61 protein-coding genes and 3 tRNA genes (2 of these 64 running past the window's edge) are annotated in these 54058 nt (G+C 62.3%); 38 read left to right on the top strand and 26 right to left on the bottom strand.

Features of this window, described 5'->3' with window-relative positions; translation table 11 throughout:
- Window positions 1-504: the 5' portion of a pilus assembly protein N-terminal domain-containing protein gene (locus RVU70_RS18060; RefSeq protein ID WP_363348817.1), read on the bottom strand. The gene continues 42 nt to the left of window position 1, outside the view; only the first 504 of its 546 coding nucleotides appear in the window; it begins with the start codon at window positions 502-504; the stop codon falls past the left edge of the window.
- Window positions 505-528: 24 nt separating this feature from the next.
- Here RVU70_RS18060 and RVU70_RS18055 point away from each other — a divergent pair, with 24 nt between their 5' ends.
- The 11 genes from RVU70_RS18055 (at window position 529) to cobS (ending at window position 10450) form a co-directional block, all read left to right on the top strand.
- Entirely contained in the window at window positions 529-783 is a 255-nt protein-coding gene (locus RVU70_RS18055) for a hypothetical protein (RefSeq protein ID WP_363348815.1), read from the top strand.
- A gap of 14 nt (window positions 784-797) precedes the next feature.
- Window positions 798-959, top strand: coding sequence for a Flp family type IVb pilin (locus tag RVU70_RS18050; RefSeq protein ID WP_363348813.1), 162 nt, complete (start codon window positions 798-800; stop codon window positions 957-959).
- 174 nt (window positions 960-1133) lie between these two features.
- Window positions 1134-1640, top strand: coding sequence for a prepilin peptidase (locus RVU70_RS18045; protein WP_363348811.1), 507 nt, complete (start codon window positions 1134-1136; stop codon window positions 1638-1640).
- 224 nt (window positions 1641-1864) lie between these two features.
- Window positions 1865-2668 carry a Flp pilus assembly protein CpaB gene (gene cpaB / locus RVU70_RS18040; RefSeq protein WP_363348809.1) on the top strand — a complete coding sequence of 268 codons (804 nt, stop codon included), beginning with the start codon at window positions 1865-1867 and terminating at the stop codon, window positions 2666-2668.
- A 13-nt stretch (window positions 2669-2681) separates the two neighbouring features.
- Entirely contained in the window at window positions 2682-4178 is a 1497-nt protein-coding gene (locus tag RVU70_RS18035) for a type II and III secretion system protein family protein (protein ID WP_363348807.1), read from the top strand.
- A gap of 60 nt (window positions 4179-4238) precedes the next feature.
- Window positions 4239-4937, top strand: a complete 699-nt coding sequence (locus tag RVU70_RS18030; RefSeq protein WP_363348805.1) for a CpaD family pilus assembly protein — start codon at window positions 4239-4241, stop codon at window positions 4935-4937.
- 15 nt (window positions 4938-4952) lie between these two features.
- On the top strand, window positions 4953-6197 hold the full coding sequence (locus tag RVU70_RS18025) for an AAA family ATPase (RefSeq protein WP_363348803.1): 1245 nt from the start codon (window positions 4953-4955) through the stop codon (window positions 6195-6197).
- 39 nt (window positions 6198-6236) lie between these two features.
- On the top strand, window positions 6237-7673 hold the full coding sequence (locus RVU70_RS18020) for a CpaF family protein (protein WP_363348801.1): 1437 nt from the start codon (window positions 6237-6239) through the stop codon (window positions 7671-7673).
- 98 nt (window positions 7674-7771) lie between these two features.
- Complete coding sequence (locus RVU70_RS18015; RefSeq protein ID WP_363348799.1) at window positions 7772-8653, top strand: type II secretion system F family protein; 882 nt, start codon at window positions 7772-7774, stop codon at window positions 8651-8653.
- A 309-nt stretch (window positions 8654-8962) separates the two neighbouring features.
- Window positions 8963-9631, top strand: coding sequence for a type II secretion system F family protein (locus RVU70_RS18010; RefSeq protein WP_405044887.1), 669 nt, complete (start codon window positions 8963-8965; stop codon window positions 9629-9631).
- Window positions 9632-9676: 45 nt separating this feature from the next.
- Window positions 9677-10450, top strand: a complete 774-nt coding sequence (cobS, locus tag RVU70_RS18005; protein ID WP_363348795.1) for an adenosylcobinamide-GDP ribazoletransferase — start codon at window positions 9677-9679, stop codon at window positions 10448-10450.
- A 3-nt stretch (window positions 10451-10453) separates the two neighbouring features.
- Here cobS and dusA read toward each other — a convergent pair whose 3' ends face one another.
- Together dusA and RVU70_RS17995 are read right to left on the bottom strand one after the other, a co-directional pair.
- Complete coding sequence (gene dusA, locus RVU70_RS18000; RefSeq protein ID WP_363348793.1) at window positions 10454-11470, bottom strand: tRNA dihydrouridine(20/20a) synthase DusA; 1017 nt, start codon at window positions 11468-11470, stop codon at window positions 10454-10456.
- Complete coding sequence (locus RVU70_RS17995; RefSeq protein WP_363348791.1) at window positions 11463-12653, bottom strand: glycosyltransferase family 2 protein; 1191 nt, start codon at window positions 12651-12653, stop codon at window positions 11463-11465. Before RVU70_RS17995 ends, dusA begins: the two co-directional genes overlap by 8 nt.
- Before the next feature lie 219 nt (window positions 12654-12872).
- Between RVU70_RS17995 and RVU70_RS17990 the strand changes: the two genes are divergently transcribed.
- Window positions 12873-14234, top strand: a complete 1362-nt coding sequence (locus RVU70_RS17990; protein WP_363348789.1) for a glycosyltransferase family 1 protein — start codon at window positions 12873-12875, stop codon at window positions 14232-14234.
- A gap of 9 nt (window positions 14235-14243) precedes the next feature.
- Here the strand turns inward: RVU70_RS17990 and RVU70_RS17985 are convergent, their stop codons facing one another.
- From RVU70_RS17985 to ssb, 3 genes are all read right to left on the bottom strand, one after another.
- Window positions 14244-15830 carry a glucan biosynthesis protein D gene (locus tag RVU70_RS17985; RefSeq protein WP_363348787.1) on the bottom strand — a complete coding sequence of 529 codons (1587 nt, stop codon included), beginning with the start codon at window positions 15828-15830 and terminating at the stop codon, window positions 14244-14246.
- 99 nt (window positions 15831-15929) lie between these two features.
- Window positions 15930-16163, bottom strand: coding sequence for a hypothetical protein (locus tag RVU70_RS17980; protein WP_363348785.1), 234 nt, complete (start codon window positions 16161-16163; stop codon window positions 15930-15932).
- A gap of 157 nt (window positions 16164-16320) precedes the next feature.
- Window positions 16321-16842 carry a single-stranded DNA-binding protein gene (ssb, locus tag RVU70_RS17975; RefSeq protein ID WP_363348783.1) on the bottom strand — a complete coding sequence of 174 codons (522 nt, stop codon included), beginning with the start codon at window positions 16840-16842 and terminating at the stop codon, window positions 16321-16323.
- A gap of 354 nt (window positions 16843-17196) precedes the next feature.
- On the opposite strand from ssb, the gene RVU70_RS17970 reads away from it, so the two are divergent.
- Entirely contained in the window at window positions 17197-17406 is a 210-nt protein-coding gene (locus RVU70_RS17970; protein ID WP_363348781.1) for a hypothetical protein, read from the top strand.
- On the opposite strand, the gene RVU70_RS17965 is transcribed toward RVU70_RS17970, so the two are convergent.
- The gene (locus RVU70_RS17965) at window positions 17391-18254 is read right to left on the bottom strand and encodes a sterol desaturase family protein (RefSeq protein ID WP_363348779.1); all 864 of its coding nucleotides are present in this window, start codon (window positions 18252-18254) and stop codon (window positions 17391-17393) included. The two genes, RVU70_RS17970 and RVU70_RS17965, sit on opposite strands and share 16 nt — an antisense overlap.
- A 223-nt stretch (window positions 18255-18477) precedes the next feature.
- Here RVU70_RS17965 and RVU70_RS17960 point away from each other — a divergent pair, with 223 nt between their 5' ends.
- Entirely contained in the window at window positions 18478-19674 is a 1197-nt protein-coding gene (locus RVU70_RS17960) for an ATP-binding protein (RefSeq protein ID WP_363348777.1), read from the top strand.
- Window positions 19675-19692: 18 nt separating this feature from the next.
- On the opposite strand, the gene RVU70_RS17955 is transcribed toward RVU70_RS17960, so the two are convergent.
- On the bottom strand, window positions 19693-20583 hold the full coding sequence (locus RVU70_RS17955; RefSeq protein WP_363348775.1) for a helix-turn-helix transcriptional regulator: 891 nt from the start codon (window positions 20581-20583) through the stop codon (window positions 19693-19695).
- A 231-nt stretch (window positions 20584-20814) separates the two neighbouring features.
- On the opposite strand from RVU70_RS17955, the gene modA reads away from it, so the two are divergent.
- The 7 genes from modA (at window position 20815) to RVU70_RS17920 (ending at window position 27459) form a co-directional block, all read left to right on the top strand.
- Window positions 20815-21618, top strand: coding sequence for a molybdate ABC transporter substrate-binding protein (gene modA / locus RVU70_RS17950; RefSeq protein WP_363348773.1), 804 nt, complete (start codon window positions 20815-20817; stop codon window positions 21616-21618).
- A 64-nt stretch (window positions 21619-21682) separates the two neighbouring features.
- Window positions 21683-24337, top strand: coding sequence for an alginate export family protein (locus tag RVU70_RS17945; protein ID WP_363348771.1), 2655 nt, complete (start codon window positions 21683-21685; stop codon window positions 24335-24337).
- A 246-nt stretch (window positions 24338-24583) separates the two neighbouring features.
- A complete protein-coding gene (locus RVU70_RS17940) occupies window positions 24584-24802 on the top strand; it encodes a hypothetical protein (protein WP_363348769.1) in 219 nt (72 codons plus the stop codon).
- 267 nt (window positions 24803-25069) lie between these two features.
- Entirely contained in the window at window positions 25070-26338 is a 1269-nt protein-coding gene (locus tag RVU70_RS17935; RefSeq protein ID WP_363348767.1) for an integrase arm-type DNA-binding domain-containing protein, read from the top strand.
- 73 nt (window positions 26339-26411) lie between these two features.
- Window positions 26412-27023 (top strand): hypothetical protein, encoded by a 612-nt coding sequence (locus tag RVU70_RS17930; RefSeq protein WP_363348765.1) that lies wholly within the window; start codon window positions 26412-26414, stop codon window positions 27021-27023.
- A 24-nt stretch (window positions 27024-27047) separates the two neighbouring features.
- A complete protein-coding gene (locus RVU70_RS17925) occupies window positions 27048-27254 on the top strand; it encodes a hypothetical protein (protein WP_363348763.1) in 207 nt (68 codons plus the stop codon).
- A complete protein-coding gene (locus RVU70_RS17920; RefSeq protein WP_363348761.1) occupies window positions 27247-27459 on the top strand; it encodes a hypothetical protein in 213 nt (70 codons plus the stop codon). The genes RVU70_RS17925 and RVU70_RS17920 overlap by 8 nt, the downstream gene beginning before the upstream one ends.
- 216 nt (window positions 27460-27675) lie before the next feature.
- On the opposite strand, the gene RVU70_RS17915 is transcribed toward RVU70_RS17920, so the two are convergent.
- On the bottom strand, window positions 27676-28353 hold the full coding sequence (locus tag RVU70_RS17915; protein ID WP_363351404.1) for a hypothetical protein: 678 nt from the start codon (window positions 28351-28353) through the stop codon (window positions 27676-27678).
- An 87-nt stretch (window positions 28354-28440) separates the two neighbouring features.
- Between RVU70_RS17915 and RVU70_RS17910 the strand changes: the two genes are divergently transcribed.
- The 5 genes from RVU70_RS17910 (at window position 28441) to RVU70_RS17890 (ending at window position 32366) form a co-directional block, all read left to right on the top strand.
- The gene (locus RVU70_RS17910; RefSeq protein WP_363351393.1) at window positions 28441-28617 is read left to right on the top strand and encodes a helix-turn-helix domain-containing protein; all 177 of its coding nucleotides are present in this window, start codon (window positions 28441-28443) and stop codon (window positions 28615-28617) included.
- A 206-nt stretch (window positions 28618-28823) separates the two neighbouring features.
- Window positions 28824-28985 carry a hypothetical protein gene (locus tag RVU70_RS17905; protein WP_363348759.1) on the top strand — a complete coding sequence of 54 codons (162 nt, stop codon included), beginning with the start codon at window positions 28824-28826 and terminating at the stop codon, window positions 28983-28985.
- Window positions 28982-29191, top strand: coding sequence for a hypothetical protein (locus RVU70_RS17900; protein WP_363348757.1), 210 nt, complete (start codon window positions 28982-28984; stop codon window positions 29189-29191). Before RVU70_RS17905 ends, RVU70_RS17900 begins: the two co-directional genes overlap by 4 nt.
- The gene (locus tag RVU70_RS17895) at window positions 29188-30231 is read left to right on the top strand and encodes an AAA family ATPase (protein ID WP_363348755.1); all 1044 of its coding nucleotides are present in this window, start codon (window positions 29188-29190) and stop codon (window positions 30229-30231) included. The genes RVU70_RS17900 and RVU70_RS17895 overlap by 4 nt, the downstream gene beginning before the upstream one ends.
- Before the next feature lie 656 nt (window positions 30232-30887).
- Window positions 30888-32366, top strand: a complete 1479-nt coding sequence (locus RVU70_RS17890) for an ATPase domain-containing protein (RefSeq protein WP_363348753.1) — start codon at window positions 30888-30890, stop codon at window positions 32364-32366.
- Window positions 32367-32803: 437 nt separating this feature from the next.
- Here RVU70_RS17890 and RVU70_RS17885 read toward each other — a convergent pair whose 3' ends face one another.
- Window positions 32804-33142, bottom strand: a complete 339-nt coding sequence (locus RVU70_RS17885; protein ID WP_363348751.1) for a hypothetical protein — start codon at window positions 33140-33142, stop codon at window positions 32804-32806.
- A gap of 357 nt (window positions 33143-33499) precedes the next feature.
- On the opposite strand from RVU70_RS17885, the gene RVU70_RS17880 reads away from it, so the two are divergent.
- Genes RVU70_RS17880 through RVU70_RS17860 form a run of 5 tightly spaced genes read left to right on the top strand, consistent with a single transcriptional unit; the run spans window position 33500 to window position 35459 of the window.
- Entirely contained in the window at window positions 33500-33715 is a 216-nt protein-coding gene (locus tag RVU70_RS17880) for a hypothetical protein (protein ID WP_363348749.1), read from the top strand.
- A complete protein-coding gene (locus RVU70_RS17875; RefSeq protein WP_363348747.1) occupies window positions 33712-34158 on the top strand; it encodes a hypothetical protein in 447 nt (148 codons plus the stop codon). The genes RVU70_RS17880 and RVU70_RS17875 overlap by 4 nt, the downstream gene beginning before the upstream one ends.
- 50 nt (window positions 34159-34208) lie before the next feature.
- Window positions 34209-34637: a hypothetical protein gene (locus RVU70_RS17870; RefSeq protein ID WP_363348745.1), complete on the top strand. Its 429-nt coding sequence runs from the start codon at window positions 34209-34211 to the stop codon at window positions 34635-34637.
- Window positions 34634-35206, top strand: coding sequence for a hypothetical protein (locus RVU70_RS17865; protein ID WP_363348743.1), 573 nt, complete (start codon window positions 34634-34636; stop codon window positions 35204-35206). The genes RVU70_RS17870 and RVU70_RS17865 overlap by 4 nt, the downstream gene beginning before the upstream one ends.
- Entirely contained in the window at window positions 35199-35459 is a 261-nt protein-coding gene (locus RVU70_RS17860; RefSeq protein ID WP_363348741.1) for a hypothetical protein, read from the top strand. The genes RVU70_RS17865 and RVU70_RS17860 overlap by 8 nt, the downstream gene beginning before the upstream one ends.
- Before the next feature lie 18 nt (window positions 35460-35477).
- Here RVU70_RS17860 and RVU70_RS17855 read toward each other — a convergent pair whose 3' ends face one another.
- Complete coding sequence (locus RVU70_RS17855; protein ID WP_363348739.1) at window positions 35478-36233, bottom strand: polysaccharide biosynthesis/export family protein; 756 nt, start codon at window positions 36231-36233, stop codon at window positions 35478-35480.
- Between the two features lie 1509 nt (window positions 36234-37742).
- Here RVU70_RS17855 and RVU70_RS17850 point away from each other — a divergent pair.
- Complete coding sequence (locus tag RVU70_RS17850) at window positions 37743-37937, top strand: hypothetical protein (protein ID WP_363348737.1); 195 nt, start codon at window positions 37743-37745, stop codon at window positions 37935-37937.
- Between the two features lie 9 nt (window positions 37938-37946).
- Window positions 37947-38417, top strand: coding sequence for a hypothetical protein (locus RVU70_RS17845; RefSeq protein ID WP_363348735.1), 471 nt, complete (start codon window positions 37947-37949; stop codon window positions 38415-38417).
- Between the two features lie 484 nt (window positions 38418-38901).
- Here the strand turns inward: RVU70_RS17845 and RVU70_RS17840 are convergent.
- The 9 genes from RVU70_RS17840 to RVU70_RS21610 form a co-directional block, all read right to left on the bottom strand.
- Window positions 38902-38977: transfer RNA gene (locus tag RVU70_RS17840), tRNA-Thr, on the bottom strand.
- Between the two features lie 36 nt (window positions 38978-39013).
- Window positions 39014-39895 (bottom strand): 23S rRNA (guanosine(2251)-2'-O)-methyltransferase RlmB, encoded by an 882-nt coding sequence (gene rlmB, locus RVU70_RS17835; protein WP_363348733.1) that lies wholly within the window; start codon window positions 39893-39895, stop codon window positions 39014-39016.
- Entirely contained in the window at window positions 39892-40758 is an 867-nt protein-coding gene (locus RVU70_RS17830) for a 4-(cytidine 5'-diphospho)-2-C-methyl-D-erythritol kinase (protein ID WP_363348731.1), read from the bottom strand. The genes rlmB and RVU70_RS17830 overlap by 4 nt, the downstream gene beginning before the upstream one ends.
- Before the next feature lie 40 nt (window positions 40759-40798).
- Window positions 40799-40873: transfer RNA gene (locus RVU70_RS17825), tRNA-Gly, on the bottom strand.
- Between the two features lie 155 nt (window positions 40874-41028).
- Window positions 41029-41196, bottom strand: a complete 168-nt coding sequence (locus tag RVU70_RS17820; protein WP_363348729.1) for a hypothetical protein — start codon at window positions 41194-41196, stop codon at window positions 41029-41031.
- Window positions 41197-41899: 703 nt separating this feature from the next.
- Entirely contained in the window at window positions 41900-42637 is a 738-nt protein-coding gene (locus RVU70_RS17815) for a hypothetical protein (RefSeq protein ID WP_363348727.1), read from the bottom strand.
- Window positions 42638-42680: 43 nt separating this feature from the next.
- Window positions 42681-43445 (bottom strand): bifunctional 2-polyprenyl-6-hydroxyphenol methylase/3-demethylubiquinol 3-O-methyltransferase UbiG, encoded by a 765-nt coding sequence (ubiG, locus tag RVU70_RS17810; protein WP_363348725.1) that lies wholly within the window; start codon window positions 43443-43445, stop codon window positions 42681-42683.
- 31 nt (window positions 43446-43476) lie between these two features.
- The gene (locus RVU70_RS17805; RefSeq protein ID WP_363348723.1) at window positions 43477-43866 is read right to left on the bottom strand and encodes a toll/interleukin-1 receptor domain-containing protein; all 390 of its coding nucleotides are present in this window, start codon (window positions 43864-43866) and stop codon (window positions 43477-43479) included.
- Window positions 43863-44249 (bottom strand): TIR domain-containing protein, encoded by a 387-nt coding sequence (locus RVU70_RS21610; RefSeq protein ID WP_405044825.1) that lies wholly within the window; start codon window positions 44247-44249, stop codon window positions 43863-43865. Before RVU70_RS21610 ends, RVU70_RS17805 begins: the two co-directional genes overlap by 4 nt.
- A 166-nt stretch (window positions 44250-44415) precedes the next feature.
- Between RVU70_RS21610 and RVU70_RS17795 the strand changes: the two genes are divergently transcribed.
- The 3 genes from RVU70_RS17795 (at window position 44416) to RVU70_RS17785 (ending at window position 46706) form a co-directional block, all read left to right on the top strand.
- On the top strand, window positions 44416-45648 hold the full coding sequence (locus RVU70_RS17795; RefSeq protein ID WP_363348720.1) for an aspartate kinase: 1233 nt from the start codon (window positions 44416-44418) through the stop codon (window positions 45646-45648).
- A gap of 64 nt (window positions 45649-45712) precedes the next feature.
- Complete coding sequence (locus RVU70_RS17790) at window positions 45713-46162, top strand: hypothetical protein (RefSeq protein ID WP_363348718.1); 450 nt, start codon at window positions 45713-45715, stop codon at window positions 46160-46162.
- 157 nt (window positions 46163-46319) lie between these two features.
- Entirely contained in the window at window positions 46320-46706 is a 387-nt protein-coding gene (locus RVU70_RS17785; RefSeq protein ID WP_363348716.1) for a DUF2267 domain-containing protein, read from the top strand.
- A gap of 48 nt (window positions 46707-46754) precedes the next feature.
- Here RVU70_RS17785 and murJ read toward each other — a convergent pair whose 3' ends face one another.
- On the bottom strand, window positions 46755-48308 hold the full coding sequence (gene murJ, locus RVU70_RS17780) for a murein biosynthesis integral membrane protein MurJ (protein ID WP_363348714.1): 1554 nt from the start codon (window positions 48306-48308) through the stop codon (window positions 46755-46757).
- A 120-nt stretch (window positions 48309-48428) separates the two neighbouring features.
- Here murJ and RVU70_RS17775 point away from each other — a divergent pair.
- A tRNA-Arg gene (locus RVU70_RS17775) sits at window positions 48429-48505 on the top strand.
- 25 nt (window positions 48506-48530) lie between these two features.
- On the opposite strand, the gene RVU70_RS17770 is transcribed toward RVU70_RS17775, so the two are convergent.
- The 3 genes from RVU70_RS17770 to RVU70_RS17760 form a co-directional block, all read right to left on the bottom strand.
- Window positions 48531-49331, bottom strand: a complete 801-nt coding sequence (locus RVU70_RS17770) for a hypothetical protein (protein WP_363348712.1) — start codon at window positions 49329-49331, stop codon at window positions 48531-48533.
- Window positions 49332-49425: 94 nt separating this feature from the next.
- Window positions 49426-49749, bottom strand: a complete 324-nt coding sequence (locus RVU70_RS17765; protein WP_363348710.1) for a PepSY domain-containing protein — start codon at window positions 49747-49749, stop codon at window positions 49426-49428.
- 73 nt (window positions 49750-49822) lie between these two features.
- Window positions 49823-50791 carry a glycosyltransferase family 2 protein gene (locus RVU70_RS17760; RefSeq protein ID WP_363348708.1) on the bottom strand — a complete coding sequence of 323 codons (969 nt, stop codon included), beginning with the start codon at window positions 50789-50791 and terminating at the stop codon, window positions 49823-49825.
- A gap of 60 nt (window positions 50792-50851) precedes the next feature.
- On the opposite strand from RVU70_RS17760, the gene RVU70_RS17755 reads away from it, so the two are divergent.
- Window positions 50852-51706 (top strand): ChbG/HpnK family deacetylase, encoded by an 855-nt coding sequence (locus RVU70_RS17755; RefSeq protein WP_363348706.1) that lies wholly within the window; start codon window positions 50852-50854, stop codon window positions 51704-51706.
- Here the strand turns inward: RVU70_RS17755 and nadC are convergent.
- Both nadC and RVU70_RS17745 read right to left on the bottom strand, forming a co-directional pair.
- The gene (nadC, locus tag RVU70_RS17750; protein ID WP_363348705.1) at window positions 51703-52554 is read right to left on the bottom strand and encodes a carboxylating nicotinate-nucleotide diphosphorylase; all 852 of its coding nucleotides are present in this window, start codon (window positions 52552-52554) and stop codon (window positions 51703-51705) included. The two genes, RVU70_RS17755 and nadC, sit on opposite strands and share 4 nt — an antisense overlap.
- Window positions 52555-53018: 464 nt before the next feature.
- Window positions 53019-54058, bottom strand: partial view of an L-aspartate oxidase gene (locus RVU70_RS17745; RefSeq protein WP_405044824.1) — the 3' portion only. Its footprint extends 496 nt past the window's final position; only the last 1040 of its 1536 coding nucleotides appear in the window; the start codon falls outside the window, past its right edge; the stop codon is at window positions 53019-53021.

Here is a 54058-nt window from a genome sequence, read left to right as displayed (position 1 = left end):
CCCAATGACGTTACTCATATATTGCATATCATCGGCAAGATCGACGGCAGGGGCGCAATGTGGCTGGCAGGACAGAGACTCGCGATGGAGGCCACGCTGCACGACGACCTTGTTTTCGGCTGGCGTCACAGTGACGACGGACTCTCCAACCTGCGCCCCGTCTTTATCGAGCACGATTAAATTCGTCGATCCAAAACTCTTGCCGGTAATCACCATCAGCTGATTGGCCTTCAGCATCGTGACGTCGGCAATGAGCGGGTTGCCGATGATGAGCGTTTGCGCGCCCTCGGGGAGCTTGACGATCCGCGCGCGCTCGATGTCAATTTTTATGGTTCGCTCCTCAGCGGCGGCCCCATGAATCACACACGCCGTCGACGCGACGACGACAGCCGCGCGCAAGTGAGGAAAACACAGTGTCATGTAAGCCACCTTAGCCTCAATTTCGGCCGCGTGTTCTTGAGAAACTGAACGCGGCGCGAGCGCGCCTGCATTCAGCGAAGTCATCAGGAATGAAACAATGAAACGTGAATGATTCCTGAAACGAAATCGCCATCAATCACTGCATTTGCCAAGATTGCAAAAGAGGAAAAGACCTTAGTTACATTTCAATTGTCGCCTGTCGCATTTGTTGTACAGCGCAATCCAGGATTGAATCATCCTTCTCGAAGCAAAAATCCTCCATGGCCGGCGTTTATCAACCAGTTCGAAAGGGTTCACGGCCCAGCTTATGCCTGTTCGCCGAAAACCGAAGTAACGGAGCCGGTCCGGCGATTGTCAACTTAGTTCGGAGCAGAATCATGAAGACTTTTCTTGCGCGTTTCCTGAAGGACGAGTCTGGGGCCACCGCGATCGAATATGGTCTGATCGCCTCGTTGATCGGCGTCGCCGTGATCGCAGTGACCAGAAATCTCGGCACGAAGCTGTCTGCGACCTTCAACAACGTTCAGGGCAATCTTTAATCGCCCCGCGGATCGCGGGAACGCATGGCGGCCCCGGAAACGGGGCCGCTTGTCTTTAGACTTCTCGCTCTTGCAGCGTTCAATGCATCAACTCGAGTCGTCGGCTCGCAAGCGTCTTTATGACAAAGGCCGCGTCGGCGCCATCCCCGAGCTTTACGCAAGGATCGCACGAATATGCAAAACCTCGCGCTTGTCGTTTTCCCCGGCTTGATGGCTTTCGCCATTTTCTCCGATCTTCTGACATTGACGATCCCTAATCTCGTTTCGCTCATTCTTGCAGTCAGCTATCTGGCGTTTTCCGCCTGGCTGGGAACGCCCTGGGCCTTGGTCGCGATGCATGTCGCCTGCGGTCTCGTCGTTCTGGCGATCACATTCATTCTGTTTGAAATGCGGTACATCGGCGGCGGAGACGCCAAGCTCGCATCCGCAACCGCGCTCTGGCTGGGGATCGAAAATCTGCTCGAGTATCTCTTGGTATTTTCGATCATCGGCGGCGCTGTCGCGCTATCGATCATGACGATCCGCTGGTACGATCATGCCGACCGCGCATCATCGTACCGCTTGCTTGCGCGTGTCGCTGATAAGGCGTCGAACCACATGCCTTATGGAGTGGCGCTCGGGACCGCTGGCGTTCTCCTCTACCCCTACAGCACAATTTGGCGCGGTCTGGCCGGCCTCTGAGTCGAATCGACTCAAACTCTCGTTTCAATTGCAGATGAAGTCGAAGTTCCCGCAATTCGATAGGCGGCGCGACGGCTGCGGCCGAGTATCGCGAGCAAGATCTCCTTTGCTGGCGAGAGGTTGCGATATCCCTCCGTCAAGCAACGTCTGGTTAACTGTAATTTGACACATCGCTGGTGAAATGCCTGCAACGCTCGAGCTTGCCAGGTTTGAAAGCATTCGCGATGAACAGGTCACAAATTGTCGTTCTCGGTATCTCGCTCGTCGCCGGAGGCGCGGCGTTCATGATGATGAGCGGCGACAATCCGCAGGCGCCTGTGCCTGCGTTCCAGCCCCCGGCGCCGACGGTCGAGCAGGTGCTGGTTGCGACGCGCGATCTGACGTACGGCGCCGAGATTGTTGAAGCGGATATCTCCTGGGCGGAATGGCCGAAGGCTTCGGTCCCGGCGGGCGCAATCACGAAAAGCGGCAGTCCCAACGCCATCCAGGATGTGACGTCGTCATACGTTCGCGTTCCCATGATGACGGGCGACCCGGTTCGCAGGGAACGATTGGTCAAAGGCGCTGCGACTGGACTCATGTCGACAATGCTCGGTCCAGGCATGCGAGCGGTCGCGATCGACGTTTCGCTGAACAGCACCGCGGGCGGTTTCATACTTCCCAATGATCACGTCGACGTGCTGCGTATCTATCGCGACGCGGACGCCTCACGGGAGGAGGGTCGCGAGGTCTACGCCTCTGAGTTGCTCTTGGCGAATGTGCGGGTGTTGGCGATCGGCCAAACCGTCGAAAAGAAGGGGTCCGAGTCGACCGCCACGGGGTCCACCGCGACGTTGGAACTCGATCCGAACCAAGCTGAATTCATCTTGGTCGCACAGCGCGGCGGGCTGCTGACGTTGATGCTGCGACCGATCGTCGACGCTCAGAAAAAAGCGGGGGAAGACGATCCGCAGCGGCAGGAAGACACGAAGGACGAAGGTCTAACCTTGGTCAGGCGCGGCTTGCCCTCGAAGCTCCGCGCAAGGTGAACGATCCAATCCGATGACCTTTCTTACTACAGGGCCGACGATGAAGTTCATAAGGCAGATCCTGCGCGGCGTCGCCGTCTCGACAATGACCCTCGGCGCCATCGGCGTCGCCGCGTCGCAAGTCATCGAGCGGACGCCCGTCGAGTCAGGAAGCGGCCCGATGCTGTCACGCCGGATTTCCATGGGCGCCGGCAAGTCGTTGATCATTGACCTTCCCAGGGACGTCTCGGAATTGGTCGTGGGCAATCCAAAGATCGCCGACGCGGTCGTTCGGACCGCGCGCAAGATTTACGTGATCGGCGGCGAATCTGGCCAGACGACGATTATCGGGCTGGATTCGAGCGGCCGGCAGGTCGCTAATCTGGAGATCAGCATCGGCCGTGACGTGGGCGAATTAATGCCCCTTCTGAAGGCGGCTCTACCACGCTCCGATATCACCGCTCGAACGGTGAACGACGTTATAATTCTGACGGGTTCGGTCGCTTCGGCGGGAGAAGCACAGCGCGCGGTCGACATCGCAAAGGGTTTCTCTTCGCGGGCGATGAGCGCCGTCGCGGGTGTGGCGGGGGCGCCCGTTGGCGATGCAGGTGGAAACGTCATTAATGCGCTCGTGATCCGTGGACAGGAACAGGTAACGCTTAAGGTAACAGTCGCGGAAATTGACCGCAGAGTCATCAAGCAGCTCGGAATTTCCGCGCAGGCGCAAGGGGACACTCTGCTCAATGGCGGGTGGGGCAAATTCGTGTCGGAGAACCCGTTCGGGGTCAATCCGACGATGTCCGCGTCTGCGCTCACGATCAATGGCCAGAACAATACGAAGGCGACGCTGAAGGCGTTCGAACGCTACGGCGTTACGCGCATTCTCGCCGAACCGACGCTAACGGCGGTTTCCGGCGAGCAGGCCAAAATGGTGGTCGGCGGCGAAATCGCCGTGCCGGGATCGGGGGCGTGTACGTTTTCGTCGAGTGGAGCGACGCCTGTCTGTACGCCAGGCATCACCTTCAAGCCCTACGGCGTCTCCTTGAATTTCGTCCCAACGGTCCTTTCCGAGGGGCGTATCTCGATGCGTTTGGCGACGGAGGTCACTGAAGTGGATCTTCAGGCAAGCTTTTCCTACAACAACATCACAGTCCCGGGTTTCAAGTCGCGAAAGAACGAGACGACAGTCGAACTGCCCTCCGGCGCGTCGATTGCGACGGCCGGCCTGCTTCGGCAAACCAGCGCCCAGGCGATCAACGGACTTCCGGGCCTGCTCAATCTGCCGATCCTCGGCGCGCTATTTCGCTCCCGCGACTATCAGCGAAACGAAAGCGAGTTGCTCGTGGTCGTCACGCCCTACATCGCTCGACCGCTTTCGCAACAGGAAATCACTCGCCCAGACGATGGATTCGTCGACGCCTCGGATCCCCAGGGTTGGCTGCTGGGCCGGGTCAACCGCATTTATTCGACGCGGAACAATCCGCAGATGATGCAAAAATTCAAGGGCCGCGTCGGCTTTATTCACGACTGACGCGCCTGACGGGGAACCATGCTCATGTGCTCAAGGTCAGCGAAAATCACGCCACGTCGATTGCGAGCGCGCAGCCTGCTCGCGCTGACGACATTCGTCGTGTTCGGAGGCTGCGCGGCGCCTCACGCGTTGCCGCCGCCCGTCACGCCTTATGATTACCGTGACCGTCATCCGATCGTGCTCACGGAGGCGCCGCAGGTTCTCGATCTCTTCCCATACGTGGAGGGCGGTCGTCTGGATTCGGAAAGCCTGGGGCGTCTTCGGGATTTCATCTCCCGCTACAAGGAATTCGGCCACGGCCGGATCAGCGTGATGGTCCCTACGGGGAGTTCCTCGGCGAATGTTGCAGCGGGTAGCGTCGACGTTGTGAAGCGCGCGCTTGCTTCGGCGGGGCTCGGAGGGGTTGTCGTGACAGGCGCATACCCGGTCGTCGACCCGAAGCTGGCCGCGCCTATTCGCCTCTCCTTCCAGTCCTTGAAGGCGAAGGTCTCAAATCGCTGCGGCGAGTGGCCGGAGGATCTGGCGTCCGGAACCAGCACCGCCGGCTGGCAGAATGAAACCTATTGGAACTTCGGTTGCGCAACCCAGGCGACGCTTTCGGCTCAGGTTGCAGACCCGCGCGACCTCGCGAATCCTCGTGGTGAAACGCCTTCCGACGTCGAGATGCGAATGCGGGCGATCAAGAACTTGCGTCAAGGAAGCGATCCGAGCACGAGCTGGCGCGTCAATGGCGCGAGCATCAGCGGCGTCGGCGGCTAAGGGCGGGGTGCAGCAGTGTCGATAGCGGTTAACGACCACGCAAACCATATTGCGCCCATTCCCCGGATTTCGGTTCAGGGCTTTCTGGATTCGGCCGATGTGGCGCAGATGATCGAGAACGCTGCGAAAGATCGGCGTATGGCGAAAGCCCATGTAAAGGTCCATATCGGAGGCATCCCCGCCGCCATTGAGGCCTATCGCACATCACCGACGCCGAATCTCATTGTTCTCGAGTCTTCGTCAGACCGCGGCGTCCTTTTCGAGCAGCTTGAGCAGCTTGCCGAATGCTGCGACGCTGGAACAAAAGTAATGGTCATCGGCCACGAGAATGACATTGGCCTCTATCGCGACCTGATCGCTCGGGGCGTGAGCGACTATGTCGTCGCGCCGCTCAATATCATCGGCTTCATCAGGCAGGTTTCGGCGCTTTATAATAATGCAAGCGGGGAAATGCTCGGCCGCGTTATTGCGGTCGCCGGCGCGAAAGGAGGCGTCGGCGCTTCGACCGTCTCGCATAACCTCGCCTGGTCGATTTCCCGGCAACTGCTTCTTCAGACGGTTCTCGTCGATCTGGATCTTGCGTTCGGCACGGTGGGACTCGATTTCAATCAGGATCCGCCGCAAGGCATCGTCGACGCTGTGTATTCGCCGGACCGCATCGACGCAAATTTCATCGACCGTCTCTCCTCGAAATGCAGCGATACGCTGAGCATCCTTTCGGCGCCCGCGACGGTGGACCGCTCCTACGATCTTTCCGAGCATGCGTTCGACACGACTCTCGACGTCTTGCGCGCGACGGTGCCTTGTTCGGTTCTCGATGTGCCGCACCAATGGAACGGTTGGACGAGGCGCCTTCTCGTTTCCGCGGACGAGGTTGTGATCGTCGCCTCGCCGGACCTTACAAATCTTCGCAACGCCAAAACGCTGTTCGACGCCCTGCGGGCTTCTCGCCTCAACGACCATTCGCCAAGGCTGATCCTCAATATGGTCGGGGTGCCGCGTCGGCCGGAAATCTCGCTTGGTGAGTTTTCGAAGGCGGTCGCGGTCGAGCCGCTCGGGGTGATTCCCTTCGAACCCAGATTGTTCGGAGCGGCCGCGAATAATGGACAGATGCTCGCCGAAGTCGACGCGAATTCCAAGATTATCGAGACAATTGACGACATCGCTCAATTGTTGATGGGCCGATCGGTCGGGCGCCGCGCCAAGAGAACCTTGCTTGCGCCGCTTATGGAGCGTCTCGGCCGCATGAAGGCGGGTTGAAGCCGCGGTATCGGCGGTTATTGTAGGGAATAGGGCCCAATGTTTGGAAAGCGTACGATCGTTGGCGAAGAAGCAGGGCGCGCTCAGCCGCCCGCTTCGTCGGTCCTAGCGACAAAGGGGCCATCGAACCTGCAAACGGCCCCAAGCAAGGAGCCGGAGGCGGTCGCGGCTCCAATGGAGTCGAAGAAATCCGAAGAATATTATACGACCAAGAGCGTAATTTTCGGCGCCCTCATCGAGGCCATCGACCTCTCTCAGCTTTCCAAGCTCGACACGGAGAACGCCCGTGACGAGATACGCGACATCGTCAATGAAATCATTGCGATCAAGAATGTTGTCATGTCCATTGCCGAGCAGGAGGAGCTGCTCGAAGACATTTGCAACGATGTGCTGGGATATGGTCCCCTCGAACCACTGCTGGCGCGTGACGACATCGCCGACATCATGGTGAACGGCGCCTTCAAGACCTACATCGAGGTCGGGGGAAAAATCCAGCTGACGAATATACGTTTTCGCGACAACGCGCAGTTGATGAATATTTGCCAGAGAATCGTCTCGCAGGTCGGTCGTCGCGTCGATGACGCGTCCCCCATCTGCGATGCGCGCCTGCTCGATGGTTCACGCGTCAATGTCATCGCGCCTCCGCTCGCAATTGACGGCCCCGCGCTGACGATCCGCAAGTTCAAGAAAGACAAGCTTACGCTGGATCAGCTCATTCGCTTCGGCGCCATCTCGCCGGAGGGCGGCGAAGTGTTGAAGATCATCGGGCGCGTGCGGTGCAATGTGTTGATCTCCGGGGGGACGGGGTCGGGCAAGACGACGCTGCTGAATTGCCTGACAAACTACATCGATGGAGACGAGCGCGTCATCACCTGCGAAGACGCGGCAGAGCTTCAGCTTCAGCAGCCGCATGTCGTGCGGCTGGAGACTCGCCCGCCCAATCTTGAAGGGCAGGGCGCCGTATCGATGCGGGAACTCGTCAAGAACTGTCTGCGCATGCGTCCCGAGCGCATCATCGTCGGCGAGGTGCGCGGCCCGGAGGCCTTCGATCTTCTCCAGGCCATGAACACTGGCCATGACGGATCCATGGGAACGCTGCACGCCAATTCGCCGCGCGAAGCGCTCGGTCGCCTCGAGGCCATGATCACAATGGGCGGCTTTTCGTTGCCGTCGAAAACCATACGCGACATGATCGTGTCGTCCGTCGATATCGTGATCCAGGCCACGCGCCTGCGCGACGGTTCCCGTCGGGTGACGCACATCACCGAGATTCTGGGCGCCGAAGGCGACGTCGTAACGATGCAGGATCTCTTCGTTTATGAGATTCTCGGCGAGAACGCCAATGGCAAGCTCATCGGTCGACATCGATCGACGGGGATCAGCAGGCCGAAATTTATCGAACGCGCGCGCTATTATGGCGAGGAACAGCGGCTGGTTGCAGCCCTCGACGCGGCGCGCCAGCCCGAAGACGTGTAGGACGCCATGTTGGACCGAAAGCTCGTAATCGCCGTCCTTTTCTTGGTCGCGGTTGCGCCGCGCTGTACGGCCTTCTCTATCCCTACATCTCTGGCGGATTGAAAGCGCAGAAGCGGCAAGCAGCGCTGATCAGCGGCGGGCCCGCGCGGAAAGTGGAAGCTCGGATTGATCCGGCGAAGCGCCGCAAGGCCATCAGCGAAAGCTTGAAGGAGATCGAGGATAAGAAGCGGAACAAGTCAGTTACCCTCGAGCAGAAGATCGAGCAGGCGGGGTTGGGTTGGTCCGTGCAGGTCTTTTATCTAGGATCGGCGGTTGCTGGCCTCTTCTTCTGTTTGGTTGTCTACGTGGGCGGCGGCAACGAGATTTTTACTCTCGTATCGCTTCTTGCAGGCGGATTAGCGCTTCCCCGCTGGCTCCTTTCGTTCCTGGCCAAGCGGAGAACCGGGAAATTCATTGAGCTGTTCCCGGACGCGCTCGACGTGATCATTCGCGGAGTCAAAGCCGGATTGCCGGTCGCCGATTGTCTGCGTGTGATTGCGACGGAAGCCCAGGAGCCGGTGCGCAGTGAATTCAGGCGAATTGTCGATGCGCAGACGATCGGCATGACGGTGAGCGAGGCCGTGGAGCGCTTGGCTGAGAGCGTCCCAGTATCAGAGACGGCCTTTTTCGCGGTCGTCATCAATATCCAGCAGAAGGCTGGCGGCAATCTTTCGGAAGCGCTTGGAAACCTGGCGCGGGTTCTGCGCGAGCGGAAAAAGATGAAAGGGAAGGTGAAAGCAATGTCTGCCGAAGCCAAGTCCTCCGCAGGCATCATTGGATCGCTGCCGTTTCTCGTCGGCGCCGCCGTAACTTTTACCAATCCCAGTTACATGGCTTTGCTCTACACGACGACGCTGGGCCAGATATGCCTCGCCGGCGGTTTGGTGTGGATGGGGATCGGCGTGGCGATTATGCATAAAATGATCAATTTCGACTTCTGACGGGCGAGCGCGGAGGGCGCCATGCGCTATGAACTATTCGACCCGTCGTTCCTGAAAAGCGTGCTGGCGGCGGTCGCGGTAAGCGCAATGTTTGCAATGGTAGGATTGTTTTTCGCGTCCAATGACGACTACGCCAAGCGTAGGAAGAGCGTCCTGAGCGAGCGCGAGAAGTTTCGCCAGGGCGGGCGGATGCAGAACGGGTCGCAGAAGGCGCTGCGTCAGGAGGCCAACGCCTATATGAAGGATGTGGTGGAGCGCTTTTCGCTTTCAACGTGGCTGAACACGGAGGACGCCAGAGACAGATTGGCCATGGCCGGCTATCGTGGGCCGCAAGCCGAAATCGCCTTTCTGTTTTTTCGAGCCGTTTCGCCAATCGCCTTTTTGATCGCTGCGATCCTGTACTTCTATGTTTTAGGCGATCCTGACACGGAGTTCATGACTGAGGCGGGGGCCTGCGTGGCGGCGTTATATGCCGGGATCAAGGCTCCCGAGCTCTTTTTGAGCAATGTGACTGCCAAGCGGCAACAATCGATGCGGAGAGCGTTTCCCGACGCCCTCGACCTGATGCTGATCTGCGTGGAAGCCGGCATGTCGATTGAAGCCGCCTTTCGAAAAGTCGGGCAGGAAGTTGGCTCTCAGTCCATTGAGCTCGCGCAGGAGTTTGCGCTGGCCACGGCGGAGTTGAGTTATTTGCCGGACCGGCGGACGGCTTACAATAATTTTGCGGCGCGAACCGGCCTTGCCGCGGCCAAGCAGGTCGTGACCGTGCTGATCCAGGCGGAAAAGTATGGAACGCCGCTCGGGCAGGCGCTCCGCGTAACCGCTCAGGAAAGCCGCGACGCCCGCTTGATGGAAGCCGAAAAGGCGGCGGCCGCTCTGCCGCCAAAACTGACAGTGCCGATGATCATCTTCTTTCTTCCTGTTCTGATGCTCGTGGTGCTGGCCCCCGCCGCCATTCAGATCGTTCACATGAATTGAGGCGCTGGCGCTCGACAATTTTACCGCCTTCGGCCATGAAAGGGCATGACCCCCACGATTGGCGATGACATACGCGCGTGCCTGCGATTTTATTCCCGTCTGCCTGTGAGCGCGGGAAAGGAAGGGCATGTCATGCCCGATTTCTCGCGCGTGAGCTGGGCCACGCCCTTGGCCGGCGCAGCGATCGGCGGGGTTGGCTCAGTCGTCGTCGTTTCTGCGGCGCTCTTGCATCTGCCGGCGACGGTTGCGGGGGTCGGCGCCGTCGGCGCTCTGGCTCTGGCGACGGGCGCGCTGCACGAAGACGGTCTGGCGGATGTCGCCGACGGCTTCGGCGGCGGCGCAACGCGGGATCAAAAGCTTGCGATCATGCGCGACAGCCGGCTGGGCTCATTTGGCGGCTTGGCCCTTTGCCTGGCGACCTTCGCCCGCGTCGCCGCGATTGGCGCGCTGTTCGAGCGGGGCGCCGTTCTCGCGGCGGTCTCGATCATTGCGGCGTCGGCGCTGTCGCGCGCCGTCGGTCTCATTCCGCTCGTGACGATGCGTCCGGCCCGCGGAGACGGCGCCGGGGCTTCCGCGGCGACGCCGTCCCCCGCGGCGACGCGCGTCGCCCTTTATCTGGGGTCCGCGATCGCTGTGACGCCGGCGCTCGCCGGCGCGTCGCTCGCGCAGACCGTCGTGGCGATCATGGGCGCCTTCGGCGCCGCCGTCGTCGTGTCGAAACTCGCGCAGCGGCAGATTGGCGGTTATACGGGCGACGTTCTCGGCGCTGCGCAGCAGGTCGCGGAGATCGCCGTGCTAACGGCGCTGTCGGCCCGGTGAGCGTCACGCCGCATGAACGTCGCGAAGCCGGGCCATGGCGCGCGTCACTTCGCTGACCGCCCCAATGAGAACCTCCACGCCCGCGCCAGGCCGGACCGCGTCGAGGGCCAGCCGCCGACGGAAGCTGCGGGCGCCTGGCAGGCCCGCGAAGAGGCCAAGCATGTGGCGCGTGATATTGGAGAGCTTCTCGCCCTTGCCGAGTTCGCGCTCGACGTAGGGCAGAAAGGCGTCGACGGCGGCGAAGCCGTCCTTGACCGGCGCCGGCGCGCCAAAGAGCGCCTGGTCGATCTCGAGCAGGAGAGCGGGATCGTGATACGCGGCGCGTCCGACCATAACGCCATCCATCACTCGAAGCTGCTCCTGCATTTGTGCAATCGTCGCAATGCCGCCGTTGATGGCGATCGGCGTCGCCGGGAAGGCGGCCTTGAGGCGATGCACGAGCGGATAATCGAGGGGCGGAACGTCGCGGTTTTCCTTAGGTGACAGACCCTGCAGCCACGCCTTGCGCGCATGAACGACGAGGGCGTCGGCGCCGGCGGCCACGCAACGCGCCGCCATTTCAAATAGTGCTTGCTCGGGGTCCTGATCGTCGACGCCGATGCGGCACTTGACGGTGACCGGCAGAGCGACCGCGTCTTTCATCGCCTTCACGCAATCGGCGACGAGGGTGGGACGCTGCATGAGGCAGGCGCCGAAGGCGCCGTTCTGGACCCGGTCCGAGGGACAGCCAACGTTGAGATTAACCTCGCAATAGCCGAAGGCTTCCACGACTTTCGCGGCGCGCGCGAGTTCGCCCGGATCCGAGCCGCCGAGTTGAAAGGCGACCGGCTGCTCGAAGGCGTCGAAGCTCATGAGCCTGTCGCGCTGGCCATGAATCACGGCCCCGGTCGTCAGCATTTCCGTATAGAGACGCGCACGCCGGGTAAGGGTGCGATGGAAGAAGCGACAATGACGATCCGTCCACTCCATCATAGGGGCGACGGCGAAACGGATGTCGGCGGCTGTTAGAAGGCTAGCCATTTTTCGTCTCCGCCAGCGCCAGCGACTCATCGCGCAGCGTCAGCTCGGGCGGATAATACGGATCGTCGATGAGGGCGCGGCCCCAGCGTCGCACGAAGAGGCTGCGATCGAGAACCTCCCGCTCCCGCAGCGGGCGCGCCTGCCGCGTCGAGCCCTCCTTGTGCATGAGGGCCGGCTCTGCGGCGTAAACGACGGAATAACCCGCCGCGCCGGCGCGCAGGCAATAATCGACATCGTTGAACTCGACGACAAAGGCCTCGTCGAAGCCTCCCAACTCGTCGAAGACGTCGCGGCGGGTGAAAAGGCAAGCGCCTGTGACGGCCGAGACCCGCCGCGTCGTGGTCAACATGGCGTAGGGGCCCGGGTCGTCAGGGTCGCGCCCGCATCCGGCGTGGGCGACGAGCCCGCGGATGCCCAGCACAATGCCGGCGTGCTGGACGGTTCCGTCTTCATACAGCAATTTCGCGCCAACGACGCCGACGCGCGGGTCGATTGCGAGCCGAACGAGCGGCCCCAGCCAGTCGGGGTTGTCGGTTTCGACGTCATTGTTGAGCACGGCCAGCACGTCGCCACGCGCCGCACGCGCGCCTTCATTGACGAGGCGGGCAAAATTGAAGGGTTCGTCACGGCGCAGGATGGTGACGTTCGGCCGCGCGCGAAGCCGATCGAAAAGCGCCAACGTCTCGGTCTCGACGGAGCCATTGTCGACGATGATGAGCTCCTTGTTCGGCCAGCGCGCATTCTCGAACAGCGTCTCTACGGCGCGGGCCAGCAGGGCCGCGCGATCGCGTGTCGGAATGACGATGCTGACGAGCGGCGTTTCCGACGACGTCGCCGTTCCCTCGGCCACGAACGGAGCGATGCGCGTGGGATCGGGCCTGGGCGGGGCGGGCTTTGTGCGGAAGTTGCCCAGGAAATGGGAAAGCTTGCGCCGAAACTGATAATAACTGTCGCAAGGCCGCACGCGCACCGAAATCCGCGCGTCGGCCTCGCCAGCGTCGACCTGCACGGACAGGCGCGGATCCATCATCACTTCGTTGAAATGAGTGACGCGGTCTTGCAGGCGATAGGGGAAGGCCAGGACGCACTCGCCCTCGGAATTGAAGAACCGAAAAAACGCCGTCATCGGCCGCTTCGGCGCGTGGCGGATCATCTCGATCTGGCAGGGTCTTTCGTTCGCCATTCAGCTGCGTCTTGAGGGTCCGGGTGGAGAGTTGACCGCTCTGCTGGCGGCTTGCCTAAGGCTGCGTTCATGCCTGCGCCCGGGCAAGATAATCCGTTCAGGCGCCGAGCGGCAAGCCACGTTCAGCAGGCGGGGGAGGGCGCCTTTTTGCTTCCCTTTGTAGCCGGCGTCGACTACTCATGCCGCCGCAACCTTGTGCGCTAGGAAAGATGTCGTACCTTGGCCGAAGAGCGCCGATCCAATGATGCGGAAAGGATTCGCGCCTACCTCGACGCTGTGGCGCGGCGAGAGGCGGCCGCGGTCGAGGCCAAAGGTCTCGAAAAGTTTGTCCGGCTGAAGATCCAGGAGCTTTACTGGACCGTCTCCCGCCTGCTCGGTACCCTTCACGCCAAGCTGTTCCCCAACGCCGATGCGCCCGGCGGCCCGCCAAACTGGGCGCGCGCCGAAGCCGACGTTTTTCCCGAGACGTTGACGACGCGACCGCGGATGCTCTTCGACATGACGAGCGCCCTGCGCTCCGGCAAGAACACCGGCATTCAGCGCGTCGTCCGCGAGATCGCGCGCCACGGCTTCGAGTTGGGGCTTTGCATTCCCGTCGCGATCCACGAGGGCGCGCTCCATGCCTATTACAGCCATCCGCGGGCGCCGGAAAAAGTCGCGATCGAAGACGGCGACGTCTTCGTCATGCTCGATGCGAGCTGGAACCACCTCGACGAATATCCGCCGATCGTCGAGCAGATAAAGGCGAAGGGCGGCGCGGCGATCGTCTGCCTGCATGATATTCTGCCGATCCTCTATCCTGCGGCTTTCAGCCCGCCTGTCGCGCAGCGTTTCGAGGCGTGGATGCAGCAGATCGTGCTGCAAAGCGACGGCGTCATCGCGAATTCGCGCGCCACAGCCGAAAGCCTGCGCGACTATCTCGTTACGAGCGGCCAGGGGCGAAAAGGATATCCCATCGGCTGGTGGCGTCTCGGCGATGACTTCTCCAGCTCGCAGACCGGCGAGGCCTCGCGGCTCGCACAACGGCTCGCGCACGGCCGGCCTTATTTCCTCAGCGTCGGCACCATCGAGCCGCGCAAAGGCCATCCCGTCGCGCTCGACGCCATGGAAACACTCTGGGCGCGCGGGCTCGACGCCGCTCTCGTCATCGTCGGCGCGAGAGGCTGGGGGATGCGGCATTTCGAGCGGCGCATGGTCCGGCATCCGGAATTTGGCAAGCGGCTGTTCTGGCTCGCCGACGCCAGCGACGCCGATCTCGCCTTGCTCTACCGCCATGCGCGCGCCACGGTCCTTGCTTCGGCGGCGGAAGGGTTCGGTCTCCCGATCGTCGAAGCGGCGCGCTACGCTACGCCTGTGATCGCCAGCGATATACCTGTTTTTCGTGAGACAGCCGGCGATAGCGCGACCTATTTCCGGCTTCTGGACAGCGACGCCCTCGCCCAAGCCCTCGACCAAGCCCTCGACCAGGCGCTCATCGAGAGGCCGCGACCGTCGACGCTCGCGCCGATGAGCTGGCGCGACTCGGCCGCGCGGCTGCTGACCATGGCGCGCGACGGCTCCTATCAGACGAAGCTCGATTAAAGCGTCGGCTCAGAACGGGTGATACTGGTAAAGCCAGTTCTCGGTCAGAATCGTGTCGCCGTTCTTGAGATAAACACGCATCTCGACCGGCTCTTTCCCCTCGACCGTGAGATCGAACTGGGCGCGCCAATGGCCCGGCACGCCGTCGAAGACCGCCTCCGTGAAAATATAGGAGAAGCTCCCGCGGGAGGCCCAGAGGACGGGCTCGGGCTTCACGCCGAAGGGGAGCTTGGCGAGCGGCTCGCCGAGGAACTCGACCATGAATTTGCGCACGCCCTTGGGACGCGGCCTGCCGGGCTGGCCGCCATTGCCGAGGCGCGTCGCCACGCAGCGCGCGAGCGGCGTCGGGTAGGGCTCGTCGGCGAGCCAGTGCAGGCGATAGGAGAAGTTGAAATTCGCGCCGGGAAGCGCCGGCTTTTCCGGGACCCACATGGCGACAATGTTGTCATGAATTTCGTCGTCGGTCGGGATTTCGATGAGATGGATCGATCCCGAGCCCCAATCGCCCTTGGGTTCGATCCACACGCTCGGGCGCCGGTCGTAAAACACGCCGTCGAGATAATGGTCGAAATTGCGGTCCCGCTGCATCAGGCCGAAGCCCTTCGGATTCGTGTCGCTGAACGCCGAAGCCATGACGCGGGGGGGATTGTTCAGCGGCCGCCAAAGCCGCTCGCCCGAGCCTGTCCACATGCTGAGCCCGTCTGAATCATGGACCTCGGGGCGCCAGTCGATGCCGGTCGGCTTCACCGTCTCTGAGAACCAATACATGGAGGTCAGCGGCGCGATGCCGAAACGGGTGAATTTGCCGCGCAGATAAAGCGAGCAGTCGATATCCATCACGACGCCCTTGCCGCGCGCCATCAAGAACTTGTAGGCGCCGACGATGGACGGGCCCTCGAGCAGCGCGTGCAGCACGACGCCGTCCTGAGTCTCGGGGCCGATATAGATGTGCGTGAAATCGGGGAATTCCTCGGGCGCGCCGGCCTGCCAGGTGTCGAGCGCCACGCCGCGCGCAGAAAGCCCGTATTGACGGAGCTCGCCAATCGCCCGGAAATAGGAGGCCCCGAGGAAGGCGACCCAGTCGTTTTTCTTCCAGTCGAGCGCGCCGTCCTTCGCCTCCTGGATGCGGAAGCCGGCAAAGCCGGCCCCCGGCGGCAACTGCCGGGCGACGGAATCCTCCGGCATGTTGAAATAGCTGGTGTCGTACAGCACCTCGCGCGCCTCGCCGTTCTCGACGACATGCACGCGCACGGCCTTTCGGAAGAACATGCCGAGATGGAAGAACTCGACCGGAAAGCGCTCCTTCGTATCGGCGAAAAGCGCGTGGTCGGTGTTGTAGGTGATGTGGCCCCACTTCTCGTAGTCGATCTGCGAGGTGATCTCGGGCGAGGGGATGTTCGGATTGCGATAGGGCTCCTTCACGAGCCGCTGCGCTTCCTGCTTCAGCGCCTCGAAGGAGAAGGGCGCGGCCTCGCCCAGCTTGACGTTAGTGATCCGCGACGCGGCCGCTCCCGCTGGCGGCGCGCCGACGGCGCCGAGCGCGCCGGTCGCCGCAGCAGTCTTGAGGAAGGAACGGCGGTCCTGCTTATCCATCATCCCTGAATCACCCTTGAAAGCGACTGCTATGGCCACGCAATGAGGCGTCCTCTGGGCGAGGGCCTGAAAGATCAGCAATCAGGATTGGGCTTTCAGCCGTCAACCGCGGATGGGCTCATTGCGAATGGCGGTCTTCATGAAGAAGTAGAGACCGACGAAACCCAGCAGCGAGAAGGCGACTTCGATCGCTCGGCTGATTGTCGGGTCGAGCTGAAACAGGCCGCCGAGCGCCCAACCGGCCGCCCAGGACGCGCCGACAAGCTCCGTGCCCACCAGGATCGCGACCGCGACCAACGTGGAGAGGTGGGTGACGTTAATCGGCTTCTGACTCATGGCGCTTGCTCGCGCTTTCCTCTTCGTCGCACGGATCGGGCCGCGCCTCGCTCAGGTTTTGCTATATCAACCGGCGCCACAAGGCAATACCGGCGCGGCGCCGCTGCGCTGCAAGGCGCATGCGGCCCAAAGCGTAGCCGCTGGCGATCGCCTCGCTTTAGAAGGGGATATCGTCGTCGAGCTGGTCCGAGAGCCGCCCGCCGCCCGCCGCCGGCGCCGGACGCCGCTCCGCCGGGGCGCGCTCCATGGGGGAGCTTCGGCCAAAGGAGCCGCCGCCGCTCTGGCCATAGCCGCCGCCCTCAAAATCGCCTTCGCCGCGCCCGCCGCCCTTACTGTCGAGCAGGGTCATCTCGCCGCGGAAGCGCGGAACGACAACCTCCGTCACCTTGCGCTGATTGCCGTCCTTGTCGGTATATTCGCGCGTCTGAAGCTGGCCCTCGAGATAAATCTTCGAGCCCTTGCGGCAATATTGCTCAGCGATGCGGCCCAGGTTCTCGTTGAAAATCTGGATATTGTGCCACTCGGTGCGATCTTTCCGCTCGCCGGTGTTCTTGTCGCGCCACGACTCGGTCGTGGCCAGCGAAAAGGACACGACGCGGTCGCCGTTGGAAAAGGTTCGCACTTCCGGATCGCGCCCGAGATTGCCGACCAGAATGACCTTGTTGACGCTCCCCGCCATGTCTCTCTCCACATGCTAAACGCGCCGCACTTTAGTGCAATGTGGCTCCCATCTGGCGCACCCCGCCAGCTTGTCCACAGATCATCGCGGTCAGCGGGCTTCTGTTCGATATTTGTTCTAGCACTCCAGGCGAACCTCGACAAGGGCGGCAAATCGTCGGATCGGCGCCGGCTTGCGCCCGCGCCTGACGCTTTGCATCCCAGATCGTCTCCCGGCGGAAGGCTCGTCGCGGTGACGGGCCCTCGTCTATCCGCCTTGCAGCGGTCCGCCCGCGCCCAACATAAAGGCAAGTATCGTTGGACGATTTCCAACGGAGCGCTCTGCAAGAGGCGACACGCCGTTGGAGCCATGCGCGTGACCTTTATGTTCCATGAAGACATGATGACCGATGCGCTCGAGGCGAACGGATGGCTCAATGTCTGGGATATTTATTGGGTGCAGGACGCGGGCGGATGGATCGGCCTGACCACCGAGGACGCCTTTGTTGTTCTGCTGCGCGAGAAGAACCTTCTGCCGCCCCGCGCCAGCACGCTGGACAAGGGCGCGGATCACAAGGGGCGTTGATCTCGGCAGCGGGCGCGCAAGGGGATCATCGCAGGCTTCAGATCGTGACGCGTCTCGGCTCTCGGCAGGAGGTGCAACACGCGCGCAAAGTAGTATTCGGTCACGAAGGCCAGGCTGAAAAGCTGGAGGATGTTGGTCGCTTCGACGTTTTCGAGACCGAATTTTTCTGGCGCAAGCTCCTTGCGCGTGCCGAAAATCATGTCCCAGATCGCGAGGACGATCCCGTAATTGCTGTCATGCTCGATGCGCCGCGTCGAATGATGCACGCGGTGCAGACTGGGCGTGATCACCAGATAGGAGAGCCAGCGCTCGCCCGGCACGGCGACATTGGCGTGGTGGAAGAAGACGAAAAACATCCTGATAATCTCGCACACGACCACGACGTTCGCGGTTACGCCGATCGCCAGGACGCCAATGCATTTCACGCCCACTTCCAAAAGTTGGTCCAGCACGTGGAAGCGCAGGCCGGTCGAGACATGGATGTTCTTGTCGCTGTGATGCACCTTGTGGAGACGCCAAAGCCGCTCCGACTTGTGCCCCAGAAAGTGCCAGCAGTAGACGGCGAAGTCGAAGAATACGAAGGAAAGCGCCCATTTCAGCGGGCCATCCTGCAATCCATGCAGCAGGCCATGGGCGCCGTAGCGTTGGGCGACGACAAACAGGCTCGAAAGGGAGAGCGCGTTCAAGACGAGATTGTTGAAAAGAAAAGCCGAGGCGTTCGTCGTAAACGACTCGCGCAAACTTGACGTTGGAACGGGCTTGTAAGGGCGCATCTTTTCGGCAAGCAGCAGGATCACGAACAACCCCACCGCCATTACGAGAAGTCCGCCTTCGACGCCGGCGCTCATTTCTTTGCACTCCATCTGGCCTCGAAGCGAAACGTTGTTCGTTTTTCCGGGGAATCAAGTCGTACCCCTACTTAGGAGCAACAAAGCGAAATCCGCGCAGGCTTCGAAAGCGCCGGGAATAGGACTTGGGCTCGACAAGCGTAGTGTCGCCTGAAGCGTTGAATGTTGGGTTGCCGGTGACCAACTCATCTCTCAGATGAGCAGTCTTTCCGGAGTCGTTGCAATGCTAACCTCCAAGTCGGCGAGCGTGATCAGCGGAGCCGCCACGACCGTGGTCAAGCGCCCGCTCTGCGCGGTGTTCGATTTCGCGGGCCATGGGTTCTTCAGGAATTATACGCGCTGGTGCCCGCAGGTTGTGGAGTTCGAGCCTCTCGCCCAAGGCGCGGCGAAAGCCGGCATGAGGGCCCGGCAAACGACGCTCGATCGCGGCATTCGCACCGTGTCCACCTTCGAAATTCAGTCTTTCGCCCCGCCGCGGGCGATCTCCCTCAAAGGGGTGACGGAGCCGTTCATCGCGCATTACGCGTTCGAAAAGCAGAACGACGAGTCGACGCTTGTCTCTTTCAGCATTGAAGTGCAGGAGCGGCGGCTGTTCATGCGCCCGTTTCAGCAATTCCTGCGCAGGTCCCTCGAGGATGGCGCGCGGCGGACGGTTGAAAATCTCAAACAGGCGCTGGAAAGCGACCATGCCGCCGCGACGACGTCGGAGCCGCTGGCCCGCTTCATCTACGTCACGTCGCTCGATCTTCAGGAGCCGCTGCGCAGAATCGAGGCGTTTTCGGACTTGCTGGAGAACGCCTTGGCGTCCTCCAACAAGGCGGACATGCTATATGCGCAGGAAGCCATGCGCAGCTACGCGGCGACCGCGCGCAAGCTCGTCGACGATCTGCTGACCTATTCCAGCGCCGTCATGGGAGGACAACGTCTCGAGATCCTGGACATGCGCGAAGAAATAGATGCGCTCCTCCGCGACCTCGGCGGCGTCATCGCCGATGCGGGCGCGCATGTCTCGATCAAGCTTCCAGCGTTGCGGTTTGAAGCGGATCGGTCCCAGTTCGCCTGCTTGATGCGAAACATTTTGATGAACGCGATCAAATATCGAAAGGCCGGAGAGGCCCCCGAAATCCGAATTGAGGGCTCCGCAGAATGCGACGTCATTCGGCTGGAGATCGCCGACAGCGGCGTCGGGTTCGACGAAGAATTCGCGCAGGCTGTGTTCGAACCGTTTCGAACGATTTCCGCCAAGACGGAGTATCCCGGAACCGGGATCGAATTGGCGATCTGCAAATCGATCGCCGACCGCCACGGCTGGGGCATCGGCGTGAAAGCGAAGCCGGGGGAGGGCGCGGCCTTCTACTTCACAATTCCCGCGGTCGTGGAAAACGCCGCGAACGAGCGTCAGCCCTGGCTGGCCGACTGAATGACGCGCGCGTCGCCGTCATGCGCCGTTGAACATTACGTTCCCCAACCCGGCGCAGTCATAGCCGCCGAAAGCCCTGGCGCGATCCTTGAAGGCGTCGCTTGAACAAAAGCGCAGGAATTTTTGAAATGGCGGACCGAAATATGCTTTGCGCCAAACCAGGAGATCGAAGCGCTCCACCACGAGCGGCGTGAACTCGAGCTGAAACTGTCGCGCGACAGCCTCGATTCCCAGTCCGACATCCGCGCGCCCGGCCGCCACCGCCATGGCGAGATCGGTTTCGGAGCGCTCGATGGCGTCGCTGATCTTCAAGCTCGATCTTTCCAATCCCTCCTTTGCGAGCAGCGCTGAGAGGATCAACTCGCTGCCCGCCTCCGGTTGGCGTGGCTGGAACCGCAGGGCGCCGAGGTCTGCGAGCTTGGCGATCGGGCGTTTGATGGACGCGCCGTACATCAACCCGCGGGTTCGCTTCGCCCACTCGATGAGGACGACAGGCTCCTGCGCGAACATGTCCCGGGCAGCGTCGACATTCCACTCCCCGTCGTTATTTCCCGGAATGTGGAGCCCGGCCGCCAGGCAGTTGCGCGCTTTCATGCGCTCCAAACCGTCGAGCGCGCCATCGAGCAGGGCTGCGATCCCGGAACGCGACTCTCGCAACGCCCACTCCAGAAGCGGGTCATGGCCGCCAGCCATGATCAAGGGCTGGTCCGGCGCCGCCTTCTCTTTGATCCATGCCCCGTCCTGATTGCCGCCGCTCGCAATCCAGGCCTCAATCTCTTTCTTTGGAAACAATAGCTTACCGGTAACGCGGCGAACGGGCACCGCCTTTCCGGAGACGAGGTCATAGACCTTGCGCTCCTTGATCCGCAGGAGGGCGGCAAGCTCCCGGGTGGTGAAATATTCAGACATGGCAGAATGACTCTCTTCCGCATATGCCGTAAAGTTTGCATATTCGCGCTTGGTTGGAAAGCCGGCGAGCGCCCCAATTCCCTCGAATGGCAATATTCTGCGCCCCGGATGGCGTCAGAACAGGCATCGATTGCGATAATTTTACGCGTGACTCCGGCGCTTCCGTTGCTTACGCATATTCCTGCATATTCAACCGCGCCGATGGTCGTCCGTTGTCCGAGGGGTTGTCCGATGAAACTTTCATGCATCGCTTTGGCGCTTACGCTCGCTCTTGGGACCTTGCAGGCTCAGGCTGAGTCTACGGCTCCGTCGGCGCCGCCGAGCGCGCCGGCGGGCGCCTCGACTGTCACCGTCTTCGCGGCGGCGAGCCTCAAAAATGCGCTCGACGCCGTATCGAGCGCCTTCAAGGCCAAGTCGGGCGTCGAGTTGAAGGTCAGCTACGCCGGCTCCATGACGCTCGCCAGGCAGATCGAGTCCGGCGCGCCGGCGGATGTTTTCATCTCCGCGGACGAAGCGTCGATGGACTATCTCTCCGGGAAGAGTCTCATCCAGGCAGGGACGCGCACGAACCTTCTGGGCAACGTCCTGGTCGTGGTCGCCCCGAAAACATCGAAGCTGGAGAAACTGCCCTTCACCAAGGAGGCCTTTTCCGCCGCCATCGGCTCCGGCAAGATTGCGACAGGCGATCCGGCTTCGGTCCCGGTCGGAAAATATGCAAAGGCGGCGTTGGAGAAATACGGTCTGTGGTCCCTCGCGGAGCCGAATTTCGCCTTTACCGACAATGTCCGCGCCGCATTGATGTTCGTCGCGCGCGAAGAAGCGGCTCTCGGGATCGTTTATGTTACCGACGCAAAATCAGAGCCGAAGGTGAAGATCGTTGCGACCTTCCCCGCTGAGTCGCATCCGCCAATCGCCTATCCGGTCGCCCTTACCTCGTCGGCGCAGGGAGAGGGGCCGAAGAAACTGCTTTCCTTCCTGAAAAGCAAAGCGGCGAAAGAAATCTTCGCCGAACAAGGATTTAGCGTCGTCCACTGAGCGCGCGGCAGTCAATCGTTTATAGTAACGATATATACGAGTCCGACTGAAGGGTTCCCGGCTGATGACTTCCCGTAACAGCAATCACTGGAAAGCGACGGTCGCCTGGGGCGCTTTGCTTGCTTCTCTCACGACCACTCCTGTTGCGGCTATCGCCGAAGACAATCCTGCGTCGCCCGTCGCGACGAAGACGGAGTCCGCCGCCGGGAAAGGCAAGCAGTCGGACGCGACGGGCGGCGAGGCGAAGGCGGATCAAAACGGCGTGGCCGCGAAGGGCGACGCGGCCAAGGGCGCGGCGGCGAAGCCGGGCGACGCCAAGCCCGAAGAGAAGAAGAGCTATTACGTGCCGACGCGCGGCTATCGCCTCGAGCCGCAGCCCGACATTCCGCCTTACGTGCGCAATCTCGGCAAGACCTATCCGCAGTTCGAAGGGATAGACTGGCTCAACGTCGGCCTCGATTCGCGCGTGCGGTTCGAATATCGCCAGAACGACTATCGGCCCTGGACCGACACGACCACTTTTCCGCCGACGTCGCAGCGGCGCTATTTCCCCAATTCGCTGTGGCTGTCGCGCACGCGCGTTTATCTCGGCATCCAGAATATCCTCGATCCGTTCCGCGCCGTGGTCGAGTTTCAGGATTCCCGCGCCTTCAACAGCATCTATCAGCTGCAGGGCCAGGAGATTAACCAGACCGATCTGATTTCGGCCTATGGCGAACTCTATTTCAAGGACGCCTTCGGCAAGGATCCGCGCGGCAACGATCGTCCGCTCACGGTGCGCGCCGGCCGCTTCCACTTCGAACTTCTCGACCGCCGCCTCATCGCCGAAAACGAGTTCCGCAACACGACGAATAATTTCGAAGGCTTCCGCGTCAAGGTCGGCAAGAAGGACAACGACTGGGACCTCGACAGCTTCTTCATGCGGCCGGTGGTTCGGCTGCCCTATCAGTTCGACCGGCCCGACTGGCAGAACTGGGTCTATGGCAGCGTGTTCAGCTTCCGTCGCTTCTCGGAATACGTCACCGTCCAGCCGTATTTCCTCGGCCGCACCCAATATGGCGACCCGTCCAATCCGTCGAATGCGCTCAAGACCCATCGCGAGACCTATGCGCCGGGCGTGCGCATGTATGGCGTCATCGGCAATTTCGATTACGACTTCGACATCAACAAGCAGTTCGGCTCCTTCGGGCGCCTGCAGACGGCGGCGCCTTATCTCGGCACGAACACCTCGATCCAGATCACGCCGACCTTCATCAACCAGGTCACTTCGCAAAACAGCGTCGAAGTGACGGTGCCGCACAACGCCTTGGCTTGGGGGCTGGAGCTCGGCTACACTTTCTCCGAGCACCCCTGGAAGCCGCGCATCAGCACGGTCTATGTCTATGGCTCGGGCAACGGCAGCCCGTTCAATTACTCGAACAGCAATTTCGATATTTTCTACGGCTTCAACCAGCCGTTCTCGCGCAACGACTATTTCGCCTGGAACAACATCAAGGACCCGAAGGTCCGATTGGAGTTCACGCCGGCGAAGAACCTGCAGATCGACACGGCGTTCAGCGCCTATTGGCTGGCGAGCCCGGCCAACGCCTGGGACCGCGCCAATCTGTTCGCGCCGCTCGGCAACAGGGGCAATTTCCTCGGCACGGAATTCGACATCCGCGCCCGCTACAAGCTGTCGCAGTTCATCAACATCACGGCGAGCTATGCGCGCTTCTGGCCGGGGTCGTTCACATCGAGCTTCGCGCCGCCGGTGGCGTTCCAGCAATGGCCGGCGCCTTATTCCAACGCGGCCTTCGGCGTCACCCAGACCGGCACGACCTGGGGCCTGACCTCGAAGCCGACGGACTTTTTCTATCTGGAGGCGACGGCCAACGCCTTCGGCGACGGCCAGCCGATCACCAAGGATCCGGTGACGCAGCTTTGGGGCGCGGTGGGCCCGGGCGGCAAGCCATTGGCGCCGAGCTGGCGCGACGTCTATGTGGGCCTGAACGGCGGCGGCGCCTGGTCGAACCCGACGACGCGGACGTTGACGGGCGCGACCTCGCAGGCCGTCGCCAGCAATCCGGTCGCGGCGGCGTCGCGGCTGATGGATGGCGACAACCAGCTGGCCGGCTTCATCGGCGGCCTGCAGCTCGGCGCCAACTGGCGCTTCGATCCGGGCGTCGTGGCGGGCGTCGAGGCCGATCTGCATGGCGTGTCGGGCAACACCGACACGACGATGCAGGGCTCGGTGATCGCCGTCGGCAGGCCGACTTATGTGAACTACGGCCAGCGCACCGCGACGCTGAACTATCTCGGCACCATCCGCGGGCGCCTCGGCTTCTTGCCGACGCCGACGCTGCAGCTCTATGGGACCGGCGGTCTGGCCTATGGCGGGGTGATTTCCAATACGGCGCTATTTACGGCGCCGAACGGCAATCCCGCGGTCTCCAACTGGACGCTGTCCAGCGCGCAATTCACCGACTCGCTTCTCGGCTGGACGGCGGGCGGCGGCGTCGAATGGATGTTCATGCCGAACTGGAGCGTGAAGGCGGAATATCTCTATTACAATCTCGGCGACGCGACCGCGACCGGCTATAACGCCTTGCGCTACAGCGGCGCCAATATCGGCCTGCCGAACGTCGCCTATAATTACGGCCTGACCACCCGCACCAAATTCGACGGCAATCTCGTCCAGGCCGGAATCAACCGACACTTCGATCTGTTCGCCGAGCAGTGAGCCGCGCGCGAGGGCCTGCGCGCATGAGCGCCGGGTCAAACCTGACCTCTCGTCAACGAAACAGTAACCGGCGGAAGTTTTCAATCACCCGCGCGCAGCGGAAGGCCGCACAGCTCCGCCTCCCGTCTTTGAGGCGGCTGATACCGCTAAACCGCGTTCGTGCAATGCGCCGACGCACGGACCGGCGCGGTTCTTTTGGTTACCGGCTCTGTTCCGCGCCCAAAGCAGGCGGCAAACGCGCCGTGTTTGAAGTTTCGCAAGCTCGGGCGCCACATCGCCACTGGTCAGTCCATGTCTTTCGTCCAGATCGCCCCCGCCGCCAGCACGTTCTGGGCGCGCGCCATCTCCGTGTTGCTGCTTTTTGGCGCGACAGCATTCGCCGTCTCCGGCCTGCTGCTGGCCATTTCGGCCTATAAGGCCGCGAAAGATCGGGACTGGTCCGCCGCAAGATCGGCGTCGCCCTGACCGCCATTTGCGCCATCTGTGCGGCCGGGCTTGTTTTTCTGAGCTGAGCGCGGCTGTTGTGGCGAGCTTTGCCCGAGCGGCGATTCCGCTCCAGCTTGTCACGACTATGGTGCCGGTTGAGGGCACCAAACTATTATCCAAGGCTGTTTCCGGCTGTCTAGAGATTCGCTGGTTTTGCAATGGAGATAGCTCAATCTCGTCTTCCCTTGTCCGCAGTCGTGTGTCACAATCCATGTCGATTTGTGGGACCGAACGTGGGACCGATGGATGGGGAAGCTCACTGACAGGACGGCGAAGACGGTAGGCCCCGGCAAGCATGCCGACGGCGACGGGCTCTATCTTGTCGTCTCGCCCACTGGCGGGCGGAAGTGGGTTCTGCGTTACCAGATGAGCGGGCGGCGGCGTGACATGGGCTTAGGTCCATATCCTGAGACCTCGTTGTCTGCTGCCCGGATGGTGGCGCTCTCCGCTCGCACCAATATCGCGCAGGGGATTGATCCTTTGACGGCGCGCGAGGAAGGCCGAAAGGCTGCGCGGCCTATTCCGACCTTTGCCGACATAGCCAAGGAAGTAATCGCCGACGCGCAAGCCCGGACCAGCAACGCCAAGGTCGCGTATCAATGGGAGCGCCATCTTGGCCATGCTTACTGTGGGCCGCTGCTGGCAAGGCCAGTGCATGAGATTACGACCAGCGACATTGCGGCGGTGCTAAAGCCCGTCTGGCGCTCCAAGCCAGAGGTCGCCCGCAAACTTTACCCGGCGATCCGACGCGTATTCGAGAGCGCCCGCATCCGACTTCGCGACCAGCATGGCCTTAACATCGACAATCCCGCCCGCTGGGACGACTTGAAGGCCCTCGGGTTTAACGCTCCCGCGCAGTTGTCGCGCGGTCGCCATCCGTCCCTGCCTTACGAGCAAATGCCATCCTTCATTACGGCGCTTCGTGAGCGCGATGGGGTAGCCTCCACGCTGCTTGAATTCTTGATCCTGACGAATGTGCGCACCGGCTCCGCGTTGAACGCCGAGTGGCGGGAGTTTGACCTGGATGCCGGGCTCTGGACCGTTCCGGCGTCGAAGCTCAAGGACAAGAAACACCGCAAAGAGCCGTTCCGCATTCCGCTCGCGCCCCGCGCCCTGGCGATATTGAAGGAGCTGGAGGCCATCAGAACCTCCCGCTTTGTGTTTCCGAGCGCGACCGGCAAGCCTCTGAGCAATATGGCGATGCTGGTGCTGCTGAAGCGCATGAACAGCGGCGTGACCAAATGGACTGACCCTGCGAGCGACGGCAAGCCGATTGTGCCGCACGGATTCCGAGCGACTTTCAGGACGTGGTGCGAGGAGGTCGCGCGCTTCCCTCATGCTGTCGTCGAGGAGGCGATGGGCCACATTGTCGGCAACAGCGTCGAGCGGGCTTACCGCCGCACTGACGTTTTAGAGCAGCGCCGTCAGCTGATGGACGCCTGGGCCGCGCAATGCGAGCCAAGAACTACCGATAACGTCTTGAAATTTGAGAGATCGGGCGGGGCTCCCGCCTGATAAGCGGCCGGGGCGCGGTGAAGTGGCAAGCCGCGCTCCGACCTAACCACAACCGAATGTATGAGGTTCGATCATGGCTGAATCAGTTTCTACACCAAATCGCCGAACATTGCTTACCGGCCTTGCCGCAACGCCAGTTGTCGCACTGCCAGCCGTCGCAGGGTCCCTTGCCGGACATAGCGACGAACTGGGGCGGCTTATCGAGGCGCACAAGGAAGCGCGCCGGATATGGCTCGCCGCCTTAAAACGCGCGGATGCGGTTGTTCGTCCCGAGATTCCGTCCGGCCTCGGGCACCAACTCGACGACCCCTCCCTTACGCGCAATATCGCCAAGGCCGTGCTCAGAGCGCATTATAACAGAGAGCGCAAGCTCGTGATGGAGTTTGAATGGTGGGATGCCGATTTGGCGCGCGCCGCGCGTGAAAAGCTCGACGCGCGAGAGCTTGAATATCTCGCCAACGCTGACCGAATTTTCGACGAAGACGATCGAGCCCATGAAGAGGAGAGGGCCGCGCACGCCGGTGAAACGGAAGCGCTTCTCGCGCTTGCGGCCTATCCCGTGCGCAGCCTCGAAGAGGCCCGGCGCAAGGCGGCGTATCTCCTCGACGAGGACCTCCAAGATTGCCTGCCCGTGCGGGGAGTCGCGGAGCAGCTGCTGCGCTCGTTCGTCAGCGCTGATGTTTAACCATTGCGAAGAAAGGCTTTTCCCATGTCTGACGCTACCATTACCGAAACGCACGCCCCCAAGTCGTTCGCCGAACTAAGGCAAATTGCTTTGCGGATTGCCCAGCAATTGCCCGAAAATCCGGAAGACGCCAATGCGGTCGCCGGCCTCCTGTGCGATCTGGTTGACTGGCTGCATCCACGCGATTTCTCAGCCGATAAACGGATTATGGAGAGGCGCGGCAATGACTGACTATTTCTCTCTCCCGAAGGAAGAGCGCGCGCGCCTTGCGCACCATTATTGCCGCCGAATCCTCGAACTGTGCGCCGAGAAGGCGCTCGCCTGCAACGAAGCCAGTATGCAGCTCATGGAGATATTTGCGCCCAATGCCGCGCGCAATGGGAACCAAGACATCATAGACGCCTACCGGGCCAAGATGCGGAGGAAGGCGAATTGACCCCGGGCCCGTCTCTTTTCCATCTGATCGCTCTTCTATGGCGTCTCCGGCTCGCGCGGCTGATGCTTTGGCTGGCGCGGGTTACCTCCCATTACGAAGATGCCGCCATGAGTTTTGCGCGGCGCGTTTTGCGCCGCTGAGCGCATAGCAGTGGTGATAGCCGGCGTGTAATGAGCGGCTCGCCAATGGCGGGCCGTTTCTCATCGACAACTCAGCTTACTTGCGCTTCCGTTTGCTGAACTCAAAGCGACACTTGTCTGAGCACGTCTCTCTATGAGACCTCGCGCCAGACGAGCCTCCTACCTCAAAAGGTTTGCCGCAGGCCTTACATGATTTGATTTTCGCGCCGGATGCGCTGCGAAAGATGCATTGCACGGCGGCGGCGATCCATAGATTGCGTGGCGCAACAGACAATGTAATTGAGTTCGCTTTTATATCCGGCTTGTATTGTAGAGAAAGGCTTCTACTGATCTCGTAACCAAGATATCTGCCGTCTTGGACGGGCCAGTTCGTTCGATCTTGCACCCGCTGGACCAGGCGTCTCATCTGCTCAACCATATCCTTGAACGTAAAGAGACTTTCGCGCTTCATGTCTGTCAGGAGGCCGTAGGTCTTGGCAAACTCCGAGTGTCCCTCGGCGGTTGGCTGAGCGGCGGCGATCTTCAGATACAAGTCGGGAAAGGCGTCGATGGGCCGCGTAATCATGGACGGCCCTTGTGCGATCAATGTCGGTCCGATCGATCCTGATCCCGCCAGTTCCTCCAGCAATGTCTTGCGCACCCTCGGGTTATCTGGTGGCGGCGGTGGCTCTGGCTGCACGCGATAGACGGTAAACCGCGTCCACTGGAAATCGATCTGTATGGCTTGCATTTCGATGCCCCACGCTTCCGGCACGCTTTCTCACTTTCTACACTGAAACCGTGGCGCGAGCAAACAACCTCGGATAGGATTTCTTCAACTCACATTGAGTTGGAGAAAGACATGAACAATTCGCCGCTTGCGTATCGAGTCAAAGACTTTTGCACGCGCGTCGGTATCTGTCCGGCGACTTTTTATAAGCTCGTCAAGCTCGGAAAAATCCGCGTCGTAAAGATCGGCGGGCGCACGCTTGTCCCTGCCGCCGAAGCGGACCGCCTTCTCAACGGGGAGGCGGCATAACGGATGGCGCAAGCAAAAGAGCCGGCTCAGCGTGCGGACGCTGGCCGGGCTCGGGATTACATCGCTGTGGCGGCGAATGGTCCTGAGCATAACACTTCCCCAGAGTCACTCCAAGTCTTTCGCGCCGCATGGCTCGTGCGCCGCATTCCGCTGTCGCCGCAGACCGCGCGCGCTGTCATCTCCGTCTACTTCGGGGAGCCGGCGCGATGACGGACCGGAAAGCGCCCGGCGTCGCCGCCGTCATTCCATTCCCACGCGAACGCGTCTCCAAGAGACGTCGTGTCCTGCCGCCGCCAATGACGCGTATCCGTTTCGGCCCGGAGCTGCGCGCCTATCTCATGGCGATGGGAAGCGGGGGCCGCTCATGACTGAGAAGCCCCATGCCATCGACGCCCCGCTCCTACGGCAATACGTCGGCGAGCTTCTTGCCACCTTCGAGTCCCTGGCGATCAGCGCCAGGGAAGCTGTCTGGCGCGAAAACGACGCCCTCGCCGCGTGTCACATCGAGCAATTGCGCCTTGTTGGGCGCGAGATCGTTTCGAACTTCAAAGAGCTTCATGGAAACCAAGAATGACGATTTACACCGACACCCTTGCAGGGCCACCGTCGCGAGCGCGGATCGACGCCGCCGTCGAGTGGCGCGCCGAGCATTCTGCGCAGACGCCGAGCCATCGAGCCAGCCAGCAAACCTACCATGTCACGCCACCTGAAGCGCCGCCTGGATATATTCCTGCGTATCACAAGGGCCTTGTGACGCTGACCGGCGCAGAATTGCTGACGCGGGAGTTTCCGGCCCGCGACTTTCTGTTGTCCCCCTGGCTGCCGTCGAAGGGCTTGGCGATGATCTACGCCGAGCGCGGCATCGGCAAGACGTGGGCCGGCCTCAACATCGCCCATGCGACTGCTGGCGGGGGTTCGTTCCTCCGCTGGTCTGCGTCGCGCCCGTGTCGTGTCATCTATATTGACGGAGAGATGCCCGCTGGCGCGTTGAAGGACCGCTATGCGGCGATCGTCGCCGGAGCCGACTTTGAAGCGCCAGAGGACGGTTTCCGGCTCGTTGCGGCCGACATGCAGCCAGATGGATTGCCCGACCTCGCGGACCCGGCGGCGCAGCGGTTCTATGACGCCGAGATCGCCGACGCCGATCTAATCATTATCGACAATCTCTCGACCGTCTGCCGCGCCCTGCGGGAGAATGAGGCGGACTCCTGGGGGCCGGTGCAGGCTTGGTGCCTGAGACAGCGGGCGGCGGGGAAATCGGTCCTCCTGGTTCATCATGCTGGCAAGGGCGGTGGCCAGCGCGGAACCTCCCGCAAGGAAGACGTTCTCGACAGCGTGATCTCTCTCAAGCGGCCAATTGATTACGACGCCAGCGAGGGCGCACGCTTCGAGGTGCATTATGCCAAGGCGCGCGGGTTCTGGGGCGACGCCGCCGCGCCTTTCGAGGCCCGGCTTGTCGATGGCAAGTGGGTCGTCGGGGAGATCGTCATTGACGACAGCGCCGACACCATGCGGGCGATGAAGGAGAGCGGCGCGACGGTGAGAGAGATTGCGGATCGGCTGGGCGTGCCTCGCTCCACTGTGTCCGACAGGCTGAAACGGGGGCGTGAATGAGTCTCCGCGATCTGGCCAAAAAACATCTTGAGCAACAGTCCCGCTTATGTTGTCCGGTGTCCGGACACTTAGGGGCGTCCGGCCCGGACAAAACGGTTCAACCCGATATTTCTCTAGGCGTTCCGCTTGTCCGGACACCGGACACCATCCGGACAAGCCTTCATGCTCCGGACAGCTTGTCCGGTTCGGACAGTGTGAAGCCCTCGGACAAACCGGACGCTTCGGACAACTCGGACAATCCGGACAGACCGGCCGCGGCTGTGAAAACCTGCTCTGTAGCAAGTCGCCATTTTGGCGACTCGAACGCCGCTTGGTGGAACGCGCCGGTCGAGGGTTGGCCTCACCGTCTGACCATAAGAAACCTCTCGACCGGCAAGGAGACTGTCATCGACCTGCGCCGTGCGCCTACGGCAGGGAGGGCGTGACCATGCTCGATATGCCGAAGGTTCTCGTCCCCTTCAATCGGCGAGAGGCTATCAGCTTGCGCACGGCAGCCGAGATCGTGGGGCGCTCCGAGAGCACTTTGCGCAGCTGGTGCCAGAAACTATTTCATTGGGGGGAGCGGCGCTGGTTTCGCCGGCCCGACCTTTCCGTCGACGGTTGGCCCCGCGTAGCTTTATCCTCAGCAGAAAACGCTCGATTTAGGGGGATCTGTAATGTCAGCAAGCGTTGTCGATATTCCCCGCTTCCCCTCCGGCGTCCCCGGCCTCGACGCGGTTTTGCAAGGCGGCATTCCCCGTGGGTCGCTCATCCTCGTCGAGGGCCCGCCCGGCAGCGGCAAAACCACAATCGCGCTGCAATTCCTGCGTCAAGCTGTCAGAGAGGGGGAGAGCTGTCTTCTCGCATCGAATGCGGAGACGCCCGAGCAACTCAGATCGATTGTTGAATCCCATGGTTGGACTCTCAAGGGCGTCCATGTCACCGATCTGGCCGAAGGGACGGAGAGTGAAGACGGTCAACCGTTTGACTACACTCTTTTTCCCGAAGCGGAAGTGGAGGTAGGGGAGACGCTGCAGCATCTCTTCGCCGAGGTTGAGCGATTGAAACCAAGCCTCCTGGTGCTCGACACGATTTCCAGCCTTCGCGTTCTGGCCCCGACGCCCGCCTTCCACCGCCGTCAGCTCAAGCGCATCCGTGACCACATGGCCGCGCGCTCAATTACGACGGTCATGCTGGACGAGGCTGCAACGACGGACAAGGGCCTACGAAGCCAAACCCTCGCCGATGGCATCATCGAACTCGAACAAATAGACAGCTCCTACGGAGCCGACCGGAGGCGGCTGAGGGTTCGAAAGCTTCGCGGTTGCAAATACCTCAGCGGCGCGCACGACTTTTCCATCATCACGGGTGGGCTCATCGTCTATCCCCGCCTCGTCGCTCAAAGCTACGTGAGCGCTCCGAACGCTGAGCAGATACAAAGCGGGCTGAACGGATTAGACGCGCTCACGGGCGGGGGCCTCCCGCACGACTCCAGCAGCCTCGTCATCGGCCCCGCCGGAATCGGGAAATCCACAATCGTCACGCTCTATGCGATGGCGGCGGCGGCGCGCGGGGAGAACAGCAGCATCCTACTTTTTGACGAGAGCGTCGAAACCCATCTGACGCGAAGCAAGGGGCTCGGACTCGATGTGGCTGCAGCAAGAGACCAGGGGCGCGTCCGCCTGACCCATCTCGACCCTGCCGAGCTGAGCGTCGGCCAAATTGCGGACCTGGTGGTGCGGCAGGTCGAGGAGGAGGGCGTCAAGCTCGTGGTGATTGACACCTTGAATGGCTATCTGCAATCGGCGAATGAAGAGCAGACTGTCGTTCTGCACATTCGCGAGCTCATCTCCTATCTAAGCCGGCGCAAAGTCGCGACTCTGCTGACCCTGACCCAGCACGGCATCCTTGGCCCCGAGATGGCGACGCCGGTCGACCTCAGCTTCCTTTCCGACAACGTCTTTCTGTTACGCTATTTTGAGGCGAATGGCGCGATCCGCAAAGCCTTGTCCATGGTCAAGAAGCGAAGCGGTAAGCATGAGCACACAATCCGCGAATTGACAATCAAGCCTGGCGGCATTGACGTCAGCGAAGCGCTGGCCGACTTCACGGGGGTGCTTACAGGGACGCCTGTTTACGTCGGGGCAAAGCCCTAGGGGGAAGGAATGGCGGGCGAGGGCGAATATCAACGAAACCGTCCAGATGAATAAAGATGCAGGCTCCTTCGAGACCTTTTGCAGGGGAAAGCGAGGCGGAGGTTGGCGAATAGATCGTCGCCGTGGCAAATAAATGCAGGCTTGGCGATGCAGGACGATGACGGATCCATTTTGCGGCCCTTCGACGCTCGGGAAGCCATCCGCGTCAATGTGGCGGCGCGACTGGCGGGAGTTGCGCCACGGACGATTCAGCACTGGTGCACCGTGCATCGTATCGGGCGACGCGTCGGTGGGGGGCATTGGCGTGTATCAAGGGTGGCGCTCGCAATGCATCTCGACGGGGACCAAGAGGCATTGCGCCTGTATCTCGGCGGTGACCGCGCCAGCACCCGCGTCGCGGCTTATTTCCGTCGCGCGGGACTATAGCTTCGTCCGCGTCAGTTTTTCCGGAACGGGCACCAGACCTGCAATATCTCGTGGAAAGAATGGAGCATCTCGAAGGTATTTACGGTCTTGCCGTCCGGAGACTTGGCTGCGATCTGATCTAGGGCCGGCCCTATTTTGCTGATGGCGTCTCGCTGCACCTCGGCCAAGGCTTCTTCCATGGTCGGCCATGGCTCCATGCCTGAGGGCAAACGCCAGCCAGGATGCGGATCGTAGACAACCGCACGCACGGTGGAGACAATTATCTGCTTGCCTTGTTCAGATATCTTCCCGCCCGTGCAAGACTCCCAGCTTGTGATCGCTGCGTGAATTTTTTCTGCGATATCGACCACGGAACCCAGCTGTCGGTCTGAGCGGATTTTCGAAGTGCGAACTTACCTGAAGCCCCCAGATAAGTCCGCGAGGGAGTCATGGGCGCATGGCCTAAACCATTAGAGGGGAGCCACAACCTATGCAGGGTGGACCCTACCTGAGCCTTCCCATAGCTCGATAAGAACAAACCCGCCTGAATGCAGCTTTGTTTCGTGGCCGCGCGTAAATATCGGTCTATCAGACAACGCCAGCGAGGAGGGCACTGGCTCGGAAGGCTGATCAGCGATCATGCTTCCGTCAATGAAAAACACCGCATAACCCGCAAACGCCGCAAAAGCGACATGGCGTCTCGGAATCCCCGCGCTTAAGATTCTCAGATGACGCCGCATGAAATCGAACAGATTGCCGTCGCTCTCGCCGCCGTCGTTGACGCAAGCCTGTCGTCACTCGACCCGTCGGGCGCAGCCCTTCGCCAGGTGGGGTGGCACCTGCGCGAAGGGCTGAAGCTCGCCGAGCAAATGGACGCTTGCGACAGTGACGCCGCCAAGATCGTCCGCCAGTTCCTGCAAAACATTGAAAGTGAATCCGAATGACAGACAGCCCCGCCATTCTCGTCCGCCGTTTTCAATTGGCTGAAAGCCAGCGTGCAGAGTATTTCGCGACGGTCGAGGAGACCGTAACGCCCGAGCAGGTGTTGAAGCCTGACTTCTGGCGGCATGTGGCAACGACCTTGCGGCCGTATGACTTGATCGATGTCGCTGTCGATAGCTGCGATTGGTTCATGCGTCTGCTCGTCGCCGACGCTTGGCACAATGGCGTCCGAGTCATTGAGTTGAGCCGCCATGATATGACGGGTGAAGCCGAAGAGGATCAGAGCATCGGCAACGACCTTCGCGTGAAATGGCGCGGCCCGGTGAACAAATGGGCGGTTGTGCGATCGGACGGGGTTATCTTGCGGGGGAACTTGCCTGACAAGAATATCGCCCTCGAAGCGTTGGCCGCCGCCGTGTCCGACCGCGCCAAGATTGGCTTCTAATGCCGGCTGGACGCCCCAGAATCCGCCCGCATCCGTTAGACGAGGGCATTGTGGATCGCATCGCCGAGGGGCTCGCTTCCGGTCTGGGCATTCGCAAGGTCTGCGAACCTGAAGACATGCCGACGTATCAATCCGTCTATGTCGAGATGGCGAAGGGCGGCGATTTTGCGAAAGCTATCGCGCGCGCGAGAGAGGCCCAACAGGAGCACGAGGCCGACGCCTGCGTCGAGATGGCTGACGAGGCGAACGAGGGCAACTGGCAGGTTGTGAAGCTGCGCATCTGGGCTCGCCAATGGCGGGCCGCGAAACTCGCCCCAAAGAAATACGGCGAGAAGGTCCAGCAAGAAATCACTGGCAAGGATGGCGGGCCAATTGAGACGAAGGGTGACCAAGCCGTGACGATAGAGACGGCGCGCCGGCTCGCGTTTCTCCTGGAGCAAGGACGGCGGGCGCTGGAGGGGAAGGGCGAGAAACCATGAGCGGATTAGAGCCGGCGCTGATGGGCGCTGCTATGGCGACGCAAGCTGGGGGAACCTTGCTCGGCGCATATGGCGAAGCGAGCGCCGCGAATGAACAGGCCGATGCTTTGAACGTGCAACGCTACTACGACCTTTTGAACGCCCAGAACAAAGCTAAGGCGCTGAACTACGCGGCGACGACGGCGATGGCGAGCGCGCAACGGCAGGCGATGGATCGCGTCACCGACAAGAAACTGGCGCTGTCCAAGGCTCAAGCTGCTGCGGCGGCTTCGGGCGGCGGGGCGACAGATACGACCGTCGCCAACGTTATGGGCGAGATCGAGAAGCAAGGCGAGTTCAACAAAGCCATGGCGCTGTTTGGCGGCGAAACCGAAATGAACCGGCTGAATTACGAGGCGCAGAGCGCTCTGATCGAGGGAATGAACGTCGCCAATGCGCGCGGCTATCAAGCGGATCAAGTGAAGCGGCAGGGCCGGAGGAAGGCCGCTGGGACGCTTCTTTCCGGCGCGGGCGAGGTTGCCAAATCTTATACGCGCTACTCGAATGCGGCATGGCGGCAGAATGACTAAGTTACGCAAGGGCTTTTCAAGCCCGTTTGAGACGCCCGAAGCCCGAGAAGCTTTCAAAGAAGCGCTACGGGCGGCTTTCACCGCCAGCCGGGCTCTAACTGATTCCTTGGAAAAAATGCTGAAGGGAGATGCCGTCGAGCCTATGGACGCCATCGAAGAAGCGGTGGCTGAGGCGCGGAACGCTCAGGCGGCGTGGGCGCTGTTTGCGCGGCTTTCTGATCCGGCGAGGGGCGAGGGGTCAAGGCTGAATTAATACGACAATCCGCGCCGCCTATTTGGTTGCTTGCGTGACAGCCGATTGTCCGGTCCGAGCGACAGGCAAACCCTGCATGATGAATGAGAATCCTACCTTAGCCGCGTTTTCTCCTACCACGATCACGTCGCCAGGGACGACCTCTGGGTCGTCAGCTTGACCATTGCGGATGGCGGCGAGATCGTAGGGGATCATTGTCCGGGAGCCGTTGACGTTCCTGAAGACCGTCACGCTATCTGAGTTAACCTCTCGGTCTACGCCGCCCGCCTTGGCGATTGCCTGCTCAAGACTATCCCTCCCACGCAAGGGGAAGACTCCAGGGGTTTTAACCGCGCCTTCGACCGTCACACGCCGGCTATTGTATTCCGTCACCATGATGCTGACTTGGGGCGATCGCATATACCCAGCGTCGAGGCGCTTCTGAACGTCGCGCTCCAGCTCCGCAGAGGTTTTGCCGGCCGCTGGCGTTACCCCAATCAGCGGAAGATTGATGGTTCCGTCCTCTGCCACTGGAACAACCTTGGAAAGATCGGGCGCTTTGTAGACCGTGATCTGAAGGACATCCATGGGCCCGATCATATAACTCCCGCTGCCAGGCTTCGTTGAGGAGGAATAGCGGTTTTCCACCTTCGCGGCGACTGCTTGAGGCTGCTCCGGTGACGCCATGTTAGCCCCGTCGCCCGGCACTCCGTTGCAGCCGACCAAGCCTGCAGTAATCAATGAGCATTGCAAAAAGGCTTCAACGGCTTTGGCCAGACGCGCGCAAAGAGGCATTTTTCACTCACTGACCTGATGAGAACCGCCCTCGCGGCGCTGAAAGCATGATCCCGGAAGTTTGACTATTCGTTGTCGCAGCGGCGGCGGCGGCGTGGGAATTGTTCACGCGGCTGTCTGGTGCGGCGCTGGATGATGGGACGCGGCCGAATTGAGTGCTGCGCTGTCGGCGAGGTTGGGCGTTATGACTGGGCGGTTTAGTACCCGTCTGAGTCGTCGTCTGGTGCCGGAATGGCAGGAGGGGTCGGCCTAGCCGGAAGATCTACAGAGTAGCCTTCATCATTTGGAATTAGTGCCGCCTCCGTGGGCGGTTCGGGCGGGGGACTGGATTGGGCATACACAAGCAACGAGCCGGCAAATAGCGCCGCGCCCGCAAGGCCGGTTCGAACTATTAGCCGCATTATTGGGACCTCCCTGTCTGCTGGAGACCCGTCAACAGTGCCCCACATGGCGCGGATGGATTGCCTGTCAATCGTGATGGCAGGGTCCGCGCGACCGCGTCGAAGCTCAATTCTTTCTTGATTGCACAGGCTAAACTAAGCGCAGTTTAGCGGTTAGAGAGCGGTCGACATGGAAGTGCTCTCCTTGCCAGCCTGCCAAGCTACTGGGCCGGCCGCTAGTTAGCAGACTGGAACGTGCTGCAAGCACTCTGCGTTATCTGTTCGGCAGCACGGCGTGGCCTTGGACTAGTCGTACTCACCCCAGTAGTAGAAGCCAAACAGCCCCCGTGCTGCTTCTGGCATGAGGGCTGAATCGTCTAGATTGGTAGAATCCACAGCTTCCGAGCGACGGTGGCAAGCGTAAGATCACGGCGCAGCGCGCCTTGCGATTTTGTGGGCCAGCCCCCCAGCGACCACCAAGCTGGCATGGCGTGCTGCTCCTTCCCAACCGATCTATAAGTGGCCTGGCGCAGGAAGAGCGAAAGGCAAGAGGGGGAATCCACAGCTAGCGGGGACGCGCGGGCCGTGTAGTCTCGGCCCCGTGCGGTGTTGAAGCCTCTTCATCGCACGGATTGTGTGCGGAAACTGCTGGCGTGCCGCGAGCAAGCCCTCCGCGGCCCGTCAGTCTTTTTGATCCCTCAAAACAAAGCAATCAGCTGCCGAAAATCACCGTCGCTCTGGCAACGGACGAGGTGGCAGAACAACCCTAAGTAGAAGCCACAGCTACTCAACAGGCTGTCTGTCTTGTCAGATTTGATCTGCGGCAGCCGGTGGAGGGCTATAAAGTTTTGATGTCGGCCCTGCTGTTCCTCGGCGCTGTCGCATGCACCGCCTCTGGTCTAGCTCTCGCCATAGCCACCTGGAAGGCCGCGAAAGCTCGCGACTGGGAGGCCGCGAAGATTGGCCTAGCGCTCACCCTCATCTGTCTGATTTTCGCAGGCGGGCTGGGCGTGACGCCAATCATCTTGGCGGCGAGTTCGCGAGCCTTCATTCGGGCAATCCATCGGCCGTCGGAAACGACGGCGGTCATCAACCTCGATAGGGGCTTATCGCCCTCGCAGGCGCAGCCGTGACCCTCACCTACACCTTCACCCAGCTCTCCACCGTGGCGCTTGGCTTTGCCGGGGCGCTTCTTAGCCTTTCCCTCGCCCTTTCCACCTACAAGGCCGCGCAAGCTCGCGATTGGGCGGGGTTGGGAATCGCTTTGGCCTTTATCTGTGCTTTCATGTTCGCAGCAGCCAGGCTCATCTCTGCGTTGTTCTAGATGACGTTGGTGATTGACCACCTCGACCGCGCCACCGTCGTCCAGGCCCGCGAGTTCGCCAAGGCGAGAGGTTGGCTAATCTGCCGAAAGCCTTTCTCCTGGCGCACCCTAGCTAGGGGCGAACGCATCGACGCGCGGGACGGCGAGCCCGAGCTGCCCCCGTTCTGCTCGCGGCCCGTCTTCTTCCGCAGCAGGGATGGCTTTGGCGCTGCGATATTGGCGCTGAACGTCCCTGAGGTTGATAGCCAAGGCTGTCAGCAATTCGCGGCGGCGCATGGTCTGATGATAGAGACGCTTGCGGAATGGGACGAGGCAATCCTATGGACGCGCGACTGGCAAGCAAGAGAACGGGAGCTGATTGCTGAATACGAGGCTATCCGCGGTGTCTCTAAAGAGCAGGCTCGATTGCGGGCCAGGTGCGCGATGGAATGGGAAGGATGGCGGCCGCCGAAAACGGCAGCGTATATTTTGCGCCGCTGAAGTTTGCGAGCGCGATAGGGCGGTGATGCTGACGGTGTCAGGACTACAAGTAACTGGAACCGAACGGTGTTTCTCCGCATTAGCTCTCGGGGGCACCCTCGCTTACCTGAGAGCTTACCATGCCGGAGCAAATCATAGCCCTTGCCGTAACTCTGGAGGGCTTTCTACTCATGATCCTCGCAGTCTTTCGGATAGTAGCGTTTTGAATGACGATCAGACGCCCCGACCGTGGATGCATCGGCGGGGCGTTTTCGCTTTGGGCGCGGTTGGACCTCATGTCACCTCGTATGTGACAGTCCCGGTTCTGCTTTTAGAAAAGCTCCGCCAGGGCGACGGGCGACTCGGAAGGCAACCTCGGCTGCAACAAAGGGCGACATGAGGGGGGATAATGGCCTAGCCAACGCAAAATGTGGGACCAAACGTGGGACCGTTGGCGAAGCCAATTGGTTAGCCCCCAGTATATCAGACGTTTATGCCGTGCACCTGGTGCCGGTTGAGGGATTCGAACCCCCGACCTACTGATTACAAATCAGTTGCTCTACCAGCTGAGCTAAACCGGCAGTTCCCTGCTTTAATCGTCCAAGCGCGGCGTAAGGTCAATCCTGCGGCTTCCGAAGGCGCAGGTGAATCGCGGTGAGGGTCGCGGCGCAGGCGTTGGAGACGTTGAGGCTCTTGATGGGGCCCGGCAAGTCGAGCCTTGCGACGACGTCGCAACGTTCGCGGGTCAGGCGACGCAGGCCGTTGCCCTCGGCGCCGAGGACGAGAGCCAGCGGCGCCGACAATGGGACCGTTTCGATCGGCTCCGCTCCTTCCGAATCGAGGCCGATGACGCCGTAACCGCGGTTGCGCAGATCGTCGAGGGCGCGGGCGAGATTGACGACCGAGACGATCGTCACATGCTCCAGCGCGCCAGACGCCGCCTTGGCCAGCACGCCCGCGAATTCCGGGCTGTGGCGCTCCGTGACGATCAGCGCGTCGACGCCGAAGGCGCAGGCGGTGCGCAGGATCGCGCCGACGTTGTGCGGGTCCGTAATCTGGTCGAGCGCCACTACGACGCCGCTCTTGCTGACGATGTCCGAGAGATCGGCCTCGGGCAGCGGGCGGGCCTCCAAGAGCAGGCCCTGATGCACGGCCTCGTCGCCCAGATGGCGCGAGAGCGCATGCGAATCGGTTAGGCGCGGCTCAAGCCCGGCAGCCTTGGCGAGATCGGCGATGCGGGGCAGGGCGGTCTCGGTCGCATAGAGCGCGAGCAGCTTGCGCCGACCGCTTTTCAGCGCCTCGCGGACGGCGTGGGCGCCATAAAGCGTCACCACCTCCGGCGAGGCGGCGCGAAACGGGCCGCGCCTCACATCGCCGGCGGGCGGCTCGCCCCTCTGCGGGGGCCGGGCGCTTGCCGCGCGCGCCTCCCTGGCGCGCTCGGGGCGATCGTTCCGAGGACCGCGGCCGGGCCGCTCCTTCTGGGGCGGACGGCGGCTCATCGCAGCGCCGCCGTCTTCACCCACCACTCCGGATGTTGCCGCCTGATGGCCCGGGCCGCGGTGGCTGCGGCCTGCGGCGCGCCGAAAATCGCGAAGCAGGTCGCGCCCGAACCCGACATGCGCGCGAGCTTGCAGCCGCGCGCCGCGCGCAGCACGGCCAAAACGTCGACAATCACAGGCGCCTGCAGGCAGGCCGGGTCCTCAAGGTCGTTGCGGCCTCTCGAGAGGAGCGCGAGAAGCTCCGCCGCCGTGGCGTCGGAGCCGATCTCCGGATGGGCCGCGCCCGCCACCCGCTGGCCGGGCTGCAGGCCGAGTCGCGCGAACACCGGGCGCGTCTCGACCGGCACGCCGGGATTGATCAGCACCGCCGGCAGCAGCGGCAAGCGCAGGAGCGGCCCCAGCGATTCGCCCGCGCCGCGCATCATGCGGGCGCGGCCGGCGAGGCAGACCGGCACGTCGGCGCCGGTGTCGCGCGCGGCCTCGCGCAATCGGGGGTCCTGGGCGTCGACGCCGTTCGCGTGGGCCAGGAGGCGAAGCGCCGCCGCCGCGTCGGAGGAGCCGCCGCCGATTCCCGCCGCGACGGGCAGGCGCTTGTCGAGGCGAAAGGCGCCAAGTTTGAGCCCCTTGATTCGCTCGGCGAGATTGCGCGCAGCCTTTAAGACGAGATTGTCGTCGCCCGCGCCTGCGGCGGCGCCGGTCGGGCCAGCGATCTCGAGCGAGAGGGAGGAGGCGGGCGAAAGCGTGAGCGTGTCGCCCGCGCCGCTGAAGGCGACGAGGCTTTCGAGATCGTGATAGCCGTCGGCGCGTCGGCCCAAAATGTGAAGCGTGAGATTGATTTTCGCGGGGGCGCGCGTTGAGAGCATCTACCCCGACCTCCGCTTTAGGGTTTTCGCGGAGCTTCTTTGGAGCGGGCGAAGGGATTCGAACCCTCGACCCCAACCTTGGCAAGGTTGTGCTCTACCCCTGAGCTACACCCGCATCCGTTGCGCCGTTTTGGCTGGCCGCCAGCCGGCGCGGGGGTCTTATGCATCAATCGATCCGGCATTGCAACAGGCTTGAGCAAGGATTTTCACAAGCCTGCCGGATCGCGGCGTTCCGGGCGGACGGGGCCCGAAACGCCGCTTTTTTCGCGCTTACTGGATCATGCGCGCGGTCGAGCCGGTGTTGCCGGTGATGTTGGCGCTGTCCGGAGAAATGAGCTCCGGAACCCAGGTCAGAGCCACGACGACGAAAGCGACGAAGCCAGCGATGTAAAGCAGAATCTTGCCGACCTCGGCGCCGCCGTGAACGTTAACAGACATGTTTTCCCTCCCATTGTTTTCGTTGAGACGAGGCCTCGTTATTAGCCCATCACAGCAAGTAAAGCAAATATAAAATGCGACATATGGACGCAATCTGTGATATTAAACTAAGTATAAATAAGTATAGACGTGATAGATTACAGAACGGCTTCATAAAGCCAGTTCTGTTCCTTCGTGTCGTCGGCCATGTCGAAGCGATGCCCGACCGCCGCGCAGGCGGCCGGGTTGGCTGCATCGACAAGAGAGAGCGACGGCTGAAAACGCCTATGGCCTCTAGGCGGTCCGGCCATCGCTCGCCAACAAGGCAACAGGGGGAAGCCGTCGTTGACCGGATCAAAATGACGTGGGAGGGGCCGCCGCAAAAGGACCACAGGCCCGCGAGTCCTTGGTAAATATACTTGGAACTACGATAATTGTTGTCGTTGGTCTGAAATCTTTACTGCCAAGGCGGCGGCGTTTGGGGGAAACGCGCAGCGAAATCGGCGAATAACTCTCGAGGCCGCGCCGGGCCAAGGTGATTCGAAGGAAAAGCAGGGCGCAAGGGAGGGGCTCAATAGCCGCGGCGGCCGCCCACGGCCCGATGCGCCAAGTTGGCCGCGGGCGATGGCGGCGGCTTGCTCGAGGGGCCGCACGCTGCGGTCGCCCCTTATCCCGTCTCATGCAGGCGCTGGCGTTCAGAGCCCTCGGCGGCGTGCGGCTGGGGCTATTTGCACTCCTGCGCCACGCGGGCGAGGGCGTCGGAGAGGCCCTTCAGCGCATAGGTGTCGATGGTCGACGTGCCTTTGGACGAGGCGGCCTTGACGATAAGCTTCGCGCCGCCCCGAAGGGCGCCGACGAACTCCTTCTCTTTCCCCTGGTCCTTCACCCAGGCGTTCGTGCCCTTGGTGATCAGCTCCCAGTCGTCGCCGTCGATCTCGGCGGTGGCGGCGGAGCCGTCCTTGGTCGCATAGCCGAGATTGATCGCCACCTCGTTGCGCACCCCTTCGCCAGGGCGGGAAGAGATGAAAATATAGCCGGGCGTGTCCTTAAGCTTTGCCTTGGGCTGGCGGTCCTTCGGCTGGCCGAGCGCGTAGCAGGTCTTGTCCTTGCCGCTCAGCGCCAGATAGGCGCCCCATTCGCCGTAGGAACCGAGTTGCTCTGGCTTCCCCGAGCCGCCGGCGTCGCTCTTTTCGGCTTTATCGGTCTTGTCGGCCTTGCCGAGTTTTTCCGCCTTATCGTTCTTGCCGGCCTTCTTGTCCTTGGCGCCGTCCTTCGAAGCGTCGTCGGCGGGCTTCTGGTCCTTCTTGTCCTTGGCGGCGTCTTTGGCGGCCGCCGGCTTGTCCTTTGCGGGCGCCGAAGCTGGCGCGAGGGCGAAGGCCGCCGCGAGGGCGGCCGCGAGCGACAGTCCGAAAAGGCGACTGGCGCGCCGGGCGGAGGATGGGAACGTCGATTCGTTCAGCATTGGCAAAAGTCTACTTTCGGCTTCCTGTCCGAACAAGACGGCATCACGCCTCCTTTTTGGCCGCCATCAGGTAATTGACGTCGGTATCGTGGCTCTTGCGCCAGGTGCGGGTGAAAGGCTGGAAGGTCATCCCGGCGCGGTCGATCTCGCGCAGGCCGGCGCGGCGCAGCCAGGCCGACAATTCGTCCGGGCGGATGAATTTGTCGTGATCATGCGTGCCCTTGGGCACCCAGCCGAGGACATATTCGGCGCCGACGATCGCGAAGAGATAGCTCTTCATCGTGCGGTCGATCGTCGCCATGAAGATGAGCCCGCCCGGCTTTACGAGCCGCGACAGCATAGCGATGAACTCGCGCGGACCCTCGACATGCTCGATGACTTCCAGCGCCGCGACGGCGTCGAACTGCTCGCCGGTCTCCGCGAGGGCTTCCGCCGTGATGTTGCGGTAGTCGATGTCGAGCCCCATTTTCTCGGCGTGGCGGCTGGCCACGGCGATATTGTTGGGCGCCGGGTCGATCCCCGTCACCCTGGCCCCCAGTTCAGCGAGCGACTCGCTCAGAATGCCGCCGCCGCAACCGATGTCGGCGATGCGCACCCCCTCCAGCGGCCGCTCGGGCGCCTCGTTCAGCGCGCTGGAGTCGCCGAGGAGGAAGCGGCGGACGTGGTCGCGGATATAAGTGACGCGGATGGGGTTGATTTCGTGCAGGATCCCCATCTTGCCCTTTTTGTCCCACCACAGATCGCCGAGGCGGTTGAAACGCGCGACGTCTTCGGGGTTCACGCTGGCGGAATGGGGCGAATTGGACACAAGGAACCTCTATAGACTTTGCGTTTAGTGGTCAGTGCGCGGGGTCGAGCGCCTGTATCAGTGTCTTGGCGACATTTTCCATCGGCTTCTTGGACGCCTGGAAAATCGCGAAATCAGCAACCGAGGACGCGGTTTCCCTACCCTGAGCGTCGGGCATCACCGCGACGACCGATTTGTCTAGCGCCTTCGCCGCGCCGGCTTCGAACCAGACATTGTTCGCTTGGCTGGCGCCGGTTTGCGGCACGATCTGGATGAGTGCGTCTGAGTCGCTGAGCGCTTGGCGGAAATAATCGAGCATATTCGCGCCTGGAACCAAATCCTGCATTGGATCGATGACAAAGAGCCCTTGCCTTTCGAGCTCGCGCCGAAGGGAGGCCGCAAATTCCGCGTCACTATGTGCGTAGGAAAGGAACGCCTTCACGCGCGCGTCTCCGATTTAGCCCGGTCAGACATCTCGCTTATGTAATCGTCGAAGTCGTCCAGGGCAACGAGGTTCGTCGGGCCGAGACAGACCAGTCCGCCGTGGTTTTTCTCGATTTCCTCGATCGTTACTCCATACGTGACGCCGACTAAGCGCTTGCCCAAGGCCCAGGCTGCTGCGATTTCCGTCCAGACCCAGTTGCGGTCCACCGACCAAGGCGTCAGGAGCGCCACCAGCTCCCGGCTGTTCCGGGTTCCTTCGAGAACGCGTTCGGCGATGCGGTCGCCCCTTTTTGATGTCGAAAATATCGATGAACGGCGTTGCGCCCGCGTCAGTGATCGATCGCGCCATCTGCTTGGCGATCCAGCGGTCGCGCCAGCCATGAGAAATGAAAATAAGGTAGCTCAAAACGGCCCTCGTGAGCGCTGGCTCGTCCCGCCGTTGACAGGGGGGCGGGGGCGGTCACATATACGCCCGCTTTGCCGGATTGGCGAATGGGAGCGCATCAGCCGCTCCCCGCCCGCGGCGCCTGGTTTCTAACGCGGTTCCATGTCACGTCTTGTCATGAAATTCGGCGGCACCTCGGTCGCCACTGTCGAGCGCATCCGCAATGTTGCGCGCCATGTGAAGCGCGAGGTCGACGCCGGCCGCGAGGTCGCGGTGGTGGTCTCCGCCATGGCGGGCAAGACCAATGAGCTCGTCGCCTGGTGCAAAGAGGCTGCGCCGCTTTACGACATGAAGGAATATGACGCCGTCGTCGCCTCTGGCGAGCAGGTCACCGCCGGGCTCCTCGCGATCGCGCTGCAGGAAATTGGCGTCAACGCCCGGTCCTGGCTCGGCTGGCAGGCGCCGATCTGCACCAGCGGCGCGCACGGCTCGGCCCGCATCGAGTCGATCGACGGCGAGGGGTTGATCGCCGGGTTCGGGCGCGGAGAAGTGGCGGTCGTGGCCGGCTTCCAGGGCGTCCACAAGGAATCGGGCCGCATCACGACGCTCGGCCGCGGCGGCTCCGACACCAGCGCCGTCGCGCTCGCGGCGGCGATCCACGCCGACCGCTGCGACATTTATACGGACGTCGACGGGGTCTATACGACCGATCCGCGCGTCGTGCCCAAGGCGCGCCGCATGCCGCGCGTCGCCTTCGAGGAAATGCTCGAGATGGCGTCGCTCGGCGCGAAGGTTTTGCAGGTCCGCTCAGTCGAAGTGGCCATGGTGCACAAGGTGCCGACCTATGTGCGCTCCTCCTTCGACGATCCGGCCAATCCCGGCGAGGGGACGCTCATCTGCAACGAGGAGGATATTGTGGAAGCCCAGGTCGTCACAGGCATCGCCTTCTCGCGGGACGAAGCGCAGATCACGCTTCGTCGCGTCGCGGACAAGCCGGGCGTCGCCGCGGCCGTCTTCATGCCGCTGGCCGAAGCGGGCGTCAATGTCGACATGATCGTGCAGGTCGTCTCGGAGGACGGCATGACAGACATGACCTTCACTGTGGGTTCGGCCGATTATGAGCGGGCCTATGCGCTGCTGACGAAGATCAAGGACGAAATCGGCTTCGCCAGCATGGCGGGCGAAAAGGACGTCGCCAAGGTCTCGGCGATTGGCATCGGCATGAGAAGCCACGCCGGCGTCGCGGCGCGCGCCTTCCGCGCCTTGTCCGAGCGCGGCGTCAACATTCGCGCCATCACCACGTCGGAAATCAAATTCTCGGTGCTGATCGACGAGGCCTATACGGAGCTCGCGGTTCGCACCCTGCATTCGCTCTACGGACTCGACGCCGCCTGAGACGGGTTGACAGCCGCCGAAGCCGCGACATTTCGCTTCCTGTAATCCCCAAGGGAGGGATATCATGGAAGAGCTGACCAGACGCGTCGTCGAGTCGACGACGCTCGATCCCACGATCGCCAAGGCCGCTATCGGCCATGTCCTCATGTTCCTGCGGGACGAGGTCCCCGAAGGACATGTTGGAGAGTTAATCGACAAGATGACGGGCGCCCGAGAGGCCGTCGCCGCCGCGCAGGCGAAAAGCGACGGGGGCGTGACGCAGGCGATTGAAGGCATGACCAGCTTCATGGGGCATGGCCGCGCCGACCTCAACATTCTCATCGGCAAGCTCGCCAATCTCGGTTTGAGCGCGGAACAGAGCCGGCGCCTGCTGGAAGAGACATTGGCGCGCGCCGAAGTTTTAATCGGCGCCGAAGGCGTCGCCAAAATTCGGGCGATGCTGCCGGCGATGGCCGAGCGTTCCGGAATGGCCTCGCCGCCTGGCGAAGAAGGCGAGATGCGCCCGCGCGCATGACGAACCACAGTGGCGCGGCGTGGCCGCGCCACTATTCGATCTGCCGGACGCGCATTTGGGCGTTTCTCCCGTTCCGTTTGATCGACGCGCGTCGCGGCGAACGCTTGCAATTCCGGTTGCTGGCGGCGAGACTTCCGAAAAATGCGGGGGAATCGATATGGATGAATTGATTGCGCGCGTCTCTACGGCGATCGGGGTCGAGGCTGGCGTCGCGAAGACCGCAATCGGTCAGGTGCTCGCGTTCCTGAACAAGGAACTGCCGGATGGCGCCGTTGGCGAGTTCTTCGACAAGGTTCCGGGATCGCGCGAGGCGGCCGATGAAGCCGCCGCGGGGGGAGAGGCGAGCGGCATGGGCGGCATGCTCGGCGGGCTTTTTGGCTCTGGCCTGATGGGCCTCGCCGGCAAGCTCAACGGCCTCGGCCTCGACATGGGCCAAATTCACAAGCTCGGCCATGAAATCTTCGGCTATGCGGAGACAATCATCGGCAAGGAGAAGGTGCAGCAGATCGCCAATGGGATCCCGGGGCTGTCGCAATTCATGTGACGTTGGGGCGGCGCTGTTCCTCTCTCCGCCGAACGGGGAGAGGAAGCGTCATGCTTTCCCGCGGCCGCGCAGCGTGGCGATCCCGACGCCTGCGGCTCGCATCACGCCGGCGAGCACAGCGCCGTAAACAACGGCCCCCACGGCGCCGAGAGTTAGTAAGGCCACGAGATTGGCAAGGGCGCCGAAATGAAGCGCGAAGGCGAGGGCGGGCGCTCGGCCGAAGATGGCGATGAGGGCGAGAACCGCGGTGGCGATAAAAGTCGCGCCGAGCGTCTTGGCGAAGACGCCGTCGAACTCCATGAAGCCTTCGGCGATGGCGAGGGCGACCAGCGCGGCGAGATTGATCCACAGCCCGACCGATGTGGCCGTCGCGAGGCCCACGGCGCCGAGCGAGCGGAACAAAGCGACTTTGAGCGCCACATTTACGGCGAGCGCGGCGAGCGCGATTTTCATGGGCGTCGAGGTGTCGCCGCGCGACTGGAAGCTTGCGCGCGCCGAGGCGATCAGCACCAGCGCCATCAGCCCGGCGCCATAGGCGGCGAGCACGTCCCCGGCGGCAATGGCGTCGCCGGCCGTGAATTTGCCGCGCATGAACAGGCCTGCGACGATCAGCTCCGGCAGGGTGTCGAAGGCGACGAAGAAGGGCGCCGTCAGCGCGATGGTGAGCGCCATGGTGCGGCTTTGCGCCTGATGCGCGCCCGCGACGTCGCCGGAGGCGATGCGACGGCTCATCTCCGGCAGCAGCACCGTGCCGGCGGCGATGCCGATGACGCCGACGGGAAGCTGATAGAGCCGCTCGGCGTAGGAGATCGACGACACGCCGCCATCGGCGAGCATCGAAGACAAAATCGTATCGGCGAAGACGGCGATCTGCGGGCTCGCGGAGCCGATGACCGCCGGGCCCAACTTGATGAAGAATTCGCGCACACGGGACCAATGCGGCTTGCGCAGGCCCCGCAAGACGCCGATCTGCCGCGCGCCCCACATCAGCAGGCCGAGTTCGAGGGCCCCGGAAATGGTGATGCCCCAACTCGCCGCATAGCCGGGATTGGGGAAAAGCTTCGGCGCGACGACGGTCAGGGCCAAAGCCGCCATCACCGTGAGATTCATGAGGTTCGGCGCGAAGGCGGGCAGGGCGAACCGGCCATGGGCGTTGAGCGTGCCCATGTGCTGCGCGAAGAGGGTCATGAACAGGAGATAGGGAAAGGTGATGCGCGTCAGGCTGACGGCGAGGGCGAATTTCTCCGGCCGATCGTCGAGCCCCGGCGCCAGCAGACCGACGAATTGCGCCGCAAAGAGCCAGACGAGCAGCAAAATCACGATCTGCGAGGCGAGGAGCAGCGTATAGACCTCCCCGGCGAATTCCTCGGCCGACTCGTCGCCTTCCTGCTCCAGCGCCTTGGCGTAGGAGGGGATATAAGCGGCGTTGAACGCGCCTTCGCCGAAGATCGCCCGGAAACTGTTGGGCAGGCGCTGCGCGATGAAAAATGCGTCCGAGACCGCGCCCGCCCCCATAATCGCCGACTGCATCGCAAGCGACAGAAACCCCGTCACGCGCGAGAGCAGGGTGAAACCGCCGACGGAAAGAAGACTGCGAATCATAAATCCGCTTTTACCAAGATATTTTGCAAATTCTCCCTCTTTTCCGAGGGGCGCTCGGGCACCGGCGCCGGACGCGGGGCTACGGTCAGACGCAAAACTCTGCTAGAAGGCTGTCGGCGTGGCTCCGTAGCTCAGCTGGATAGAGCAACTGCCTTCGAAGCAGTGGGTCGCAGGTTCGAGTCCTGCCGGGGTCGCCAGAAAACCTGAGTAGTTCTCGCTAATTTATTTAAGCGTATTGTCCTGCTCATCAGGGTCAACGAAGTCGACATCAAACGCAATAATGAAGTTTCCATGCATAGGCGCTGGCGCCATAAGCTCTTCAACGGTTAAGCCGCTACGAGTTGACGCATTTTCGGCCTGTTTACAAAGCGATGCCTCCACTTGCTCGGAGATATTGCTAAGTCTTTGACGTAACAACTCTAGGACACGGTCAAATTCAATCGTCCAGTCGAAGGCTGTGAAAGAAAATTGGCATACAGGCGTTGCAAGTTGCAAGCAGTTTGGCAGAGGCCCAAGCAAGGTTTTGTTACCTTGAGTACTGCCTGAGGTAATCGAGAAAATGGTTGCAGCCTCTAAAACCGGCCCATCTCCAGTTAGCTTCACTTTATCGATTAGAACGTATGAAAGCACTCCAAATAATGGGGCTTGTAAGGATTTCTGCTTTGCTCGGTTTGGCAGGGTACCGAGAGGATGATCCATCTTGTTGCGCATGTGAGTTGCAGGCTCAGACAGCTCACAGAAGCTTCGTAGTTTTGACCCAATTCGGCCATTGGTGATCCGAGGGATCATCGTGCGAAGAATATGAAGCTGATCGACGATCGTCCAAGCATGAGCGAAAAGCGAGGTTCTTTCGCGTTCCGATGAACAAATAATCTTGTCGCCAAGCCTAGCGGTCGTCTCGCGTATAGAAGACCAGGCGAAATCTAGGACGTCAGCCGAAAATACTATGGCTTCGCAACGAAGCCGTTGGGCGGCATCAAGGTTGGCGGGCAAGCGTCGAAGAACAGATTCCTTGGCGAGCATAATATTGTTTTCCAGGGGACTTTGTCGCGATGCGGGTCGAGCTAAATTTTCAGCCTAGTCCCGCGTGCAGAACAATTCGTCCAGCCGATGAAGTTTATTCCTCTTTCCCCGGCTTATACTTCTTCACCTCCCGCGAAATCTCCGCCCCGGTCCGGGCGTCATATTCGATCTCGACCTTCCGGTTGTCCGGGGTCAGGATGTCGACCTCATAGATCAGCCGGCCGTGTTCCTGCTCCAGCTCGATCTCCTTGATCGTTCCGGCGACGGCGGCGCGGGCCTGATCCAGAATGCGCTCCATCGGCAGCACGCCATTGGCGTCGGCCGGGTAGAAGATGTCCGCGAGCGGGTCGGCGGAGACGGGGCTCGCCGCGAGAAGGGCGAGAGACGCCGCGGCGAGAAGCGGGTTCAGGCTTTTCATTTTTCCTCCTTGCGAGGCTCAAACGTTTTGAAAGGAACGCAGCTCGCGAGGATAGGCGGCGAATGGCGAACGCTCAAGCCGCCGCGTCGTCTCGCTTTCCGCCCTCGATCCGCTCGGCCACGAGATAGAGCGGCCGGCCTTTCACCTCGTTGAAAATGCGGGCGATATATTCGCCGAGGACGCCGAGCGAGATGAGTTGCACGCCCGAGAAGAAGGCGATCGACACGACGAGCGTCGGGAAGCCCGGCGTATCGACGCCGAAGAGCATGGTCCTGACCCAGTAATAGGCGGCCATGCCGAGCCCGAAACAGGAGATGGCGAGGCCGACATAGGTCCAAACCTTCAAGGGAATCGACGAGAAGGACATGATGCCGTCGAGCGCGAAGCTCATGAGGCGCGGCAGATTGAATTTCGAGGCGCCGCTCGCCCGGTTCTCGACCTCGAAGGGCACGCCGATGGATTTGAAGCCGATCCAGGCGAAGAGGCCCTTGTTGAAGCGCGCCCGCTCGCGCATCGACAAGAGCGCGTCGACCGCCTGCCGGTCGAGAAGCCGGAAGTCGCCCGCGCCCGGCGGCAGCGACACGTCGCCGAAGCGGTCGATGATTCTGTAGAAGAGCCGCGTCAGGATGGCGCGGAGTTTCGGATCGGCGGCGCGGTCGACGCGCTGGCCATAGACGTTCTTGTAGCCTTCGCGCCAGCGGGCGATGAACTGCGGGATGACCTCCGGCGGGTGCTGGAGATCGGAATCCATGATGACCACGGCGCGCCCGCGCGCTTCGTCGAGGCCCGCGGCGATCGCGACCTCCTTGCCGAAATTGCGCGAAAAGGAGAGAGCGCGAAACCGCGGCTCCGCCGAGCAGAGCGCGCGCAATTCGCTCAAGCTCTCGTCCTGCGAGCCGTCGTCGACGAAAATGGCCTCGAAAGCGATTCCCGCGCCTTCCAGCGCCGGGACAAGCCGGGCCGCGAGCGGCTGCAGATTCGCGCGCTCGTTGAACACGGGGATGACGACCGATATATCGGGGGGCTGAGTTCTGTCGTTCATGTCGCCGTTTCAAGCAGAAAATCGGGGCGCGGCATAGGCTGCAAACAGGAGGTTGGGGCAATGGCGAAAGACCGGATCATCGCCCTTTGCGCGGATGATTACGGGCTGTCCCATGGGGTCAGCGTCGGCATTCTGGAGGCGCTCGACGCCGGGCGCCTGACGGCGGTCTCCGCGCTCGTCAACGGACCGCGCTGGCCGGCGATGGGCCGCGAACTGCTCCGCCATTCGCGAAACGCCGATGTCGGCCTCCACTTCAACCTCACCCTCGGCCGCCCGCTCGGGCCCATGCCGGCCTTCGCGCCCACGGGGACGTTCCCGCCGATCGCGAAAGTGGTCCGCCTGGCGATGCGCGGCAAGCTGCCCATCGAGGAGATACGCGCCGAAATCGACCGGCAGTTCGACCGCTTCGAGGCGGTCATGGAGCGTCGGCCCGATTTCGTGGACGGCCACCAGCATGTGCATGGCCTCCCGGGCATACGCGACCCGCTGATCGAGGCCATGGCCGCCCGCAAACTCGCCGGTCGCGCCTGGCTCAGAAACCCCGGCGACGGGCTGCACCGCATCCTGCTGCGCGGCGCTCAGGCGCGCAAGGCGCTCGCCGTGCGGGGCCTCTCCGCGGGGCTCAAGCGCGCAGCGCAGCATCACGGCTTCGCCACCAACGACGGCTTCTCCGGCTTCTCCGATTTCCATCCGGGGAGGGATTACGCCAAGACCTTCGAAACCTATCTGCGCGCGCCAGGTCGCCGTCACTTGGTCATGTGCCATCCCGGCCATGTCGACGAGGAGCTCAAGGCGCAGGACTCGGTGACGATCACCCGCGAGCAGGAGCTCGCCTTCCTGCTCTCGCCGCGTTTGCCCGAGATGCTCGAACAGCGCGGGCTCAAGCTCGCGCGCCTCAGTGAGGCCGTAGCTTAAGCGATCTCGATATCCAGCCCGAGGTCGAGGACGCGGGCCGAATGCGTGAGCGCGCCGACGGAAATCAGGTCGACGCCGGTTTCGGCGACGGCCGCGACCGTCTCGAGCGTAATGCCGCCAGACGCTTCGCAGATCATGCGCCCGTCGACCAGCGCCACGGCCTCGCGCAGAAGGTCCGGGGCCATGTTGTCGAGCAGAACGACGTCGGCGCCTTCGGCGAGAACCTCGCGCAATTGATCGAGCGTATCGACCTCGATCTCGATCTTGGTGAGGTGGCCGACGAAAGCTCTTGCGGCGCGCAGGGCAGGGGCCACGCCGCCGGCGACGGCGATGTGATTGTCCTTGATGAGCACGGCGTCGTCGAGGCCGAAGCGGTGATTGGAGCCGCCGCCGCAGCGCACCGCGTATTTTTCAAAGGCGCGCATCAGCGGCGTGGTCTTGCGGGTGTCGCAGACGCGCGCCTTGGCGTGGGCCACGCGCTGCGCGTAAAGCGCGGTGAGCGAGGCGATTCCCGAGAGGCGGCCGAGATAGTTCAACGCGACGCGCTCGGCCGAGAGAATGGCGCGCGCCGATCCCTCGATGCGCGCGACAACCGCGCCGGGCTCGGCGGCGTCGCCATCGGCAAGCCAGGCTTCGAAGCTTAGGCCGGGATCAACCTGCGCGAAGGCGGCGCGGGCAAGCGGCAGGCCGGCGACGACGCCCGTCTCGCGCGCGGCGATGACGGCGCGGGCGGTCGCGCTCTCGGGAATGATCGCCTGGGTCGTGATGTCCCCGGCGCGGCCGAGGTCTTCGCTGAGCGCCGCGCGCACGGCGTCCTCGACGAGAAAGGGGGGAAGATCGAAACTCATCAGTCTGCGCCCTCGCAACGATGACGGTATAATTCCCCTCCCGCCTTGCGGGGAGGGGTTAGGGGTGGGGGGTCGCCAATCTTTGTTGTCGATGCGGCCTTTCCCCACCCGACCCCGCTTCGCGGGGCCACCCTCCCCGTGAAGGGGAGGGATTTGGATTGCACCCAGATGGCGCTCTGTCCCCCTCCCCCCTTGCGGGGAGGGGTTAGGGGTGGGGGGTCGCCAATCTTTGTTGTCGATGCGGCCTTGCCCCACCCGACCGCGCTTCGCGGGCCCACCCTCCCCGTGAAGGGGAGGGAATTGGATTGCACCCAGATGGCGCTCTGTCCCGCCCCCTTGCGGGGAAGGGCTAGGGGTGGGGGTCGACAATCTTTGTTTGCCCATGCAGCCTTACCCCACCCGACCCCGCTTCGCGGGCCCACCCTCCCCGTGAAGGGGAGGGATTGGTTCGCGCCGCCGGCTTCTCACGCGCCTGCCTCGTCCGCGATGCGCAAGGCGTCCGCCAGCGTCAGCCGCGAGCGATGCGCCAGGGCGGGATTGGCGTGCGGGAAGTCGGCGCGAAACTGCGCGCCTCTGCTCTCGGGCCGCGCGAAGGCGGAGGCTGCGATCAGCAGCGCGGTCGTCAGCATGTTGGAAATTTCGATGTCGCTGGTGCGCCCGGAGAGACGCCTTATCGCTTTCAGCGCGCCGGCGAGACCGGCGGCGTCGCGGATGACGCCGACATTTGCGGACATCAGGTCGCGCAGTTCCTCCACCACGGCGAAGTCCCGGTCGTGAATGGGCGACTCGGATCGATCCGCGGCGATGCGCAAATCGACGTCGGGCAGCGGCGATGCGGCGATGTCGGCCGCGGCGCGCGCGCCGAAGACAATCGCCTCCAGCAATGAATTGGAGGCGAGGCGGTTCGCGCCATGCACTCCCGTCGAGGCGACTTCGCCGATCGCCCAGAGGCCGTCGAGACTCGTACGCCCGCGCCGGTCCGTCCAGACGCCGCCCATGTGATAATGCGCCGCCGGCGCGATGGGGATGGGCTCAGTCACGGGGTCGATGCCCGCCGCCCTGCAGCTTCCGTAAACCGTCGGAAAGCGGCTGGGGAATTCAGCCCCTACGGCGGCGCGCGCATCGAGGAAAGCGCCATGCCCGGCTTTGATGCTCGCAAAGACGCCGCGGGCGACAATGTCGCGCGGCGCCAACTCCCCCGCGGGATCGACGTCGAGCAGGAAACGCCGCCCGTCGCGATCCACGATGGTCGCGCCTTCGCCGCGCAGCGCCTCGGTCGCGAGCGGCGCCGGGTCGGCGTCGATGTCGATGGCGGTCGGGTGAAACTGCACGAACTCCGCGTCGGCGATCATCGCGCCGGCGCGCGCCGCCATGGCGACGCCGACGCCGCGCGCCTCGACCGGATTGGTGGTGAGCCGATACAAGTGGCCGACGCCGCCCGTCGCCAGCACCAGCGCCGAGCAGGGGATGTCACAGAGGCGGCCGGAGGCGTGGCGAGCGCGTA

The sequence above is a fragment of the Methylocystis echinoides genome (assembly GCF_040687965.1).
In the GTDB taxonomy this organism is placed as follows: domain Bacteria; phylum Pseudomonadota; class Alphaproteobacteria; order Rhizobiales; family Beijerinckiaceae; genus Methylocystis; species Methylocystis echinoides_A.
This window is presented reverse-complemented; position numbering and strand designations above follow the sequence as displayed.

What these genes read in the sequence shown, in the direction of transcription:
- RVU70_RS17815 (WP_363348727.1), bottom strand. Translation starts at nt 42,637, where the DNA reads ATGCTGAACGAATCGACGTTCCCATCCTCCGCCCGGCGCGCCAGTCGC.
- RVU70_RS18035 (WP_363348807.1), top strand. Translation starts at nt 2,682, where the DNA reads ATGACCTTTCTTACTACAGGGCCGACGATGAAGTTCATAAGGCAGATC.
- RVU70_RS17905 (WP_363348759.1), top strand. Translation starts at nt 28,824, where the DNA reads ATGACGGACCGGAAAGCGCCCGGCGTCGCCGCCGTCATTCCATTCCCA.
- RVU70_RS17960 (WP_363348777.1), top strand. Translation starts at nt 18,478, where the DNA reads ATGCTAACCTCCAAGTCGGCGAGCGTGATCAGCGGAGCCGCCACGACC.
- RVU70_RS17945 (WP_363348771.1), top strand. Translation starts at nt 21,683, where the DNA reads ATGACTTCCCGTAACAGCAATCACTGGAAAGCGACGGTCGCCTGGGGC.
- RVU70_RS17760 (WP_363348708.1), bottom strand. Translation starts at nt 50,791, where the DNA reads ATGAACGACAGAACTCAGCCCCCCGATATATCGGTCGTCATCCCCGTG.
- RVU70_RS17795 (WP_363348720.1), top strand. Translation starts at nt 44,416, where the DNA reads ATGTCACGTCTTGTCATGAAATTCGGCGGCACCTCGGTCGCCACTGTC.
- modA (WP_363348773.1), top strand. Translation starts at nt 20,815, where the DNA reads ATGAAACTTTCATGCATCGCTTTGGCGCTTACGCTCGCTCTTGGGACC.
- RVU70_RS18050 (WP_363348813.1), top strand. Translation starts at nt 798, where the DNA reads ATGAAGACTTTTCTTGCGCGTTTCCTGAAGGACGAGTCTGGGGCCACC.
- RVU70_RS18045 (WP_363348811.1), top strand. Translation starts at nt 1,134, where the DNA reads ATGCAAAACCTCGCGCTTGTCGTTTTCCCCGGCTTGATGGCTTTCGCC.
- RVU70_RS17935 (WP_363348767.1), top strand. Translation starts at nt 25,070, where the DNA reads ATGGGGAAGCTCACTGACAGGACGGCGAAGACGGTAGGCCCCGGCAAG.
- RVU70_RS17855 (WP_363348739.1), bottom strand. Translation starts at nt 36,233, where the DNA reads ATGCCTCTTTGCGCGCGTCTGGCCAAAGCCGTTGAAGCCTTTTTGCAA.
- RVU70_RS17820 (WP_363348729.1), bottom strand. Translation starts at nt 41,196, where the DNA reads ATGTCTGTTAACGTTCACGGCGGCGCCGAGGTCGGCAAGATTCTGCTT.
- RVU70_RS21610 (WP_405044825.1), bottom strand. Translation starts at nt 44,249, where the DNA reads ATGGCTGGCGCGACCGCTGGATCGCCAAGCAGATGGCGCGATCGATCA.
- RVU70_RS17985 (WP_363348787.1), bottom strand. Translation starts at nt 15,830, where the DNA reads ATGATGGATAAGCAGGACCGCCGTTCCTTCCTCAAGACTGCTGCGGCG.
- RVU70_RS17785 (WP_363348716.1), top strand. Translation starts at nt 46,320, where the DNA reads ATGGATGAATTGATTGCGCGCGTCTCTACGGCGATCGGGGTCGAGGCT.
- RVU70_RS18055 (WP_363348815.1), top strand. Translation starts at nt 529, where the DNA reads ATGATTCCTGAAACGAAATCGCCATCAATCACTGCATTTGCCAAGATT.
- RVU70_RS17900 (WP_363348757.1), top strand. Translation starts at nt 28,982, where the DNA reads ATGACTGAGAAGCCCCATGCCATCGACGCCCCGCTCCTACGGCAATAC.
- RVU70_RS17930 (WP_363348765.1), top strand. Translation starts at nt 26,412, where the DNA reads ATGGCTGAATCAGTTTCTACACCAAATCGCCGAACATTGCTTACCGGC.
- RVU70_RS18010 (WP_405044887.1), top strand. Translation starts at nt 8,963, where the DNA reads ATGGCCGGCTATCGTGGGCCGCAAGCCGAAATCGCCTTTCTGTTTTTT.
- RVU70_RS17770 (WP_363348712.1), bottom strand. Translation starts at nt 49,331, where the DNA reads ATGCTCGCCAAGGAATCTGTTCTTCGACGCTTGCCCGCCAACCTTGAT.
- RVU70_RS17955 (WP_363348775.1), bottom strand. Translation starts at nt 20,583, where the DNA reads ATGTCTGAATATTTCACCACCCGGGAGCTTGCCGCCCTCCTGCGGATC.
- cpaB (WP_363348809.1), top strand. Translation starts at nt 1,865, where the DNA reads ATGAACAGGTCACAAATTGTCGTTCTCGGTATCTCGCTCGTCGCCGGA.
- RVU70_RS17860 (WP_363348741.1), top strand. Translation starts at nt 35,199, where the DNA reads ATGACTAAGTTACGCAAGGGCTTTTCAAGCCCGTTTGAGACGCCCGAA.
- RVU70_RS17910 (WP_363351393.1), top strand. Translation starts at nt 28,441, where the DNA reads ATGAACAATTCGCCGCTTGCGTATCGAGTCAAAGACTTTTGCACGCGC.
- murJ (WP_363348714.1), bottom strand. Translation starts at nt 48,308, where the DNA reads ATGATTCGCAGTCTTCTTTCCGTCGGCGGTTTCACCCTGCTCTCGCGC.
- dusA (WP_363348793.1), bottom strand. Translation starts at nt 11,470, where the DNA reads ATGGCTAGCCTTCTAACAGCCGCCGACATCCGTTTCGCCGTCGCCCCT.
- RVU70_RS18020 (WP_363348801.1), top strand. Translation starts at nt 6,237, where the DNA reads ATGTTTGGAAAGCGTACGATCGTTGGCGAAGAAGCAGGGCGCGCTCAG.
- rlmB (WP_363348733.1), bottom strand. Translation starts at nt 39,895, where the DNA reads ATGAGCCGCCGTCCGCCCCAGAAGGAGCGGCCCGGCCGCGGTCCTCGG.
- nadC (WP_363348705.1), bottom strand. Translation starts at nt 52,554, where the DNA reads ATGAGTTTCGATCTTCCCCCCTTTCTCGTCGAGGACGCCGTGCGCGCG.
- RVU70_RS17830 (WP_363348731.1), bottom strand. Translation starts at nt 40,758, where the DNA reads ATGCTCTCAACGCGCGCCCCCGCGAAAATCAATCTCACGCTTCACATT.
- RVU70_RS17920 (WP_363348761.1), top strand. Translation starts at nt 27,247, where the DNA reads ATGACTGACTATTTCTCTCTCCCGAAGGAAGAGCGCGCGCGCCTTGCG.
- RVU70_RS17880 (WP_363348749.1), top strand. Translation starts at nt 33,500, where the DNA reads ATGACGCCGCATGAAATCGAACAGATTGCCGTCGCTCTCGCCGCCGTC.
- RVU70_RS17995 (WP_363348791.1), bottom strand. Translation starts at nt 12,653, where the DNA reads ATGGCGAACGAAAGACCCTGCCAGATCGAGATGATCCGCCACGCGCCG.
- RVU70_RS17875 (WP_363348747.1), top strand. Translation starts at nt 33,712, where the DNA reads ATGACAGACAGCCCCGCCATTCTCGTCCGCCGTTTTCAATTGGCTGAA.
- RVU70_RS17865 (WP_363348743.1), top strand. Translation starts at nt 34,634, where the DNA reads ATGAGCGGATTAGAGCCGGCGCTGATGGGCGCTGCTATGGCGACGCAA.
- RVU70_RS17925 (WP_363348763.1), top strand. Translation starts at nt 27,048, where the DNA reads ATGTCTGACGCTACCATTACCGAAACGCACGCCCCCAAGTCGTTCGCC.
- RVU70_RS17755 (WP_363348706.1), top strand. Translation starts at nt 50,852, where the DNA reads ATGGCGAAAGACCGGATCATCGCCCTTTGCGCGGATGATTACGGGCTG.
- RVU70_RS17895 (WP_363348755.1), top strand. Translation starts at nt 29,188, where the DNA reads ATGACGATTTACACCGACACCCTTGCAGGGCCACCGTCGCGAGCGCGG.
- RVU70_RS17790 (WP_363348718.1), top strand. Translation starts at nt 45,713, where the DNA reads ATGGAAGAGCTGACCAGACGCGTCGTCGAGTCGACGACGCTCGATCCC.
- RVU70_RS17765 (WP_363348710.1), bottom strand. Translation starts at nt 49,749, where the DNA reads ATGAAAAGCCTGAACCCGCTTCTCGCCGCGGCGTCTCTCGCCCTTCTC.
- ssb (WP_363348783.1), bottom strand. Translation starts at nt 16,842, where the DNA reads ATGGCGGGGAGCGTCAACAAGGTCATTCTGGTCGGCAATCTCGGGCGC.
- RVU70_RS17980 (WP_363348785.1), bottom strand. Translation starts at nt 16,163, where the DNA reads ATGAGTCAGAAGCCGATTAACGTCACCCACCTCTCCACGTTGGTCGCG.
- RVU70_RS17965 (WP_363348779.1), bottom strand. Translation starts at nt 18,254, where the DNA reads ATGAGCGCCGGCGTCGAAGGCGGACTTCTCGTAATGGCGGTGGGGTTG.
- cobS (WP_363348795.1), top strand. Translation starts at nt 9,677, where the DNA reads ATGACCCCCACGATTGGCGATGACATACGCGCGTGCCTGCGATTTTAT.
- RVU70_RS17890 (WP_363348753.1), top strand. Translation starts at nt 30,888, where the DNA reads ATGTCAGCAAGCGTTGTCGATATTCCCCGCTTCCCCTCCGGCGTCCCC.